The following is a 57671-nucleotide window of genomic DNA, read 5'->3' as shown; positions in this document are numbered from 1 at the left end:
GCTCCGGAAGAGGAGCGCCGCCGGGCCGTCGAGACGGCACGGCGGCAACTGCGGCTGATCAGCGTCGGCCGCACGCACTGGCTGGACTGAGCAGCCCCCGGGTCAGCCGAGCCGGACCCGGGCCAGCTGGCGGGACTGGGCGACCAGGCGGTCGGCGCTGTCCCAGACCTCGGCGTCCTCCTCCAGGAAGCCGCCGGCGAGGTTGCGGGTGGTGATGGAGACCCGCAGCGGGCCCGGCGCCGGACGGCACCGCACGTGCGCGGTCAGCTCGACCGTCGGCACCCAGCCCTTGAGCCCCAGCTCGAAGGCGGTCGGGGGCAGTGCGTCCACCGCGAGGAGCAGCGAGAGCGGGTCGGCGTCGCGGCCGTCGGCGAGACCGAACCAGGCCCGCATCTCACCCCGGCCCGAGGGCTGCCCCAGCGCCCAGCCCAGGGTGGCGGGGTCGAGCTTGAGCATCAGCCGGTCGGCGATGGCCGAGCTGCCGTCGACCGGAGCGGGGCCGTCCTCCGGGCCGAAGCACTGGTCCATCGGCGGGATCGCGGGCGGCTGCGCCGAGGTGCGGACGTCGTCGGGCAGGGCGCCGAGGTCGCCGTAGGAGGCGAGCACGCGGATGCGCTCGACCTCGTTGCCCTCGTCGTCGTACTGGAAGAGGGAGGCCTGGCCGGTGGAAAGGGTGCGGCCCGTGCGGACGGTCTCGGTGCGCACGACCGCCGGGCCGGGCCGGGAGGCGGTGAGGTAGTGCGCCGAGATGGTGAAGGGGTCTGGGTGCGGGAGCGCGTCGCCGAGGGCCCGGCCCAGGACGGCCAGCAGGTAGCCGCCGTTGACGGCGTTGATGATCGTCCAGCCGGCCGACAGGTCGAGGTCGTAGACGCCGGGCGCGCGCGGGGTGACGGCGGTGTCCCGGTCGAACTCACTGTCGCCGATGGTGGCCCGTACGGCCGCTGCGGAGGCTGCTTCTGGCATGACTGCACGGTACAACAGGGCGCTACTAAGCGGTAGCTTTCTCTGCTTCACGCTCCCGCGCCCGCAGGTACCTCTCCAGCTCCGCCGCCCCGGCCACCATCGCCCGGCCACGGGCCGACACCCGGTCGTGCCACTCGCGCAGGGCGGCCTCCAACGGCTCCACTCCCCCGGCCGAACGCACCTGGGCGATCACGGACGCGATCCGCTCCAGCGGGTAGCCGCCGCGCCTGAGCTGGTGGGCGAGGCGGACGTCCCGGACGTCGTCCTCGTCGTAGCGGCGGTACCCGGTCAGCGGGTCGCGCCGCGGGCGCACCAGGCCGGCCCGCTCCCAGGCGCGCAGGGTCGCGGGCCGGACGCCCAGCTCCGCCGCGAGGGACCCGATGAAGCCGCCCGCCGCACCCGGCACGTCCCCGGCGGCCTCGGGCACCAGGTCCCGCAGCGCGCCCTCCACGGCCTCCAGCGTCCGCCGGTCGTCGAGCAGCCGGGCGTGGCTCTCGTCGATCAACCGGAGCCCCTCGTCCAGCGCGTCCTCGTTCACGGCCCGCATCACCGAGCCCGCCGTCCGGTGACCGTGGCCCGCCAGCAGGGTGAGGAACGCGTCCAGGGCCCGGGCGTGCAGCGCGGTGTAGACGCGGTAGCCGTGGGCCGTGCGCTCGGCGGCCGGGAGGATGCCGGCCGCCTCGTAGTTCCTGACGGCCTGCGCCGACAGACCGTGCACGCGAGCCATGTCGACCGGCCTGAGCTTCCTCGCGCTTTGAGGGTTCGTGGCCATGATTCCCCTGTTTTCGCGACGAAGTTTCAACCGGAACTTCAACGATACCGTTGAAGCCATGGCCGAACGCATCGAGACCACAGCCGACATCGCCCAGCCCCTGGACGCGGCCGCCGTCATGCGGTTGTTCCCCGCCCCGCCCCCGCTGCTCGCCCTGGGCGAGCCCACGCACGGCGAGGACGCCCTGCTCGACGTGCGCAACGCCGTCTTCCGGCAACTCGTCGAGCAGTACGGCTACCGGACGATCACGATCGAGAGCGACTGCCTGCGGGGACTGGTCGTGGACGACTACGTCACCTGGGGCGCCGGCACCCTCGACGAGGTCATGGCACGCGGATTCAGCCACCCCTGGGGCCCGAGCGCGCCCAACCGGGAGCTCGTGCGCTGGATGCGCGCGTACAACGAGGACCGGCCCGCGCGGGAGCGGATCCGTTTCGCCGGCTTCGACGGCCCGCTGGAGATCACCCACGCCGAAAGCCCCCGGCAGGCGCTCACCGCCCTGCACGGCTGCCTCTCGGCGTGGGTGGACCCGGACCTGCTCCCCTGCACCGCGAAGACGTTGGACCGCCTGCTCGGCGCCGACGACCGGTGGACCGAGCCCGAGGCCATGACGGACCCCGCCCGGTCCGTGGGGCGGTCGGCCGACGCGGGCCGGTTGCGGACACTCGCCGCCGATCTCGCGTCGCTGTTGGACGAGCAGACGCCGCACCTGATCGCGTCCGCCTCGCGGGACGACTGGGAGCGGGCCCGCCTGCACGCACGTACCGCCACCGGCCTGCTGGCGTACCACCACGCGATGGCCGACGACTCCCCCGCGCGCATGACCAGGATGCTGGGCGCGCGGGACCGGATGATGGCCGCCAACCTCCTCGCGCTCGCCGAGCGGGGGCCGTCCTTCGTCCACGCCCACAACTCCCACCTCCAGCGCGCGAAGAGCTCGATGCGGATGTGGCAGGGCCGGCTGGAATGGTGGAGCGCGGGGGCCCTCGTCAGCGCCCGGCTCGGCGGGGAGTACGGCTTCGTGGCCACGGCTCTGGGCACGATCCGGCACCACGGCGTGGACACCCCGCCGCCGGAGACCGTCGAGGGGCTCCTGTACGCGCTCCCCGACGACCCCTGCGTGATCGAGCCCGCGCGGCTGGCCGACGCCCTCGGCAACCCGCGGCCCGAACCCCGGGTGTCCTCCTGGTTCGGCTACGCCCCGCTCGATCCCGGCCATCTGGACACGGTCGACGGCGTCGCCTTCGTCAAGGACATGCCGCGTCCGTAACGGGTCCCGGTCAGTCCCCCTCGACCACGGTCGACCGGCGGTTCCAGGCGCGCGGCGCCCGCCAGTGGAAGCGCAGGGCCAGCAGCCGAAGCACGAAGGCCGTGACGACCGCCAGCCCGCTGGTGAACGGGGTGAGCGCCTCGTAGCGGATGCACAGGGCGACCATCGCGGAGCCGACGATCGCCGGCACGGCGTACAGGTCGCGGTCCCAGCGCAGCAGTGAGGGCACCTCGTTGGCCAGCACGTCGCGCAGGACGCCGCCGCCGACCGCGGTGGTCAGGCCCAGGCAGGCGGAGGCGGTCAGGCCGAGGCCGTAGTCGTACGCCTTGGTGGTGCCGGCGACGCAGAACAGGCCGAGCCCGGCCGCGTCGAAGATGTTCACGCCGGTCTGGAGGCGCTCCACGTGGGGGTGGAGGAAGAAGACCAGCAGTGTCGCGAGCAGCGGGGTGAGGAAGTACCCGAGGTCGGTGAAGGCGGCGGGCGGCACCGCGCCGATCACCAGGTCCCGGAACAGCCCGCCGCCGAGCGCGGTGACCTCGGCGAGGACGGCGATGCCGAAGACGTCGAAGTTCTTGCGTACGGCCAGCAGCGCGCCGGAGATGGCGAAGACGAAGATGCCGACCAAGTCGAGCGTGTGCTGGACGGTGGGGCTGAAGAGTTGCTCGTACACCCTTCCATTCTTACCCGACAGTGAGCCCCCGCCTTACAAACGAAGGCAGGGGCTCACTGTCGGGCGAGGTGGGCGAGGTCACTTCTCCTTGGCGGGAGGCTCCTCGGCGGCCGGCTCGTCACCGGCCGGCTCGTCACCGGCCGACGCGGCGCCCTCGGACGACGCGGTCTGCGACGTCTCGGCCTCCGCGGCCCCCGACTCCGCGGCCGCCGACTCCTCGGTCCCGGTCGCCTCGGCGGTCTCCGACCTCTCGGCCTCCGCGGCCTCCGTCGCCTCGACCTCCGCGGCCACCGCCGCCGAGGTCGCCGCCGACTCGGCCAGCGCGTCCTCCGACACCAGCTCCGCCGCCTCCTTGGCGGCGGTGAGCAGGACGACGTCCTGCGGGGCCTGGTCCTCGAAGTTCTCCGGGTGGTGGCAGGCCACCTGCTGGCCCGGCCGCAGCTCCTTGAGCGGCGGCTCGGTGGTCGTGCAGATCTGCGTGGCCTTCCAGCACCGGGTGTGGAAGCGGCAGCCGCTCGGCGGGGCGATCGGCGAGGGCACGTCGCCCTTGAGCAGGATGCGCTCGCTCTTCGCGCCGCGCCGAGCCGGGTCCGGGATCGGGACGGCCGACATCAGCGCCTTGGTGTACGGGTGCATCGGCGACTTGTAGAGCAGGTCGCGGTCGGCCAGCTCCATGATCTTGCCGAGGTACATCACCGCGATCCGGTCCGAGACGTGCCGGACGACGGACAGGTCGTGCGCGATGATCACGTACGTCAGGCCCAGCTCGGACTGGAGGTCGTCGAGCAGGTTGACGACCTGCGCCTGGATCGACACGTCGAGCGCGGAGACCGGCTCGTCGGCCACGACCAGCCGCGGGTTGAGCGCGAGCGCGCGGGCGATGCCGATGCGCTGGCGCTGGCCGCCGGAGAACTCGTGCGGGTAGCGGTTGTAGTGCTCGGGGTTGAGGCCGACCACCGACAGCAGCCGCTGGACCTCCTTCTTGACCCCGCCCTCGGGCTGCACGCCCTGGAGCTTGAACGGGGCGCTGACGATCGTGCCGATGGTGTGGCGCGGGTTCAGCGAGGAGTACGGGTCCTGGAAGATCATCTGCACGTCGCGGCGCAGCGGACGCATGCCGCCGACCCCGAGGTGCGTGATGTCCTTGCCCTGGAACTCGACCTTGCCCGCGGTCGGCTCCAGGAGCCGGGTGATCAGCCGGCCCATGGTCGACTTGCCGCAGCCGGACTCGCCCACGACTCCCAGCGTCTCGCCGGCCCTGACCTCGAAGTCGATGCCGTCGACGGCGCGGACCGCGCCGACCTGGCGCTGCAGCAGGCCCTTCCTGATCGGGAAGTGCTTCTGCAGGCCGGTGACCTTCAGCAGGGTGTCGCCGGGGGCGGCGTCCTTGGTGAGGGTGGTGCCGCTGGTCTGTGCGGGGATGGTCACCGCTTTGTCCTCTGCCTGGTCGCTCACAGCTTCGGCGCAATCTCTTCGGTCCAGATACGCTCCCGCTGCTCCTGCGACATGTGGCAGGCGGCCCAGTGCTTGCTGCCGACCTCGGTCAGCTCGGGGCGGACCGTGCGGGTGACGTCGTCCTTGGGCACGTCGGCGTACGGGCAGCGCGGGTTGAAGGCGCAGCCGGACGGGAGGTTGATGAGGGAGGGCGGCGAGCCCTTGACCGGGATGAGGCGTTCCTGCTGGTCGCGGTCGAGCCGCGGCATCGAGCCCAGCAGGCCCCAGGTGTAGGGGTGCCGGGGCTCGTAGAACACCTTCTCCGCCGGACCGCGCTCCACGCACCGGCCGCCGTACATCACCAGGAGGTCGTCGGCCAGCTCGGCGACGACGCCCAGGTCGTGGGTGATGACGATGACCGCGGAGCCGAACTCCTTCTGCAGATCCCGGATCAGGTCGAGGATCTGCGCCTGGACGGTGACGTCCAGGGCGGTGGTCGGCTCGTCCGCGATGAGCAGCTCGGGGTTGTTCACCAGCGACATCGCGATCATCGCGCGCTGGCGCATACCGCCGGAGAACTCGTGCGGGTAGCTGTCCACCCGCTTGTCGGGCTGCGGGATGCCGACGCGGTCGAGCATCTCCACCGCGCGGCGCTTGGCGGTCTTCTTGTCCACCTTGTGGTGGATGCGGTACGCCTCCACGATCTGCTGGCCGATCGTGTAGTACGGGTGCAGCGCGGACAGCGGATCCTGGAAGATCATCGCCATCTCGCGGCCGCGCAGCTTGCGCACGTGGTCGGGGTCGGCGGACAGCAGCTCGGTACCGTCCAGCCAGATCTCACCCGATATCTGCGCCTTGCGCTTGCCGTACTGTCCGGCGGTGTGCAGGCCCATGATGCCGAGCGAGGTCACCGACTTGCCGGATCCGGACTCGCCCACGATGCCGAGGGTCTTGCCCTTCTCCAGCTGGAAGGAGAGGCCGTCGACGGACTTGACCAGGCCGTCGTCGGTCGGGAAGTGGACCTTGAGGTCGCGTACTTCCAGGAAGGCGGTCGGCGCGGGCGAGGTGCCGGCGGGCTCGCCCACCGCTGCCCCGCTCTTGCTCAGTTCGGTCATGCGAGCCTCACTCGGGGGTCGATCACGGCGTACAGGACGTCCACCACGAGGTTGGCGATCAGCACCGCGAGAGAAGTGATCAGTACGACGCCCAGGATAAAGGGCAGGTCGTGGTTCTGGATCGCGTCCAGCACCTTCTGGCCGAGGCCGGGGAGGCTGAACGTGGTCTCGGTCAGGATCGCGCCGCCCATCAGGGCGCCGAGGTCCATGCCGAGCATGGTGAGCAGCGGGGTCAGGGTCGAGCGCATCGCGTGCTTGCTGATGACGACCTGTTCCTTGAGGCCCTTGGCCCGCGCGGTGCGGATGTAGTCCTCGCCGAGGATCTCCAGCATGGTGGCGCGGGTGATCCGGGCGTACATCGCGGCGTAGAGGAAGGCCAGCGTGATCCAGGGCAGGATCATGCCGCCGAGCCATCCGCTGAAGCTTTCCTCGAGCGGTACGAACTCACCGTCGATCCAGCCCAGTCCGTAGGAGAAGATCGCCAGGCTGAGCAGACCGGTGAAGTAGATGGGGAGGGAGACACCCGCCAGGGCGACGACCATCGCGCCGCGGTCCCACAGCGTGCCCCGCTTGAGCGCGGAGAGCACACCGGCGGCCACGCCGAAGATCAGCCACAGCACGGCGGCACCGAGCGCGAGAGCCAGGGTCACCGGGAAACGCTCGGTCAGGACCGGCCAGACCGACTGCTCGGTCTTGAAGGAGTAGCCGAAGCAGGGCGCGGCGCAGTGGGTCACGTCGCCGCCGGCCGCGTAGGTGCGGCCCGCGAAGATGCCCTTGAAGAACTCCCAGGCCTGGACGAAGACCGGGTCGCCCAGACCCAGCTTCTGCCGCACACCCTCGACGGCGGCGGGGTCCGCCTGCTTGCCGACGAAGTTCAGGGCGATGTCGACCCCGGCCCACTTGGGGACGAGGAAGAAGATGCAGAAGACCACCAGGATGATGACCACGAGCATCACTGCGGCGGCGAACAGCCGCCTGATGAGGTAAGCGAGCACGGGTTGCGGCCCGCTGCGCCCCGCGGGCCGCCGGAGGTTGTCCGGCGGCCCGCGGTCACGCCGCGCCGGCCTTCACCTGCCTTTCGTGCCGTACGGCGGGTGTACCGGTTACTTCTTGGGGTTCTTCAGACCGATGTTCACGAAGTCGTACATACCGCTGTAGGCGTCGGTGGTGTACACGTTCGCGATGTTGCTGGAGCGCCAGTTGATGAACTTCTCGAAGACGAAGGGCAGGTAGTACGCGCCCTCCATCACCTTGTGGTTGATCTCCGTGGCGATCTTCGTCTTGCCGGCGTCGTCCAGCTCGGTCAGGTAGTCGGCGAAGAGACCGTCGATCTTCGGGTCGTCGATCATCGCGAAGTTGTTGTTCGCGCTGTCGAGGATGTAGTCGCTGTGCCACAGCGGCAGACCGTAGCCCTGCACGGACGGGAAGTCCGGGCCCCAGCCCATGATGATGATGCCGTAGCCCTTCTTCTTCACGTTCGTCGGGCTGCCGATGACGCTGGCGTACTGCGAGCCGTCGTACTGGTCGATCTCGACGTCGATGCCGACCTTCTTCAGCGATGCCTGGAGGGACTCGGCGGTGGCGACCTCGACCGGCTTGTTGTTGCGGACCGCGATGGTGGTCTTGAAGCCGTTCGGCTGGCCGCAGGCCTTCAGCTCTTCCTTGGCCTTCTCGACGTTGCCCTTCTTGTTCGCACCGGCCATCTCGTACGGGTCGTACTTCTGGCCCTCGGCGCCCGGAACGGCGGGCGGCAGCATGTTGGTGCCGATGTCACCGCCGGCGACCGGGCCGCCGCGCGCGGTCTGCAGGGAGACGTGGTCGGCCCCGTAGAGCACGGCCTTGCGGCAGTGGATGTTGTCGAACGGCTTCACGTTCTGCGGGAACGTGGCGTACCGGATGTAACCCGAGACCGGGTTGTCCAGGTTCTCCTTGTGCTCCTTCAGCGCCGTGGTGCGACCCTGCGGGGACAGACCGGTCTGGGCCAGGTCGATGTCGTAGTCGCCGGCGATGAGGCGGGCGTCCAGGTCGTTGGCGTTGGTGAAGAACTTGATCGTGACCTTGTCCGGGTACGCCTTGCGGACCGGGTCCGAGCTCTGCTTCCACTCGGTGTTGCGGACCAGGGTCAGGTCCTTGCCGGGGTTGTAGGACTCGAACTTGTACGGGCCCGAGGAGAACGGGTGCAGGCCGTACTTGGACTTGGTGTCCTTGTCCTGGCGGACCGGGGACGCCGAGGTCAGCGCGAGCATCTCCTCGAAGTCCGAGTTGGCCTGCGGCAGGTGGAAGACGATCGTCTTGTCGTCCGGCGTCTCGATCGCCTTCAGACCGAGCTTGTCCTTGGACGTGTCCTTGTACGGGCCCTTGTACTCGTCCTTGGGGTCGAGCACCTCCTTGAGGTACGTCGGACCGCCGGACAGCACGTCCTGCGCCCAGACGCGCTCGATGCCGTACTTGACGTCCTTGGAGGTGATCGGCTTGCCGTCCTCCCAGGTGACGCCGTCACGCAGGGTGTACGTGTAGGTCTTGCCGTCGTCCGAGACCTTGGCGACGTCGGTGGCGAGGTCGGGGGTGACCTCGGCGCCGGTCTTGCCCGGCTCCGTCTTGTTGGTGACGAGCTGGCGGCTGTAGTAGCGGGAGAAGTTCCACATGAAGCCGTAGTAGCCGCGCGTGGTGTCCCACGAGTCGGCGTCCTGCGTGCTCGCGAACTTCAGCGTGCCGCCCTTCTTGGCCTCGGCGGCCTGGGCGACCTTGTTGTTGGCTGCGTCGTAGCCGGGCGCGCCGTTCTTCGAACCGCCGCTGCCGTTGTCGTCGTCGCCGCCTCCGCCGCACGCCGCCGTGGTCAGCAGCGCGGCGACCACTGCGGCAGCGGCCAAAGCCTGCTTGCGCCGCCCTGAGGTGCGTTGGGTAGTCACGATCTCGGATCCTCCGGATTAGATGAGAGACCCCGTGCAGGTGCCACGGGTCGCTTTGCGGTACGGCAGGGTCAGCGGGAGCCCTTCGGATCCAGCGCGTCGCGCACGCCGTCACCGAAGAGGTTGAAGGCAAGAACGGTGATGAAGATCGCCACACCGGGGACCACCATGTACATGGGGTCCGACTTGTAGTAGTCGATCGCGCTCGAGAGCATCTGCCCCCAGGACGAGGTGGGCGGCTTGACGCCCACGCCCAGGAAGCTGAGCGCCGCCTCGGTGAGGATGTTGGTGGGGATCATCATCGTGGTGTAGACGATGATCGGCGCCACCAGGTTGGGCAGCAGTTCCTTGAACAGGATGTAGAACCGCCCGGCCCCCAGCGACCTGGCCGCCTCGACGTACTCCCGTTCGCGCATGGACAGGGTCTGGCCGCGGACCACGCGGCCGATGTAGGGCCAGCCGAAGAAGCCGATGACCACGATCATCATGAGCAGGCGCACGCCCGTACCGCTCAGCCCCAGCATGGAGTCCGGCATCACGGAGACCAGCGCGATGATGAACAGGAGCTGCGGGAAGGCCAGCAGGCCGTCCATGATCCGGCTGATGAGGGAGTCGACCCAGCCGCCGAAGAAGCCGGCGAGCACACCCAGGACGGTGCCGATGACCACGGCGACCATGGCGGACAGGAAGCCGACCAGCAGCGAGATCCGGGCGCCGTGGACGATGCGGGCGAAGATGTCACGGCCGTTGACCGGCTCCACGCCGAGCCAGTGGTCGCCGCTGACGCCGCCCAGCGAGCCCGTGGGGGTGCCGAAGAGCGGGTCGATCATGTCCTCGTTGTACGCGTTGGGCTCCTGCCCGTACAGGGAGGTGATCAGGGGCGCGAAGACGGCGACCAGGATGAGGAGCAGCACCACGATGCCGCCCGCGAGGGCGAGCCGGTCCTTCTTCAGGCGCTCCCAGGCGATCCGGCCCAGGGAGCGGCCTTGTACCGACTTGGCTTCGGCGCCGGCGACAGCCGCTTCCTCTGCCGCACTCGGGGCCGCTTCCGCGGTCGGCTCGTGCAATGGTGCCGTCATCTGGCAGGGACCCCTCTCAACCGGCGGTAGCCGGCCCGCACTTGCCGCTGTAGCGGCGTGATCAGTCCGTCGTACAAAGAGGCGAGCATCCACCCCTTGTTGCGGGAGTCTTCAACGCTTTGGCGATCTGTAGCCAGACTTGACGGGGAATGGATGCGCAACCGTGATGCTGTTTGAGGTGTTCCGTTATCCGGACAGTGGGTAACGGGGGTCGGACGCGGGCGAGTTGGGACATCTGCGGCAAAGGGGTGCTTTGCGCCGTCATCTACGCGCGAAGATCGCCTCTGCCGCCGGTGTCGGCGAGGGCCGCGGATCCTGCGCCCGTCAGTACCGGCTGCCGGCCGGAGGGTACCCGTACCCGCCCGCCGGTGCCTGGGCGGGGGCGGCCGCGTGGGCCTCGCGGTCGTAGAACGGACGGGCGTTGGCACGCAGCCACAGGGCGACCGGATCGTGGGCGTCGGTCATCGCCACCGTCGACACCGGCAGCCCGTCCGGCACCGCGCCGACGGACTGCTGCATCATCGCGCGCACCGCGTCGACGGCCGGCGGGGAGGTGTCGTACACGTCCAGGCCGATGGCGAGGTACGGCGCCCCGAGCGCCGGCTGCACCCAGGCGCGGCGCAGCGCGCGGACCGCCGGGGTGCGGTGGGCGTTCTGTGCGAGCAGGGCGTAGAACTGGGGGATCTCGATGGCCGGTTCGGACAGGCGCAGGGGGCCGGCGGGCTGACGGTCCAGGCCGGAGGCGATGCGGCGCAGGTCGAGCCAGGGAATGCCGACGCCGCCGCCGGGGGCGTGCGGGTTGAGCCACAGGCCGTAGTGGTCCGGGTAGAGGGCGCGGGCCACCTCCAGGCCGTCGACCACCTCGTACGACCGGTTCCAGCCACTGGCGGACAGCTCCTGGGCGGAGGTCACGCAGGGGGCGTAGCCGTAGCCGTCGACCTCCATGTTCCCGTACTGGGCGTCCGGGGAGCCGGCCTGTCCGTGCCACAGCAGCATCCAGACCTGGCCGGAGGCGGGGGTGGCGAGGGCGCGCAGCAGGGCCTCGTAGGCGTCGTAGCGCCCGGGCGTCACCTGGCGCAGCATGTGCTCGACCTGTCCGGTCGTGGTGCCGCTGGCGCTCACGTGTATCGCCCCTTCGAGAAGTTCCCCCGGTGTCGGGTCCAGCTTAAGGCTCCGCCGGGTGCGGGGGGCCTTCCAGCTCGGGGTGTGCTGTCGTCTTGTGGGTGCGGCGCCGTCGTGGCTTGTCGCGCAGTTCCCCGCGCCCCTGACGGCACTTCCCCTTACCGGTGTTTACAAGTCACCGTTGTAGAAGGGGCGGACGCTTTCCCGCATCCAGTCGCAGACCGGGTCCTGGGCTGCTTCCAGGAGCACCAGGTTGACCTGGTACTTCAGGGGGGACTTGGTGAGGGCTCGGCCCAGGGCGTCCAGGGGGAGGGCCCGGGCGTCGCCCTCCCAGTGGGTGAGTTCGACGCCGACGAACATGACCGGGTCGGCGGTCTCGACGGCGGCCATGCAGCGGCGCGCGCTGCGTACGACGCCGGTGGCGGCGAACTCGGCGGAGGCGGCGGCCAGGAAGTCCACCGGGTCGTCCTGCCAGTCCGGCTCGAAGAGGCGGACCCGGCCGCCGGACGCGGGGCCGTCCAGCGGGGTGCGTCCGGCCCGGCACAGCTCGGCCACGGCGGGCGGCGGCAGCGGGATGCCGACCACGCCCTCCGGGTTCACCACGATGCCGACCTGCGGGGGCAGGCCGCGGGCGAACTCCACGGCGGGGGCGATGGTGTACGCCATGTGCGCCCCCGCGACCTGGCGCAGCTGCTCCTCGGAGCTGAAGACCGGCACGTATGCCTGGCCGTCGATCTCCAGCGAGGGCAGGTCGAGGGGGCCGCTGTGCGGGCCGCCGCCGTTCGGAAGGGGTATCCACAGGAAGCTGCGGCCGAGGACCTCCACGATCCGGCCGCCGGCCGACGGGATGCCGAGGGAGGCGGACAGCACCTCCTCCAGCTCGTTGCCTGGCCACCCGCCGTGCGGGTGGGGGTGCGCCTGTGCCGGGAAGTCCATCTGCCTACCTACCGCCTGCCTGGTACCGCCGTTCGTGGCTGAAAGGCTAACCCGTTCGGCCCCGTGCCCTACCGTGCGTCACCCCGTGAAGGCGATCCGGCGCAAGGTGTCGGCCGCCGCCCGGTCGAGGACGACCGCCGAGGCGCAGCCGGCGGGCAGGGTGCCGTCGGTGACCGCGCGCAGCAGGCGGGAGTTGGCCGTGCGGTGCCGCAGGAACGCGTACCGCGAGACGCCCCGGCCGCGCTCGCGCTGGCCGGCCAGGGCCTCGTCGGGAGCGACGTCGAGGAGCAGCAGGTGCAGGGTGCCCTCCCGGCGGCGGGCCTCGCGGGCCAGCCAGCCGCGCACCCATGCCTGGGTCCCGCAGTCGTGCACGACGACGCCCTCGCCGGTGCGCAGCGCGCGGCGCAGCCCCGCGTAGTGGGTGAGGCGGACGAGGGGGCGGTAGAGCGCGTACGGCAGGAAGCGCGGCATGCGCTCGTCCCAGCGGTCGCGGGTGTCCTGGGAGTCGATGCGACCGCCGCGCACGGTGCGCCGCATCAGCGTGGACTTGCCGCTGCCGGGCAGGCCGGTGATCACCACCAGGTCCCGGGGTCCGAAGAGCAGGGCGTGCGGGCTGCGGCCGTCGCGGTCCCTCAGGTCGCGGACGACGGGTGCGGGCAGTGGGGCGCATGCCTCGGGGGCCGGGGCGGCGGGCTGCTTGGGCAGCGCGAGTCCCGAGGTCGTGGCGTACGCCGTGGTCCTGTTCACCGTGATCGTCCTCCCCTGGGGCGGTACACGAGTACCTCCCCGTCGAGTGTAAAGAGAAGGTAATGCGCGGGTCTCGCGTTTTCGTTCGCTTACTGCCACAAGCCGGTTACAAGAACAGCTCTGCCCACGGATGAGCCAGGCGTGCAATGATGGCGGCGCCAACTGCATACCGGCCGTTTGAATCCGCGCGGGAGAGTCCCCGGCCGCGCCGGGGCGCCGAAGGAGCAAGTCCCTCCCTTGAATCTCTCAGGCACCGTTACCGCGCGGGCGAGGCACATCTGAAAAGCGGACCGCCCCCGACGGCGGTCCCACCCAAGGTGCAAGCCCTGATCGCCGTACTCCGGTGGCCGTGGCGAACCTCTCAGGTTCCGATGACAGATGGGGAGGACCGACCTCGCCCCGTCCTGTCCTGGGAGACGACCGACCGATGAGCAGTACCGAACTGCGCCGTACCGCGCTCGATGCCACGCATCGCGCGCTAGGCGCGACGATGACCGACTTCGCCGGCTGGGACATGCCCCTGCGCTACGGCTCCGAGCGCGAGGAGCACGTCGCGGTGCGCACCCGCGCCGGTCTCTTCGACCTCTCACACATGGGTGAGATCACCGTCACCGGGCCGCAGGCGGCCGAGCTGCTGAACTTCGCGCTGGTCGGCAACATCGGCAGCGTGAAGCCGGGCCGGGCCCGCTACACCATGATCTGCCGCGAGGACGGCGGCATCCTGGACGACCTGATCGTCTACCGGCTCGGTGAGACCGAGGCCGGGTCTCCTCACTACATGGTCGTCGCCAACGCCTCCAACGCCCAGGTCGTGCTGGACGCGCTGACCGAGCGGGCGGCCGGCTTCGACGCCGAGGTGCGCGACGACCGCGACGCCTACGCGCTGCTGGCGGTGCAGGGCCCCGAGTCCCCGGGCATCCTCGCGTCGCTCACCGACGCCGACCTGGACGGCCTGAAGTACTACGCCGGTCTGCCCGGCACGGTCGCGGGCGTCCCGGCGCTGATCGCGCGCACCGGCTACACCGGCGAGGACGGCTTCGAGCTGTTCGTGAAGCCCGAGCACGCCGTCGAGCTGTGGCAGGCGCTGACCAAGGCGGGCGAGGGCGCGGGGCTGATCCCGTGCGGTCTGTCCTGCCGGGACACGCTCCGCCTGGAGGCGGGCATGCCGCTGTACGGCAACGAGCTGTCGACCGCGCTGACGCCGTTCGACGCCGGTCTGGGCCGGGTGGTGAAGTTCGAGAAGGAGGGCGACTTCGTCGGGCGCGCCGCGCTGACGGAGGCCGCTTCCCGGGCGGAGCAGAACCCGCCCCGCGTCCTGGTCGGCCTGGTCGCCGAGGGCCGCCGGGTGCCGCGCGCCGGGTACCGGGTGGTCGCGGGCGGCGAGGTGATCGGCGAGGTCACCTCCGGTGCTCCGTCCCCGACGCTGGGCAGGCCGATCGCCATGGCGTACGTCGATCCCGCGCACGCGGCCCCTGGCACCGAGGGTGTCGGTGTGGACATCCGGGGCAGCCACGAGCCGTACGAGGTCGTGGCGCTGCCGTTCTACAAGCGTCAGAAGTAGACAGAGGTAGACAGTGGACACGGGGCGCCGCCTCTCCGCGGCCGCCCGGTGTGTCACTCACCCCTACACTCACCCCTCCCCATCACCCCCTTCACCAGGCACTTCCTCGCGTACAGGAGAATTCAGGCCATGAGCAACCCCCAGCAGCTGCGCTACAGCAAGGAGCACGAGTGGCTGTCGGGCGCCGAGGACGGCGTCTCGACGGTCGGCATCACGGAGCACGCGGCCAACGCGCTCGGTGACGTCGTCTTCGTCCAGCTCCCCGAGGTCGGCGACTCGGTGACCGCGGGCGAGACCTGCGGCGAACTGGAGTCGACCAAGTCCGTCTCCGACCTGTACTCCCCCGTCTCCGGCGAGATCGCCGAGGTCAACGAGGACGTCGTCAACGACCCGTCGCTGGTGAACAGCGCCCCCTTCGAGGGCGGCTGGCTGTTCAAGGTGAAGGTCACGGACGAGCCCGCCGACCTGCTCTCCGCCGACGAGTACACCGCCTTCGCCGGCGCCTGAGGAGTCACGACCGCATGTCGCTTCTGAACACACCCCTGCACGAGCTGGACCCGGACGTCGCCGCCGCCGTCGACGCCGAGCTGGACCGCCAGCAGTCCACCCTCGAGATGATCGCCTCGGAGAACTTCGCCCCGGTCGCGGTCATGGAGGCCCAGGGCTCGGTCCTCACCAACAAGTACGCCGAGGGCTACCCCGGCCGCCGCTACTACGGCGGCTGCGAGCACGTCGACGTGGTCGAGCAGATCGCCATCGACCGGGTCAAGGCGCTCTTCGGCGCCGAGCACGCCAACGTGCAGCCGCACTCGGGCGCCCAGGCCAACGCGGCCGCGATGTTCGCGCTGCTCAAGCCCGGCGACACGATCATGGGTCTGAACCTCGCCCACGGCGGGCACCTGACCCACGGCATGAAGATCAACTTCTCCGGCAAGCTCTACAACGTCGTCCCCTACCACGTCGGCGACGACGGCCAGGTCGACATGGCCGAGGTGGAGCGCCTGGCCAAGGAGACCAAGCCGAAGCTGATCGTGGCGGGCTGGTCGGCCTACCCGCGTCAGCTGGACTTCGCCGCGTTCCGCAAGGTCGCGGACGAGGTCGGCGCGTACCTGATGGTCGACATGGCGCACTTCGCCGGTCTGGTCGCGGCGGGCCTGCACCCGAACCCGGTGCCGCACGCCCACGTCGTCACCACCACCACCCACAAGACGCTGGGCGGACCGCGCGGCGGTGTGATCCTCTCCACGGCCGAGCTGGCCAAGAAGATCAACTCCGCCGTCTTCCCCGGTCAGCAGGGTGGCCCGCTGGAGCACGTGGTGGCCGCCAAGGCCGTCGCCTTCAAGGTCGCCGCCAGCGAGGACTTCAAGGAGCGCCAGGGCCGTACGCTGGAGGGTGCCCGCATCCTGGCCGAGCGCCTGGTGCGGGACGACGCGAAGGCCGCGGGCGTCTCCGTCCTGACCGGCGGCACGGACGTCCACCTGGTCCTGGTCGACCTGCGCGACTCCGAGCTGGACGGGCAGCAGGCCGAGGACCGCCTCCACGAGGTCGGCATCACGGTCAACCGCAACGCCGTCCCGAACGACCCGCGCCCGCCGATGGTGACCTCCGGTCTGCGCATCGGTACGCCGGCCCTGGCGACCCGCGGCTTCACGGCCGAGGACTTCGCCGAGGTCGCGGACGTGATCGCCGAGGCGCTGAAGCCGTCCTACGACGCGGAGGCCCTCAAGGCCCGGGTGGAGACCCTGGCCGACAAGCACCCGCTGTACCCGGGCCTGAACAAGTAGACACCGCACCCGAGGGGTGGGGCGCCGCATCCGCCACAAGCGGCCGGGCGCCCACCCCTCGGCACCCCCTCCGCACCACCCCCGTTCTGAGGAGTCCCCGTGGCCATCTCGGTCTTCGACCTGTTCTCGATCGGCATCGGCCCGTCGAGCTCGCACACGGTCGGCCCGATGCGCGCGGCCCGCATGTTCGCCCGCCGCCTGCGCAACGAGGAGCTGCTGGACTCCGTCGCCTCGGTCCGCGCCGAGCTGTACGGCTCGCTCGGCGCAACCGGACACGGCCACGGCACCCCCAAGGCGGTGCTGCTCGGCCTCGAGGGCGACTCACCGCGCACGGTGGACGTGGAGACGGCCGACGACCGCGTCGAGAAGATCAAGTCCTCCGGCCGCATCAGCCTCCTCGGCGAGCACGAGATCGCCTTCGCCTACGACGACGACATGGTCCTGCACCGCCGCAAGGCCCTCCCCTACCACGCCAACGGCATGACGCTGTGGGCGTACGACGCCGAGGGCGCCGAGGTGCTCACCAAGACCTACTACTCGGTCGGCGGCGGCTTCGTCGTCGACGAGGACGCGGTGGGCGCGGACCGCATAGTCCTGGACGACACCGTCCTGAAGTACCCCTTCCGCACCGGCGACGAGCTGCTGCGCCTGGCCCGCGAGACGGGCCTGTCCATCTCCGCGCTGATGCTGGAGAACGAGCGGGCCTGGCGCGACGAGGACGAGATCCGCGAGGGCCTGCTGGAGATCTGGCGCGTGATGCGGGCGTGCGTGGACCGCGGCATGACCCGCGAGGGCATCCTGCCGGGCGGCCTGAAGGTCCGCCGCCGCGCCGCGAACACCGCGCGCAAGCTGCGCTCCGAGGGCGACCCGCAGGCCCTGGCGATGGAGTGGATCACGCTCTACGCGATGGCCGTGAACGAGGAGAACGCGGCCGGCGGCCGGGTCGTCACCGCCCCCACCAACGGCGCGGCCGGAATCATCCCGGCGGTCCTGCACTACTACGTGAACTTCGTCCCCGGCGCCGACGAGGACGGCGTGGTCCGCTTCCTCCTCGCGGCCGGCGCCATCGGCATGCTCTTCAAGGAGAACGCCTCCATCTCCGGCGCCGAGGTCGGCTGCCAGGGCGAGGTCGGCTCGGCCTGCTCGATGGCGGCCGGCGCCCTCGCCGAGGTGCTCGGCGGCTCCCCGGAGCAGGTGGAGAACGCCGCCGAGATCGGCATGGAGCACAACCTCGGCCTCACCTGCGACCCGGTCGGCGGCCTGGTCCAGATCCCCTGCATCGAGCGCAACGGCATGGCCGCGGTCAAGGCGGTCACCGCGGCCCGGATGGCGATGCGCGGCGACGGCTCCCACAAGGTCTCCCTCGACAAGGTCATCAAGACGATGAAGGAAACCGGCGCCGACATGTCGGTCAAGTACAAGGAGACGGCCCGGGGCGGGCTGGCGGTGAACATCATCGAGTGCTAGGGATACCGACCACACCTGGGCCGCGCTGCGCCGGCGAACGAGGAGAAGACCGAGTTCAGGCCGGGCAGATTCCGTGGGGCAGCCATGTGGGAAGCCCTTGCCGCTCGTCCTCGGTGAGGTCGCGGCCGAGGATCGCGCACAGTTGCTCCTTCCACAGCTCGGGGTCGAGACGAAGGAGGTCCACCACGGTGCGATCGGTGAGCCGGAGCAGCGTCCTTCCGTCCTTCGATGCGGCGAGGAACTCCTGGTCCTCCGCGAAGTCGTACGAATCTCCCCCGCCGGGGTCGGCCACGTTCTCGAAGCGCACGGAGTTCCCGTTGGCCAACAGGAACTCCGGGCCCCCTTGCAGGAACCCGGCCTGGTACCGGTCGTAGGCCTGGAGAGGTCCGTACGGACCCACTACCCGCTCCATGCGACGCCCGGGCCGCACCGACCACACCTCCACCATGTCGCCCGTGGTCTGCACGGCCGCGTACCGCCCGTCTGCGTCGAGTACGGCATGGTCGACCGTCGGGCCGAAGCGGAGCCTGAGCGCCTTGTCCTCCTTGCCCGTGCGCAGGTTCACGGCATGGACGACCGGACTTCCCTTGATCATGATCTGTGCGTATCCCGGCTTCGGATACGGGTCCAGGAAGAACTGCGGCGGGTCCTTTTCGGTGAGTCCCAGGTCGCGTACGTCAATCGGCTTCGACAGACGCCGGCCGGTTCGTGCGTTCCAGTACTCGATGCGACCGCCCAAGACCGTGAGCAGCTCCTCGTCACCGACGAAGTAGAGTTCCACCGCTTCCGTTGCCCTGCCAGTCGCGTCGACCTCGGGCTTGGTGGTCGTCACCTCCGTGACCTGCCGCAGGGAAGGAACATCCCAGACGCGGACCTTGTTCGGGCCGACAACGTCAGCGGCGAGCGTCCGGGACTGGTTGACCTTGACCCGCGGAGGTTCTCGGGAGCTGTCCATCGACTTGTCCCTCGGGGGCCGCTTCACCTCCTTGAGGGTGTGCGTAGTCCCGTGAATGTCCATGTCGACGAGGGCCAGCCCGCCGCCGTTGGCACCCACGCGCAGCAGCATCCTGCTCTCGTTGCCGAGGAGCACCGGAGGGCTGTCGGCATCGATGGAGCCCACAGCCAGCCGCCGAGCGGTCACGGCGGTCTCGTCCCAGGTGACCAGATCGAAGTCCCCCGACTCTCCGACCAGTGCCAGGTCGTCGAGGTCGGGGGCCTCGCCAGGCCCTTCCGCCACTTTCGCTTTCTTACCCGGCCGCGTGTCAACGAGCGCCCACTCGGCCCCGGCCTTCTGCACCGCGAAATGCCGTCCCGTGGCGTCCATGGCGATCGGGTTGCAGTAGTCGCTGGTCGAGTCGGGCTCGTAGGTGGTGAGGAGGCGACCGTCCGCAACGCGCACCGCGCGGTAGACGGCGCCGTGATCACCTCGCCCCTTCTGGCAGTAGGCCAGCACTCCGCCGTCGGCCGACAGCGCGAGGCTCGGCCTCGCCGACGTGCGTACCCCGTTCGCCAGGCCACGCGTCTTTCCGGACTCGATGTCGACGGTCATCACCGAGGAGTCCGCGTCCGTCTCCTCGCCGTACCGCGGCTGGACCACAAGTGTGTCGCCGTCCGGGCCGAACCAGGCCGCCTCCAGCGCGGGCACGCCTGAGGGCATCCCCCGTCCCCTCTTCGCAGCCAGGTTCCAGACCCGTGCCCGCTCGCCCACCATCATGACCACTTCTCCGGCGTCCGGGGAGAAGTCCGCCAGGCCCAGGTTCTGACCGAACGACTTCACCTGAATGCCGCCGAAGTCGCTGTCGCGGATCGTGTGCGCCCGGCCCAGCACCTTCTCGGCGTCGCGATGCACGTCATACCAGACGAGGGTGCCGCCCTCCTGCGCCGAGAGATAGGCGATCCTTCGACCGTCTCTGCTGACCAGCGGGTAGAGGACCTCCCGGGCGAGACGGAGATGTTCGCGATGAATTCTTCCTCCGGCGTCACGGACGAACAGCACTGCGCTGCTCTGCCCGCTCAGCGACCCTCCGATCTCGGTCGTCACGAGGGTCACCGCACCATCCGCACTCATCGCCACGTCCTTCACCGGTGACTCGGTGCCGGTCAGTACCCAGGAGTCGCTCTTGAACTGGTCGTACCTTCGCAACAGGGCATTGCGGGCCTCCCTGGTCGGTGCGACGTCATGAGCCGCGATGGCCACCAGAGCGGCCATCCCCGGATCCCGTCTGGTCAACTCGTTCGCGAGGGAGGCCAGCGAACGCGACCGTCCTTCCGCCTCTCGCTGCGCGCTGACCCGCGACTGGTAGAGAAGGAAGGTACCCAGCCCGACGACCAGTGCCAGCGCCAGCGCGGCGGCGGTCCATGCGGCACGGACGCGGTTTCGCCGCGCATGGTGATGCCGTCGCGCGAGGCCGAGGAAGTCCCGTTCGGCTCCGGTCAGCTCCGGTTCACGGCCGTGCAACCGACCTTGCAGCGCGTAGAGCTGCATCGGGCCCGGCAGCAGGTCCGGGTGTCTGTCCGCCTTCTGCCACCGGACGACGTCGTGCCCGAGTTCCGCCCTGGCGGCCAAGAACTCCCGGTCGGCCCTCACCTGTTGTGCGAGCGTCGGCCAGGCGCTGATCAGCGCCTCGTGTGCGAGTTCGGCACTCTGCGGTTCCCCCTCCTCCCCGTGCAGTACGAGCAGTCGTCGCGCGGCGAGCGACTTCGCGATCCGCCACCGTGTCTCCCCGGCTTCCTCCCGGGTGAGCATGCGGCGCAGCGGGGCCTCGCTGCCGGGCAGTACGCGGACCAGTCCGGTGAGTAGTCGCAACGCCTCCTTCGTGTCCGCGCCTTCGTCCTCGGTCTCCTCGTCCTTGTCCGTGTCCCGGTCGTTGTCACTGTTCTTGTGCTGCTTCTCCACGGTCTCGTGTCGCTTCTCGACGCACTCCCTCCACGCGTTCTCGGCATGGAGCCTCAGCGCCCCTGACACCCCTTCGTTCTCCTCGTAGGTTGCCGTCCGCAGCCGTCCGGCGGCTTGGTGCTCCCACAGCTGGGCCAGCACGAATCCCAACAGGGGCAGAACTCCCGGTGCGCTGCCGGCGTCGGCGACGATGCGTCGTTCGAGGCCCGGGTCGTACTCCACAGCCGGGGTGCGCTTGACGGGCTCTGCGATGACCTCCGCGAGCTGCTCCCGTGACATCGGGGTGAGCGGGACCGTCACACCCCTTCTCAGCGCAGGGCCGAGGCGCGCGTGGTTCAGCGCCGCCTCAATGAAGTCGGCCCTCAGCGTGACCAGCACCTTCAACACACTCTGAGGCCGCTCGGGAAACAGCAGCCCGACGACCTCCTCGGCCACGGCTTCGGAACCGTCCAGGAGGGCTTCGGCCTGGTCGAGTACGACGAGAAGTCGGTCGGCCGACGACCCAAGAGCTCGATGGACGGCGTCCGTCAGCCCCAACTCGGCGAGCCACGCCTCCACTTGGTCGGCACTGTCCGCACGCGGAAGCCCGTCCTGCCTCGACCTCATGACCTCGAACAGTTCGGTGGCGAGCGCGGCCCGCAGGGAGGAGAAGTGTGCGGCGTTCACCCGCAGAACCTGGTAGCCGTCCTGCCGCATCCTCGGCACCACACCGGCCAGCGCAAGCGATGACTTCCCGCATCCCGACGGCCCGTACACCGTCACGGTGGGTTGGTCCCCCCGCAGCGCGGTGAGCACTCGCCCGATGTCGTCGGCCCGGCCGAAGAAGACGTCCGCGTCCTCCTCACCGAAGGTGGCCAGACCGCGAAAAGGCGTGTCCGGCCTGACGAGCGGCGCGAGTTCGGGCACCTCCTTCAGCAGTGTCCTCATCCGCAGGACGAACGCCTGCTGGGCCTCACGCGCGGGCTGCGCCGCTACCATCATCCCGACGGCGGCACCCAGCTCGTTGTCCCAGACAGGGCTCCCGCTGAAGCCTCCCTTGACGTACACGGCCTCACCGTTGGCCCGCGAGAGCTGGATCCAGCCCCGGCGGGTGGGCCCGCGGAATCTGCCGCTCTGCCAGATTCCGTCCGGGTCGCCGTCGGTGAAGCCAACGGCGCGCGCATCGTGGTTCCACACGCCACGTCGCGGGTCGGCCATGGCAAGTGGGCGGGCTCCGGGAATCCGATGGCGCAGGCGGAGGACTGTGATGTCTCCGCTCTGATCGGGCCTGATCGGTATCCAGCGCTGGACGAAGGCGTCGTGGTCGCCCTCGTCGACGTCGTCGGTGTTCCCCGCCAGCGGTAAGTCGATCGTGACCTCGGTCCCCGCCTCGACCACGTCTTCCCGGGGCCGGTCCAACGCGTCCGACACGACATGCGCACAGGTCAGTACCAGGTCCGGAGCGATCAGGAAGCCCGCCCCGCCGATCACACCACCCGGCCCCTTGACCCGGACAACGGCCGAGACCAGTGCCGGCTCCGCCTCCTCGGCATCCCGTCCCTCAACCCCCGTCACTGCGCCCTCCGCCCGCTCACCTCGCCACCTCTAGGTCAACTTCACTGCGGCGTCGTGGGGTTGACGCCCCTCGTATCGCTCCTGTTCCAGGTGAGGCTCACCGAGAAATTGGCCGCAGTCGCCGTACTGGCGATCACCACGTCCGCCTCGGCCGACAGTGACACTCCGAACTCGAGGGTGATCTCGTCGGGCGCGTTCGCAAGCCCGCTGAACCGCCCCACGAAGCTCTCCGCCACAGGGCGCACAGTGTCCAGCATCTGTCCGAGTGACCGTTCGGCCCGCGCGATGGACCGGCCTCCCCTGCCCACGCGGACGAGCGTGTCGTCCACCTCCCGGATCTGGACACGCACGGACTCGTCGCTGCCGTCACCCAGAGGGACTTCCACCGTGTGGACCGGGCGGTCACTCATGACTCTGCTCCATTGACTCGGGAGTTGGAGATCGTGGCGGCACCCGCAGCCGGCACCCGCACGTCAGGGGAGCGACGCGGGCAGGGTGAAGCACACCGCCTTGCCAGGGACAGTAGTTACCGTCGGCGGCCGGTGTGCCTCAAACGACGGAACCCCGCATGCCTCACATACCTCATGTGACTACCGGGCATCCGGAAGTGGAATCCGCAGCCGGTGAGCGGCACCCCGGTCGGGGAGAAGGCGGGCGTCTCACATGGTGACATCCGCTTTCCGAAAAACAAGACGACTGAGATCGTTGCAGGGCCCATGTTTCGCACGTGAAAGACCGAGCCATGCCCGCACCGGCCTCCGGCCCAGCACCCCAGTCACCCGTCAATCCCCGGTCGCGGGTCCTCGTCGCCAGCCTCATGGGCACGACGATCGAGTTCTACGACTTCTACATCTACGCGACCGCGGCCGTCCTCGTCTTCCCGAAGCTCTTCTTCCCCAGCAGCGACCCCACCACGGCACTGCTGTCGTCGTTCGCGGTCTTCGGCGCCGCGATGGTCGCCCGGCCGATCGGCGCCGTCTTCTTCGGGCACCTCGGTGACCGGCTCGGCCGCAAGAAGACGCTGGTCGTCTCGCTGCTCACCATGGGCATCGCCACCTTCCTCATCGGCGCCCTGCCGACCTACGCGCAGGCCGGCTGGATCGCCACCGCGCTGCTCGTGCTCATGCGGCTCGCGCAGGGCTTCGCGCTCGGCGGCGAGTGGAGCGGGGCCGCGCTGGTCGCGACCGAGAACGCGCCGCGCGGCAAGCGGGCTCTGTACGGGACCTTCCCGCAGCTGGGCGCCCCGCTCGGCTTCATCATCGGCAACGGCCTGTTCCTGATCATCGGGGCGCTGCTGCCCTCCGACGCCGGCGCCGACCCCACACAGCCGTCCGAGGCCTTCGCGAGCTGGGGCTGGCGCATCCCGTTCCTGTTCTCCGCGGTGATGGTCGCGATCGGCCTGTGGGTGCGCTCGCGGCTCGTGGAGTCGGCGGTGTTCGCCAAGACCCGTGAGGCCGGCAAGGTGCAGAAGCTCCCGCTGGCCACCGTGGTCCAGGGCCACTGGAAGCAGCTGGTCCTCGGCACCTTCATCATGCTGGCGACCTACGTGCTCTTCTACCTCATGACCACGTTCTCGCTGAGCTACGGCCGTGCCGCGAAGGACGCCGACGTGCCGGGGCTCGGCTACAGCTACACCACGTTCGTCCTGATGATGATCTTCGGCGTGCTGTTCTTCGCCGTGTTCACCCTGGTCTCCGGTCCGCTCGCCGACAAGTACGGGCGCCGCACCACCCTGGTCTGGATCACCGCCGCGATCGTCGTCTTCGGCCTGGTCTGGGTGCCGCTGATCGGCCTGGGCACGCTCGGCGTGGTGCTGTGGCTGGTGCTCGGCTTCACGCTGATGGGCATGACCTTCGGCCCGATGGGCGCGCTGCTGCCGGAGCTGTTCCCGACGAGCGTGCGCTACACCGGTTCCGGCATCTCGTACAACGTCAGCTCGATCCTCGGCGCGGCCGTCGCCCCGTTCATAGCGGTGGCGCTGTGGGAGGCCGGTGACGGGTCGCCGTGGCTGGTCGGCGTCTACCTCTCCGCGATGGCCGTACTGACGCTGATCGCCCTGCTGCTCGGCAAGGAGACCAAGGACGTCTCCCTGGACGAGGGCGAGCCCGCCCCCGCCGAGGAGAGCCCCCGGGCGGCCGCGGTCACCTCCTGACCCCGGGTCCGCCCCCGGCCCGCCCTGGATCCGCCTCCGCCGTGCGCCGTGCGCCGGGCGGAGGCGGATGCACGCCCGGCGCACGGTCACCGGTGGGCTCAGATGCCGCAGTTGGGGGCCGACCAGTACGGCGACGGGTCGAAGGCCACGTGGGTGTGGTCGTTGTGGCCGGGGTAGCCCGGGCCGAGGATCTCCGAGAAGCCGTGGGTCCTGGACTGCTGGGCGAGCCGGCAGAAGCTGGGCGAGCCGGTGAGGTCGGCGGCGTCGCCGTAGAGGTGGCGGCTGGTGGCCGAGCCGCCGACCGCGCTGTTGCAGGCGCGGGAGCGGAAGCCGCTGGAGATCGTGATCGGCACGTCGCCGAGGGCGTGCCGCATCGCCTCCAGCTTCCACATGGTCTTCAGCGCGTTCGACTTGGCGGTGGCGGCGGAGACCGCGCCGCCGGACCAGTCGGAGTTGCACTTGTTGAGTTCCGCGTAGGTGAAGTGGACGGGCGTGCAGTCCGCGTCCTGGAGCGCGTAGATCTTGCTGAAGGTCGCCGGGCCCGCGACGCCGTCCGCGCCCAGGCCGTAGGCGGCCTGGAACTTCTTGACCGCGGCGGCGGTCCGGGCGCCGTACTGACCGTCGTAGGAGAGCCGCTCGCCGGAGGTGACCCAGCCCGCGACACGGATCTGCAGCTGCGTCACGTCGCTGCCGGAGGATCCCTGGGAGAGGGTGCGGTTCCAGGTGTAGCAGGAGTCGGCGTGCGCGGCGCCGGCGGTGGCGCCCACCCCGACCACCGCTCCAGCCATGAGCATGACAAATGAGAGAAGGATACGTGACACGCGTCTGAACATCCCGGCCTCCCGACCGTCGAGTCGTCCGTGAACCGGAGCCCAGCGTGCGGCACCGCGCTACGCGCGTCAATGGCGCCCGGGCGAAGGGAAGTCGACGTTTCCGCCTCCGACGCGGATCACCCGTGCCATCGTGGGGAATAACCAACTCCCGTCCCCCCACAGCCTTTCAGGGAGGCCCCATGCTGCGTGGCATCGACGTCAGCGCCTACCAGTCCTCCAGCTACGACACGGACGGCCTCTCCTTCGTCTTCGTGAAGGCGACGGAGGGCCGTTCGTACGTCAACCCCAAGCTCTCGGCCCAGACGAAGCGGGCCCGCGACGCCGGACTCGTCGTCGGCTTCTACCACTTCCTGTGGCCGGGCAACCTCACCGCCCAGGCCGAGTACTTCGTCTCCAAGGCCCCGGACCGCAAGGGCGACATCCTCGCCGTCGACTGGGAGACGAACGGCGAGGGCACCCACCCGAGCAACGCGGAGAAGGACAGCTTCATCAAGAAGCTGAAGGCACTGCGGCCGGACAACCGGATCGTCCTCTACTGCAACCGGAACTTCTGGCTGAACGTCGACACCACCTCGTACGCCGGTGACGGCCTCTGGATCGCCGACTACGTCTCGGCGGGCAAACCGCGCATCCAGGCCAAATGGCGCTTCCACCAGTACACCGACGACCCGGTCGACACCAACGTGGCGGACTTCGCGAGCAAGGCCGCACTCAAGGAGTGGGCCCAGAGCGCCTGAGGGCAGGGTCAGCCCCGGAAGGCCGCGGGCCGCTCCGGGGATGCCTCGGCCAGCGCCTTGGCGACGCCGTCGACGCCCTCACGCAGGCCGTAGACCGGGGTGTCCGGCTGCTGGCGCCAGGAGTCGTCGATGCCGCCTGCGTCGACGGTGTCGAAGCCCAGCTCGTCGATCAGGGCGCGGACCTTCGCCTTGGCCGCCTCGTCGTCGCCGGCCACCGGGAGCGCCATCCGGTCGGGTGCGCCGGCCGGACGGGGGCGGTCGAGGATGTCCTGGGCGTAGGTGCCGTTGAACGCCTTGATCACCGGGTGGCCGAGGTGGCCTTCGGTCCAGCGGCTCTCGGTGAGGCCCTCGTCCTCGATGCCCGCGATCCGGCCGTCCCGCTGCTGCGGGTAGTAGTTGCCGGTGTCGATGACCGCGACGCCCTCGGCCGCCCCGTCCAGGACGCCGGACGGCAGGTCCGGGACCCGCTTCAGCGGGACCGTGACGACCACGATCTCGGCGCCGCGCGCCGCCTCCTCCACCGGCACCGGAGTGGCGCCGGTCTCCTCGGCCAGCTCGGTGAGCGTGTGGGGCCCGCGCGAGTTGGCGACGGAGACGTCGTGCCCGAGTGCGGTGAGCCGCCGGGTGAGGTTGCCGCCGATGTTGCCCGCGCCGATGATGCCGATCTTCATGATGCCGACTCGCCTGGCCTTTCGGAGGTCGTGACTTGCGGAGCCTGCCGGCTCGCGCCCATGACCTGCACCAACCTCCGGCCGGGGTGCGCTATTCCGCGCGGAGGCGCCCGTCCGGGTGACCGGCGGGCGCCTCTTTCGTCGCGGCGTCGCTACTTGTTCAGGTGGGCCCAGAACTCGTCGAACGACAGCTGCTTGTCGCCGTCGAGGTCGCGGCCGGCGATGATCGCCTCGGCCACCGACTCGGTGACGTTCCAGTCGCCGCCCTGGGCGAGCGCGGTCTTGAACTCGGCCGCGGTGATGAGGCCGTCACCGTCCGTGTCGATCCGCTCGAACTGCTTGCGTGCTTCCTCGATGTCGGCCACCGGTCCGCCCCTCGTTCCGTGCTTCGGGTCCATCTGACGCAGGTCAGATTATCCGGCCGTCCGAGCACGCAGCGCGGCGACCACCCACCCGAACTGCTCCTCGTGGGCGGAGGGCGGCTCCAGGCCGTTCACGATCGCCGACAGTTCCCGGTAGCGGGCGAGCCGGACGTTGGCCACCGCGGTCAGGCGTTCGAGTACGACGGCCGGGTCGGCGTCGCCGATCAGCGCGCGCACGATGTCGGCGGCCCGCGGCGAGTCCGGTTCGACCCCCTCGCGCAGCGCGTCGCCCGCGAGCTGCACCATGCGGCTCACGAACCAGAGCGAGGAGCTGGTGGGCACGTCCGCGCCCCGGTCCGCGGCGTTGAACTCGATCATCCGGCGCATCGTGACCCGGAACTCCGGGTCCTGGATCAGCTCGGCCAGCTCCACCCAGGCGTCCACCTGCTCCGAGGTGGGGTCGTCGGGCAGGTCGGCCGCGGCGAAGCGCAGGCGGGTGCGGATGTCGGGGTCCGCGGTGTCGATGCCCGCGAAGACCTCGGCCATGAAGTCCTCGATGATCCGTCGACGTTCGGCGGTGGACAGTCGTGCCAGCTTGTTCATCAGTGTCGTCTCCTCGGCGGTCGAGCCGCGTCGCGCCACGGTCGACAGCACCGCGCGGGTCACCCTCAGGGAGCTGATCTGCGCGTCCAGCGCGCTCACGTGCGTCGCAGCGACCTGCGCGACCGTGGTCTCGCCGGCCAGGACACGACGTACGGCGTCCAGGCCGAGGCCCAGTTCGCGCAGGGTGCGGATCAGCTCGAGGCGGGCGACGGACTCGGCGTCGTACAGCCGGTAGCCGCCCGCGGAGCGGGTGACCGGGGGCAGGGCGCCCTCGTCGGACCAGTAGCGGATGGTGCGCACCGTGAGGCCGGTGGTGCGAGCCAGTTCGCCGATGGTCATGAGGTCGGTGCCGTCGTCGGTCATGTCTGGGAGTGTGTGCCTTCCAGTGGGTGGAGACTCAAGGAGCGCGGTGTGGCGGAGAGCCTGCGGGACATTCTGGACGCGGTGGCGCGGGGGGTGTTCCCCCCGGCGGACGGGGGGACGAGCGTCGTGCCGCAGTTCGGCGGACGGGACGCGGGGGTCATCGCCTTCACGGCGCACTCGGTGGTCTTCACCGACGAGGCGGACGAGGGGTGGGTGCGCGGGACGCTGGCGTCGCTGGGGTGCGATCCCCTCGCCGCCACCATGAACTCCCGGTTCCTGGCGGCCTTCGCGGAGCGCACGGGACGTACGACGGACACGATCGACGTGCTGCTGACGGGTGACCCGCTCCCGGGGCGCCCGGAGGTCGCGCTGGCGGAGGTCGCCGATCCGGGGCATCCCCGCGTGGTCGCGGCCCGGCGGCGGCGCGACGGGGTGCGGGTGTGGGCGGCGGACGGCGGGGTGCTGGTGCTGGGCCGCGGGGTCGGCGGGCGGCTGGAGGTGGCCGTGGAGGTGGCGGAGGGTGCCCGGCACCGGGGGCTCGGGCGGCGGCTGGTGACGGCGGCGCGGCGGCTGGCCGGGGGTGAGCCGGTGTGGGCTCAGGTGTCGGCGGGGAACGCCCGCAGTCTGCGGGCGTTCCAGGCGGCGGGTTACCGGCCGGTGGGTTCGGAGGCGTTGTTCCTGCGGCGGTGAGCCCGGGCGTGCGCCGGGCCGGGGCGCGACCCGGGCCGGGCGGACGCCGGGCCGGGTGCGCCCCGGGCGGCCGGTGTCAGTGCCAGGGCGGCCGGTGTCAGTGCCAGGGCTGGTAGTGCGGGTTGCTCTCGCACTCGCTCATGATCTCGGTCTTGGTCTGCCGGTCGACCGGGCAGACGCCGATGATGTACTTCCGCTGGATGCCGCCGGGGAAGGCGACCTCGACCTGGTCGGCCCACTTGTGGGTGTCACCGATGGTCTTGTTGACGTCGATGCCGCCGGGGGCGTCGATGTAGTAGTTGTAGCCGGACTTGTACCAGGTCTTGTAGAGGTCGTGGTCGTAGCTCGTCGAGACGAACGGCGAGGGCTGGTTGACCAGGACGTACTTCTCGACGTCGTACTGTCCGTTCTGGACGTCCTTGGCGTGGAAGCCCTCCTCGAAGACGACCTGCGGGCCGCGGCTGTCGCTGCGGTAGAGGGTGCCGCAGGTGGTGCGCCAGACCGGTTCGGGGGTGATGCGGTCGATGTCGACGCCGCGGTCGGCGGCGGCCTTGGTCTTGTCGTCGAACTGGGGGCAGGCCGGGGCGGCCTTGGCTGCGGCGGCCGGCGGGGCCGTGGCGGCACCGGGGGCGGTGGCGGCGGTGGTGGCGAGGACCGCGGAGAGCGACAGGACGGCGGCGGCGGTCCGTCGGCGCAGGCGAGTGGTGATCATGCGGATACGATCCCGGCTGCGGAGCGGTGCGTTCCGGATTCTCACCCGTAGGTGGCGTGTCCGGTGAACGGGCTTGCTTTCCGGGGCAGATGGGCTCTCAGCGGTCGACGACCCGCATCTCGAACCAGGTGGTCTTCCCGCGCGGCAGCAGGTCCACGCCCCACCGGTCGGAGAGCTTGTCGACGAGGAAGAGGCCGCGCCCGCTGATGTCCGTCTCCTGCACCGGCATCAGACAGGGCAGCCCCCGGGAGGGGTCGCGGACCTCGACCCGGATCCAGCCGGGGCGGCGGCGCAGGCGGAGGCCGAAGACCCGGGCGCCGGTGTGGCGTACGGCGTTGCCGACCAGCTCGGAGACGAGCAGGACGGCGTCCTCCGTGACCTTGGGGCCGAGCTGCCACTGGCGCAGGGCGACCACCTGGGCCAGGCGGCGGGCGGTGGCGGCGGACTCGGGACGGGAGGGTAACGGAACCTCGCGCTCCGTAGGGTTGCCGAACAGCTCCAGCGCTTTGAGTGCGCGCTCGTCCTCGACCGCCGGCGACCAGCGCGCCGCGGTCGCACGTCCGGCTCCCCGCGGCAGTTCCGTACCATCCAGCCCCGCCATGACCCCATCATGGCCGTCCTCGGGGGCCTCCGGGGCCGTTCCCGGGGAATACGCCCCCGCGGGCACGGGGCCCGGCGACGGTCGATCGGCATATGCCACAGGCAGTTCGGGACCGGAAACGGCCCCACTGACCTGGGCGAACGGCTCGGCCGGAGACAAGCGACGGACTCCCTCGACAAGGCGCGCTTAATGGTGCGTTAAGGCTGCCATAAACCGCCCCATCGAGGGACCCGGATCAGACAACGCGTCAATTGCAAGGGGCACGACGCGACTTCGGGTGAGCTGCACGTTCAGTGCGGCGGGTGTCAGAGGAACTTCGCCTTGCCCGGGCCCTCTTCCACGAAGCTGCGCATCCCGCGCTCGCGGTCCTCGGTGGCGAACAGGCCCGCGAACCAGTTGCGCTCGACGGCGAGACCGGTCTCGATGTCCGTCTCCAGACCCGTGTCGACCGCCTCCTTCGCCGCCCGCAGTGCGATGGCGGGTCCCTTGGCGAGCCGCGCGGCCCAGGCGTGCGCCTGCTCGTAGACCTCGGCGGCCGGGACCACCCGGTCCACCAGACCGAGCGCGAGCGCCTCGTCGGCCTTCACCTGGCGGCCGGTGAAGATCAGGTCCTTGGCCTTGGAGGGGCCGATCAGCCGGGACAGCCGCTGGGTGCCGCCCGCGCCGGGGATCAGGCCGAGCAGGATCTCGGGCTGGCCCAGCTTGGCGTTCTCCCCGGCGATGCGGAAGTCGGCGCACAGGGCGAGTTCGCAGCCGCCGCCCAGCGCGTAGCCGGTGACGGCCGCGACCACCGGCTTGGGGATGCGGGCCACCGCGGTGAAGGAGTCCTGCAGGGCGCGGGACCGCGCGATCATCGCCGCGTGGTCCATCACCTGCATCTCCTTGATGTCCGCGCCCGCCGCGAACACCTTCTCGCCGCCGTGGATCACCACGGCGCGCACGTCGTCGCGCCGGGTGATCTCCTCGGCCAGCTCCTTCAACCGGTCCTGGGTGGCGACGTCCAGCGCGTTCATCGGCGGGCGGTCCAGGCGCAGCGTTCCGACGCCTTCGGCGACTTCGAGATGTACGGTCATGCTCCGCAGGTTAGCGGGCGTTCACGTGCCGTGGGGTCCCGGTGCCTATGCCTTCCACTTCTCCCAGGACATGTTCCAGCCGTTGAGGCCGTTGTCGGGGGCGATGGTGGCGTCCTCGGAGTTCTTGACCACGACCACGTCGCCGATGATCGAGTTCTCGAAGAACCAGCGGGCCGGCGCATCCTTGTCCCAGCCGCCGCGCACGTCGCGCAGGCCGATGCAGCCGTGGCTGGCGTTGCGGTTGCCGAAGGCGTCGCCGCCCCAGTAGTTGCCGTGGATGAAGGTGCCGGAGGTGGACAGGCGCATGGCGTGCGGGACGTCCTTGATGTCGTACTCGCCGCCGTAGCCGACGGTCTCGCCGTTCATGCGGGTCACCGCGAGCCGCTCGGTGATGACCATCTGGCCGTTCCAGGTCTCGTAGCCGGGCGCGCCGGTGGTGACGGGGATGGTCTTGACGGTCTTGCCGTCCCGCACGACCTTCATCGTGTGCTTCTTGGCGTCCACGACGGAGACCTGGCTGCGGCCGACGGTGAACGAGACGGTCTTGGCCTGCTCGCCGTAGACGTCGTCGCGGCCCTCGACTCCGTCGAGGTTGAGGTCGACGGTGACCTTGGTGCCGGCCTTCCAGTACTTCTCGGGGCGGAAGTCGAGGCGGTCGTTGCCGAACCAGTGGCCCTCGACCTCGACGGCCGGCTCGGTCTTGATGGTGATGGCCTTCTCGACGTCCTCCGGGTTGGTGATGCCCCGGGTGAAGCGGACCGAGAACGGCATGCCGACGCCGACCTTCGAGCCGTCCTCCGGCGTGAAGGTGCCGACGAAGGTGTTCTTCGGCGTCAGGGTGGTGAAGCGGGAGTCCTCGGCGGCGGTGCGGCCCTCGGAGTCCTTGGCGACCGCGTGCACGTTGTACGTGGTGGCGGCGGCCAGGTGGGTGGACGGCGTCCAGGTGGCGCCGTCCCCGGATATCTTCCCGTCGACCTTCGCGCCCTTGCCGTCCTTGACGACGACCTCGGTGAGCCTGCCCTTCGTGGCGCCGACCTTCAGGGCGCCGCTGGTGTCGACGGCCTTGGCCCCGTTGGCGGGAGCGATGGTGACGACGGCCTCGGACTGCTTGCTCTGTGCCGCGGTGGAGTCCTTGGCCTTCTCCCCCTTGCCGTCCCCGGCCCCCGAGCCCGAGCCGCTGCCACCGCACGCGGTGACGGTCAGCATCAGCAGCCCGAGTACCGCCCCCGCTATCGGACGCACGTTCACCCTTGTCTCCCCTCGCCGGGCCCGGTCCGGCCCGCACCCCTGTGCGCCCGCGCGCACCGGCGCATCGTAACCGCAGGCCAGGGGGTTGCGGGACAGGTGAATTGTCACCGTTCCGTACCGAGTTGGCGGGAGGGTGCCGCGTGGCGCGGCCGGTGTCACTTCACCGCGCTGCCCGCCTTCCATTGCTTCCACTTCATGTTCCAGCCACCCAGGCCGTTGTCGGGGGCCACGGTCTTGTCCTTGCTGTGGACCACCTCGACGACGTCGCCGACGAGGCTGCGGTCGAAGAACCAGCCGGCCGGGGTGTCGGAACCGCCGCCCTTGTCGTCGCGCAGTCCGACGCAGCCGTGGCTGACGTTGGCCCGGCCGAAGGTGTCGGCGGGCGCCCAGTAGTTGCCGTGCAGGAAGGTGCCCGAGCTGGTCAGGCGGATGGCGTGCGGGACGTCGGGGATGTCGTACTCGCCGCCGAAGCCGACCGTGCGGCTGTTCATGCGGGTGACCTCCAGCATCTCGGTGATCACCATCCGGCCGTTGTAGGTGGGGGTCGTCGGCGCCCCCGCGGTGATCGGCACGGTGGCCAGCAGGGTGCCGTCCCGGCGCACCTCCATGGTCCGCTCGACCGCGTCGACGCGGGAGACCTGGCTGCGGCCGACGGTGAAGGTGACCTTCTTGTGCTGGAGCCCGTAGACGCCCTTGGCGCCCTCGACGTCCCGCAGCCGCAGGTCGACGGTGACCTCGGTGCCGGGCTTCCAGTACCCCTTGGGGCGGAAGTCGAGGCGGTCCTTGCCGAACCAGTGGGGGCGGATCTCGACGGCGGGCTCCGCGGTGACCGTGACGGCGCGCTCCACGGCGGCGCGGTCGGTGATCTCGCGGTTGAACTCCAGCGAGACGATCATGCCGGTGCCGACGACCGAGCGGTGCTCGGGGGCGACGTAGGCGATGAAGCGTTCCTCGGGGACCTCGGTGGTGAACGTGGTGTGCCGGGCCGAGCGGTGTCCGCCGCCGTCCAGGGCGACGGCGTCGACCGTGTACTTGGCGGCGAGGGCGAGCCGGTCGTCGTCGGGCCGCCAGCTCAGGCCGTCCTCGGAGATCCGGCCGGGCACCGGGGTCTCCTGCGCGTCCTGCGACCTGACGACCTTCACCGACTCCAGGCGTCCGTCGGGCACCCGCACCGACAGCTTCCCGTCCGGGCGGACGGCCTTGCTCCCGTCGTCGGGGGTGACGCGGATGACGTCCTCGGCGGCGGGTTGCTTGCCGAACATCTCGCCGATGCCGGAGCCGATACCGCCGCCGTCCGAGGTGCATCCGGCGGCCCCGGCCAGCAGTCCTGCCCATGTCAGTAGGGCGGCCAGAGCGGCGCCCGCGCGCCGTGCGCGCCCGTGTACGTGCCTCACATCCACCCGTAACGACCGGTCGGCCCTGGGGAAACGTGAGTGCGAGCCACCCGGTGGGCAGAACTGTGGGGAGGACGACGCGACGGGGAGCAGCGGCCGGGACGCCGCACGCCCTCCTGCCGGACGTCGTTCCACGAGCCGTGGGAGGCTGACAGGTGTCCAGCGCAGCCGAGCAGGAGGCGGTGCCCGGGGAGCGGGACGCCGCGGACGGGCGGGGCCTCGCGAAGGGGCGGGCCGCCGCGGACGGACTCCCCGCCGGCGTGGTCAACGGCGCGCGCCGCACCGCGCCGCCACCCGCCGTGCCGGCCCGGCCGGGCACACCGGTGCCGCTGGGCGCCCGGTTCCGGACCGGCCCCGACCAGGTGGCGGGGACCAACTTCGCGCTGTGGGCGGGCGGGGCGGAGGCGGTGGAGCTGTGCCTGTTCGACGGGCCGGGTCCCGACGCGCGGGAGAGCCGGGTGCGGCTGACCGAGCTGACGCACGAGATCTGGCACGGCTTCGTGCCGGGCGTCCGTCCGGGGCAGCGTTACGGCTATCGGGTGCACGGCCGCTGGGACCCGTGGACCGGCGCCCGCTGGAACCCGGCGAAGCTGCTCCTGGACCCGTACGCCCGCGCCGTGGACGGCGCCTCGGGGCGTGACTACGGCGCGCTGCCGCCCGAGGTGTACGGACATGTGCGGGACTGGCCGGACCAGCGGGTCGCGGACACCGTGCGCGACGACCGCGACTCGGCGCCGTACGTCCCCAAGGGCGTCGTGGTCCACGACGACGCCACCGAGGACGAATGGACGTACGACCGGCGGCCCAAGACGCCGTGGGCGGACTCGGTCATCTACGAGCTGCACGTGCGCGGCTTCACCAAGCTCCACCCGGACATCCCGCCCGAGCTGCGCGGCACCTACGCGGGCCTCGCCCACCCGGCGGCGATCGCGCACCTGACGCGGCTGGGCGTGACGGCGGTGGAGCTGCTGCCGGTGCACCAGTTCGCGCACGAGAGCCATCTGCTGGAGCGCGGCCTGAGGAACTACTGGGGCTACAACTCGGTCGGCTACTTCGCCCCGCACGCCGCCTACGCGGCCTCCGGCACCACCGGCGAGCAGGTCGGCGAGTTCAAGCGGATGGTGCGCGCGCTGCACGCGGCCGGCATCGAGGTGATCCTCGACGTGGTCTACAACCACACGGCGGAGGCGGGCGAGCTGGGCCCGACGCTCTCCCTGAAGGGCATCGACAACCGCGGCTACTACCGTCTCCAGCACGACGCCCGCCGGTACGCCGACTACACCGGCTGCGGCAACACCCTGCACGTGGTCCAGCCGCACGTGCTGCGCCTGATCACCGACTCGCTGCGCTACTGGGTCACCGAGATGGGCGTGGACGGCTTCCGCTTCGACCTGGCGGCGGCGCTGGCCCGCTCGATGCACGACGTCGACATGCTCTCCCCGTTCCTCGCGGTGATCGGGCAGGACCCGGTGCTGCGCCGGGTGAAGCTGATCGCCGAGCCGTGGGACGTGGGCTCGGGCGGCTACCAGGTGGGCGCCTTCCCGCCGTTGTGGACCGAGTGGAACGACCGCTACCGCGACGCGGTCCGGGACTTCTGGCGGCACGCGCTGCCGGACGTCAGGGAGATGGGCTACCGGCTGTCGGGCTCCAGCGACCTGTACGCGTGGGGCGGGCGGCGGCCGTACGCCTCGGTCAACTTCGTCACCGCGCACGACGGCTTCACACTGCGGGACCTGGTGTCGTACGAGCGCAAGCACAACGAGGCCAACGGCGAGGGCAACCGGGACGGCACGGACGACAACCGCTCCTGGAACTGCGGTGCGGAGGGCGAGACGGACGACGCTCAGGTGCGCGCGCTGCGGCGGCGCCAGCTCCGCAACCTGCTGACCACGCTGCTGCTGTCGACCGGGGTGCCGATGCTGGTCGCGGGCGACGAGATGGGCCGCACCCAGCGCGGCAGCAACAACGCCTACTGCCAGGACAACGAGACGAGCTGGGTGGACTGGAGCCTGCGGGACGACCCGGAGTGGGCGCCCCTGTTCGCGCTGGCCTCCCGGCTGATCGCCTTGCGCCACCGCCACCCGGTGCTGCGCCGCCGGGCCTTCTTCTCCGGCCGCCCGCACTCCGTGGACGGTCTGCGCGACCTGGCCTGGTTCACGGCGGGCGGCACGGAGATGGCGGAGCGGGACTGGTACGCCCCCGCCGCCATGCTGGGCATGTACCTGTCCGGGCGGGACATCCCGGGCCGCGACGAGCACGGCGACCCGATCACCGACGACAGCTTCCTGGCCGTCCTGCACGCGGGCGAGGAGCCGGCCGGCTTCGTCCTGCCGGGCGCCCCGTGGGCGGAGCGGTACGAGGTGGTCGTCGACACCGGCCGGGAGGAGCAGGACGAGGCACCGGACGCCGTGTATCCGGCGGGGACGCCGATCACGGTCGCGGCCCGGACGGTGCTGCTGCTGCGAGTGGCCGGCTGACACCGTCCCGGGCGGTTTCTCAAGGCAGCGTTTCGGCTCCGTGAACTCGTCGGCGATCTTCTTGACCGTGCCTCGGCGTGCCTGGAAACGTCCCTGGTCGGCGCCCCTTCGGGCGCGCACTCCCACCCTCGTCCTCCAGGGGATCACGCATGCCCGAGATATCCCGTCGCCTCTTCGGCGGCCTGGTCGGCGGCAGTGCGGTGAGCGCCGTCGCCGGTGCGTCCGCCGCCGAGGCCGCCACGCCCGCCGTCCCCGCCTCCGGCCCCGGAGAGCGTCCTTTCGCGGCGCGCACCGGGTCCCGGCCCGGCAAGCGCCCCAACTTCCTGTTCATCCTCGGCGACGACCTCGGCTGGGCCGACCTGTCCTCGTACGGCGCCCCGCACATCAAGACCCCGCACCTCGACCGGCTCGCCGCGCAGGGCGTGCGTTTCACCCAGGCCTACTCGGGATCGGCGACCTGCTCCCCCACCCGGTTCAGCCTCTACACCGGGCGTTACCCGGGCCGTACGGAGGGCGGGCTGGCGGAGCCGATCGGCAACCGCGCCCAGGGGCTGGACCCCAACCACCCGACCCTCGCGTCCCTGCTGAAGCGGGCCGGATACGCCACGGCGCTGATCGGCAAGTGGCACTGCGGCTGGCTCCCCGACCACAGCCCGACCAGGTCCGGCTGGGACGAGTTCTTCGGCAACTTCGGCGGCGCGCTGGAGTACTTCTCCAAGCTGGGCCAGCTCGGCGAGTACGACCTGTACGAGGGCGACGCCACCTACAAGGACCTGCGCTACTACACCACCGTCCTCACCGAGCGGGCCGTCGAGTACGTCGGCCGCGACCACGACCGGCCCTGGCTGCTGAACCTCAACTTCACCACCCCGCACTGGCCCTGGCTGACCGAGGACGACGAGGAGACCGGCGCCGCGATCGCCGACGAGGTGCGGTCCGGGAACGTGCTGGGCGCGCTGCTGCACAACGACGGCGGCTCGGTGGAGAAGTACCGGGAGATGGTCGAGAACCTGGACGCCTCGGTGGGCAAGGTCCTCGCCGCGCTGCGCCGGTCCGGTCAGGAGGAGAACACCGTCGTCGTCTTCGCCAGCGACAACGGCGGTGAGCGCTTCTCGTACCAGTGGCCGCTCAGCGGCGGCAAGTCGGAGCTGCTGGAGGGCGGCATCCGGGTGCCCACCGTGCTGCGCTGGCCGGCCCGCGTCGACGGACGGCAGGTCAGCCACGAGCCGTTGTACTCCCCGGACTGGACGGCCACCCTGCTGGAGCTGGGCGGTGCGCGCCCCGACCCGGCGTACCCCCTCGACGGGCACAGCCTCGCCGGCTACCTGCTGCGCGGCCGGGAGTTGCCCGAACGCGACCTGTTCTGGCGGGTGCGCGGCAACCGGGCGCTGCGGCGCGGCGACTGGAAGTACTACCAGGACGCGCAGGGCCGCGACCACCTGTACGACCTCTCCGCCGACGCCCGTGAACAGGCGGACCTGGCGGCCGACCGGCCGGAGCTGCTGGCCGAGCTGAAGGCGGCCTGGGAGCGCACCGACAGCGAGCTGCTGCCCTATCCGGCCACCTGAGCCCCGGGCCGGGGATCAGCCCAGGATGCCCCGGTCGTACGCCGTCGCGACGGCCGCCGCGCGGTCGTTCACGCCGAGCTTGGCGTACAGGTGGGTGAGGTGGGTCTTCACGGTCGCCTCGCTGATGAACAGCTCCCGGGCGATCTCCTTGTTGGAGGTGCCGCGCGCCACCAGGGCGAGCACCTCGCGCTCGCGGGCGGACAGTGGTTCGCCGCCGGGGTTCTTCGGGGCGCGGACGGCGGAGACCAGCCGGGAGGCGACCGCCGGGGAGAGGACCGTGCGCCCCTGGGCCGCCGCGCGGACCGCGGTGAACAGGTCGTCGCGGGGCGCGTCCTTGAGGAGGTAGCCGGTCGCCCCCGCCTCGATCGCGGGCAGGGTGTCGGAGTCGGTGTCGTACGTGGTGAGGACGAGGACCTTCGCGCGGGCGCCGCGCCGGGTCAGCTCCCGGATGGCGTCCACGCCCGAACCGCCCGGCATCCGCAGGTCCATGAGGATCACGTCGGGGTCGAGCGCGGCGGCCCGTTGCAGCGCCTCGGCGCCGCCCGCCGCCTCGCCGAGGACGCGGAAGCCGGGCGCGGACTCGAACATGCCGCGCAGGCCGTCGCGGACGACGGGGTGGTCGTCGACGACGAGCAGGGAGATCACGGCGTCGTCGGTGACGGCGTCGTCGGTCGTGGTCCCGTCGGTTGTCGTCACGTCGGTCACTGCGGCGGCGGTCGCTTCGTCATCGGTCATGGCGTACCAACGGTACGCGAGCCGAGACGGCCGTGCCGTGCCCCGGTTCCGCCTCCACCGTGAGCGAACCGGCGATGCGCTCGGCGCGGGCCCGCATGCCGTCGAGGCCGAAGCCGCCGCCGGGGGTGCACGCGCGCGGGGTCAGCGGGTCGAAGCCCCGGCCGTCGTCGCGGATGTCGAGGGTGACCTCGTCGCCCATGTAGGAGAGGGTGACGCCGACCCGGTCCGCGGCGGCGTGCCGGGCCGTGTTGGACAGGGCCTCCTGGGCGATGCGCAGGAGCGTGGCGGCGACCTCGTCGTGGAGGTGCTCGGTGGTACCGGTGACGGTGAACCGGGCCTGGACGCCGGTGCGTCCGCCCCACTCCGTGACCGTCTTCTCCAGCGCGTCCGGCAGTCCGTCGTCGGTCAGCGCGACCGGCGACAGGTTGTGCACGGAGCGACGCGCCTCGCCGAGGCTGTGCCGGGCCAGGACGAGGGCCCGGTCCAGGTGCTCCCGGCCGAGGTCCTGGTCCGGGGCGGCCGCCACGACCTGGAGCTGCGCGATGATGCCGGTCAGGCCCTGGGCGAGGGTGTCGTGGATCTCGGCGGCCAGCCGTCTGCGCTCGTCGGCGACGCCGGCCTCCCGGGCCTGGACGAGGAGTTGGGCATGGAGGGCGGCGTTCTCGTCGAGGGCCTGCTGGAGCGCGGTGTTGGTGCGCTCCAGTTCGGCGATGGTCTGGACCCGGGCGCGGCTGCGGGCCTCCTCCAGCGTGGCGAAGTGCGCGAAGAGGGCCACCAGCATGCTGTTGACGGTGAGGATCGCGCCGAAGAGCACCCAGCCCATGACCCCGTTCGGCGGCAGCCCGCCGGACTGCGAACCCGCCAGGGTGACGGCGGTGGCGAACAGTCCGGCCCGGCACAGCCTGCGGGGCAGCAGGTACTGGGCGCCGAAGTAACCGACGACCGCGTAGAAGGCGAACAGCGGGTTCAGCCAGGTGAGCACGAAGCCGAGGGCCCAGCGGACGGCGTAGTAGCAGGTGCCGGCCGGGGACGGCTCGGGACGGGTGCGCGCCGCCCGGTTCCACCACAGCTGCAGCACGACGGCCGCGCCGATCAGCGCGCCGCTCATCCGTCGCTCGCCGGTCGTCATGCCGATGGCGTCGGCGGCCGACCAGGCGACCAGCGTCCCGACGGCCAGCAGCGCGTACGGGCCCCAGCGGTGGAACGCCGCCCACCGCTCGTCGACCGCCGCCGTCTCCGTCATGGCGTCATTGTCGGACACGCGGCCGCCTTCCCCCGCTCACTCCCGCTCACTGCCGCTCACTCCCGCTCACTGCCGGTCACTCCGGTCGCTCCGGTCACTCCCAGCGGAACCAGCGCGAGGCCGCCGCGGTGAGCAGCACCGTCCAGGCCACCAGCACCGCCAGGTGGGACCAGCCCGGCCAGTCCCCCGCCGCCGCCTCGTTGAGGGCCTGCGCGGCCGCGCCGAAGGGGGTCCAGCCGACGACGCGGGCCAGCGGGTCCGGCATGGCCTGCACCGGCAGCCACACGCCCGCGCAGAACATCGCCGGGAAGAGCGCGGCCGACCCGATCGCACCGGCGATCTTCGTGGTGCGGGAGAGCGCCGAGAGCACGGCGCCCAGGGAGAGCGCGGCCACCACGGCGAGCAGCAGCGCCAGGAGGTAGCCGAGGGGCTGCTCGGGCAGGCCCACGTCGAAGGCGAGCCGTCCGACCGCGAGCGCGAGCAGCGCCGAGACCAGGGCGGCCGCGCCGCACACCACCATCTGCGCGGACAGCAGGGCCGCCGGACGCACCGGGGTGGCGGACATCCGGCGCAGGATGCCGCGCTCCCGGTAGCCGGTGAGGACCTGCGGCATGCCCTGGAGCCCGCCGACGGTCAGGCCGAGCAGCACCGCCACCGGCACGTACGCGTCGACCGGGCGCAGTCCGTCGAAGGAGGGGTCGGCCTCGCGGAAGGACGGGATGGAACCGAGGATCACCAGCAGCAGGGTCGGGAACACCAGCATCCAGAACAGGGCGCCGGGTTCACGTCGGAACAGGCGCAGCTCGGTCCTCAGTACGGCGGTGTCGAAGACGTCGGTGGTCATGCGGTGGCCTCCGTCAGGTCCAGGAAGGCGTCGTCCAGCGTGGTGTCGGTGACCCGGAGCTGGTGGGCGGTGACGCGGGTGCGGGCGAGCAGGGTGATGACGGCGTTGACGGTCTCGTCGGTGCCGGACAGGGTGAGGCGGCCGTCCCTGAACTCGACGGAGGCGAGTTCGGGCAGGGCCCGCAGGTCCGCCTCGTCCAGCGGCGCGGAGGGGGTGAAGCTGATGACGGTGGCGCCCGCCGAGCGCCGGATCAGTCCGGCCGGGGTGTCCAGCGCGGCGACACGGCCCCGGTCGATGACCGCGATCCGGTCGCACAGGCGCTGGGCCTCCTCCATGAAGTGGGTCACCAGCAGGACGGTGACGCCGCCCGCGCGGATGTCCTCGATCAGCTGCCAGGTCTCCCGGCGGGCACGCGGGTCGAGGCCGGTGGTCAGCTCGTCCAGGACGACGACGCGGGGGTCGCCGACCAGCGCGAGCGCGATGAACAGGCGCTGCTTCTGGCCGCCGGAGAGCTTGGCGAAGCGGGTGTTCAGCATCGGGCCGAGGTCGAGCCGCTCGGCGAGCGGACGCCAGTCGGCCGGCTTCGGGTAGAAGGCGGCGTACAGCTCCAGGGCCTCGCGGACGGTGAGCTTGGGCTGGATCTCGCTCTGCTGGAGCTGGGCGCCGAGGACCTCGGCGACCCGCCGGTGGTCGGCGACGGGGTCGAGGCCGGTGACCCGGACCCGGCCCGCGTCGGGGACGCGCAGTCCCTCGACGCACTCCACGGTGGTGGTCTTGCCGGCGCCGTTGGGGCCGAGGACGCCGAAGATCTCGCCCTCCTCCACGGCGAAGGACACACCGTCGACGACGGGACGGCCGCCGTAGGACTTGCGCAGGTCGGTGACTTCGATGACGGGCATGGCACCAGCGTCCCGGCGGGCCGGGGTCCGGCACATCGGCCGACGCGCTCGAAGGCGCATCAGCCGATCGGTCGATGCGCCGGTACGACCCCCGCGGGGCTCCCGTACGACCCCGGCGGGGCTTCCGTACGACCCCGGGCGGGCTCGAAAACTCGGTGGGCAGTGTCAGTGGCGAACCGTAGGCTCGCTGCTGATGCCCACGAAACCTGCCCCCGCCACGGATCTCGCCCCGGACACCGTCCCGGACACCGCCGAGACGCGTTCCACCGTACGTGCCCTGCTCCGGCTGTGGCCCTATGTGCGGCCGGTGCGCACACGGTTGGGGGCCGCCGCGGTGATAGCGATCCTGGCCTCCTGCGTGGGGCTGGTGATCCCGCTCGTCCTGAAGTGGATGGTGGACGGACCGGTCGCCGACCGCGATCCGGCGGGCGTGTGGCTCGGGGCGCTGTACCTGCTGCTCCTCGGGCTGGCGGAGGCGCTGCTGTTCGGGTTCCGGCGGTGGCTGGTGGCCCGGCCGCTGGCGGGGGTCGAGGCGGGGATGCGCGCCGACCTGTACCGGCACCTGCAGCGCCTGCCGGTGGCCTTCCACGATCGCTGGGCCTCGGGGCAGCTGCTCTCGCGCGGGACGACCGATCTGATGCTGCTCCGCATGTTCCTCGCCTTCCCGCTGACGTTCCTGCTGGTCAACGGAGTGACGATTCTGGTCGGCGTGGGCATCATGCTGGTCCAGGACTGGACGCTCGGGCTGGTCATCCTGGGGCCCGCCATCCCGGTGATGATCACTTGCGGGATCTTCGAGAAGAAGTACTCGGCGGTGGCGCGGCGCGCGCAGGACCAGGTCGGGGATCTGACGACCGTGGTCGAGGAGAGCGTGCTCGGCATCCGGATCATCAAGGGGTTCGGGCGGCACCGCAGCCAGGCGCGTGCCTTCCACGAGCTGTCGCACACGCTGCGGGGCACGGAGCTGCGCAAGGCGCGGTTGCTCGCGGCCATCTGGGCGGTCATCGTGACGCTGCCCGAGGTGGCGATCGGGGCGGCGCTGGTGGTCGGGGCGGTGCAGGTGGCGGACGGGGCGCTGTCGGCGGGGACGCTGGTGGCGTTCCTGTCCACGGCGCTGGCGCTGCGGTGGCCGGTGGAGTCCATCGGCTTCCTGCTGGCGATGAGCCAGGAGGCGGCGACGGCCACGGACCGGTACTTCGAGGTGATGGACGCGGAGGTTGAGGCCGACCCAGCCGCGGGCAGTCGTGCCGCTGGGGCGATGGGGGTCCCCCCGCTCGAGCGAAGCCGAGAGTGGGGGAGGGTGGGCGCGGCGGCACCTTCCAGCGAGCAGCGCGCCGTTCCCGAGGTCGGCACCAACGCCGTTGAGCTACAAGGCCTGCGCTTCGAGCACGTGCTGTTTCGTTATCCCGACGCCGCTCCCGACTCCCCGCCCCTCCTGACGGACGTCGACCTGCATATCCGTTCCGGCGAGTCCATGGCCCTGGTCGGTGCGACCGGCAGCGGCAAGACGACGCTGACCGCGCTCGTCCCGCGCCTGCACGAGGTGACCGAGGGCCGCATCACGCTGGACGGCGAGGACATCACCGCCCTGTCCCGCGAGGAGCTGCGTTCGATGGTCGCCGTGGCCTTCGAGGAACCCACCCTCTTCTCGGCCACCGTCGGCGAGAACGTGCTGATGGGTGCCGGTGCGGGCGCCGGCGAAGAGGAGCTGGACCGGGCCCTCGCCGTCGCGCAGGCCGACTTCGCGCACGCGCTCCCCGAGGGCACCGGCACCCAGGTCGGCGAGCAGGGCCTGAGCCTCTCCGGCGGCCAGCGTCAGCGCCTCGCGCTCGCGCGGGCGGTGGTCGGCAGACCGAGGTTCCTGGTCCTGGACGACCCGCTGTCCGCGCTGGACGTGCACACGGAGGCCGCCGTGGAGGCCGCCCTGCGCCAGGTCCTCGCGGACACCACCGCGCTGATCGTGGCCCACCGCCCCTCCACCGTCCTGCTCGCCGACCGCGTCGCCCTGCTGTCCGAGGGCCGCATCGCCGCCGTCGGCACCCATCACGAACTGCTGCGCACCAGCCCCGAGTACGCCCATCTGATGTCCGGGCTCGACAAGCCCGGCGATGCCGAGGGACCCCAGGAAAGAGACGGCCGATGACCGCGCCCACGGCCACCGCGCCGGACCGGGAACAGCCGGAGGACCCCGAGCCCGGGGACCTTGCCGAGGCGGCGTCCGGCGCCGTCGCCGCCGACGACGCCTTCGACCAGGACGTCCTGCCCAGCCCGCCGGGCGCGACCGGCGCCCTGCTGCGCTCCCTGCTGGCGCCCATGAAGGCCCGCGTCGCCCTCACCGTCTTCCTTCTGCTGCTCCAGCAGGCGGCCGTGCAGGCGGGTCCGCTGCTGGTGGCGTACGCCATCGACCACGCCGTGCCGGCCCTGCGGGACGACGACCACGGCCCGCTGATCGCGGTGGGCGCCGGTTACCTGCTGTGCTCACTGGCGGCGGGCGGTCTCCAGTACGCCTTCATCGCCGCCGCGGCCCGCGTCAGCCAGGACGTGCTGCTCGACCTGCGCGGCCGCATCTTCCGGCACGCGCAGGCGCTGAGCGTCGACTTCCACGAGCGCTACACCTCGGGCCGCCTCATCTCCCGCTCCACCACGGACGTGGAGTCCCTGCGCGAACTGCTCGACGAGGGGCTTCAGGAGCTGGTGACGGTCATCCTGTCCTTCGTCTACATCGCCGCGCTGCTGCTCTGGCTCGACCTCGGCCTCGGCGCCGTGGCGGTGGCGTCGTTCGTGCCGCTGTACGCACTGGTGCGGCTCTACCAGCGGCGTGCGGGGCGGGTGTACCGGAAGCGGTCCACGGCGATCGCCTCGGTGATCGTGAAGTTCGTGGAGACGATGAACGGCATCCGGCCGGTGCGCGCCTTCCGCCGGGAGGCCGCCAACGACGCCGACTTCGCGGTGCTGAACCACCGGCACGAGCGGACCAACGGCGACGCGCTGCTGGAGATGGCGCGTTACGTGGTCGGTTCCCGCCTGGTCGCCAACACGGCCGTGGCGGGCATCGTGCTGTGGGGCGCCTACCGGGTCGCCGACGGCACGCTGGCGCTCGGTGTGCTGGCGGCGGCGGTGCTGTACCTGCGCCGGCTGTACGACCCGATCGACCGGCTGGGCATGTTCCTCAACTCGTACCAGTCGGCGGCCGCCTCGCTGGAGAAGATCGCCGGGCTGCTGGCCCAGACCCCGTCGGTGCCGGAGCCGAGCGCGCCGAAGGAGCTGCCGCCGCTGGAGTCGGAGCACCCCGGCCGCGAGGTCGTGTTCGACTCGGTGAGCTTCGGCTACCGCACCGGCGGCGAGGTGCTGCCGCGCTTCGAACTGACGCTCCCGGCCGGTCAGACGGTCGCCGTCGTGGGCTCGACCGGCGCCGGCAAGTCGACGCTGGCCAAGCTGCTCGCCCGGTTCTACGACCCCTCCGCCGGGCGGGTCCTGCTGGATGGCACCGACCTGCGCGAACTGGCCGTGCCCGAACTGCGGCGCGGGGTGGTGATGGTGACGCAGGAGGCGTTCCTGTTCTCCGGGACGGTCGCCGACAACATCGCCATCGGCCGGCCCGAGGCGACGCGGGAGGAGATCGAGCGGGCCGCGAAGGCGATCGGCGCCCACGACTTCATCGCCGCACTGCCGGACGGCTACGACACCGACGTGCGCAAGCGGGGCGGCCGTATCTCGGCCGGTCAGCGCCAGCTCGTGGCGTTCGCGCGGGCGCTGCTCGCCGACCCGGCGGTGCTGATCCTGGACGAGGCGACCAGTTCGCTGGACATCCCCGGGGAGCGCGCGGTGCAGCGGGCGATGGCGACGGTGCTGAAGGGCCGTACGGCGGTCGTGATCGCGCACCGGCTCTCCACCGTGGAGATCGCCGACCGGGTGCTGGTGATGGAGCACGGCCGGATCGTCGAGGACGGCGCCCCGGACGAACTGATCGCCGGTACGGGCCGGTTCGCGGATCTGCACCGGGCGTGGCGGGACAGTCTGGCGTGAGGATCGACGCGTACGAGGACCCCGGTACTCCGGACCGCCGGGGCGGCTGGCGGTATTTGGCGTGGCTGGTGAGGCGGCAGTGGCCGCGGTGCCTGGCGGGGGCGGTGCTGGCCAGTGTCTGGATGGTGCTGCTGGCGGCGACGCCGTATCTGATGGCCCGCGCCGTCGACCACGGCCTGGAGCCCGGTGACATGGGTGCGCTGGCGGTCTGGACCGGCACCATGGTCGCCGTCGGCGGGGTCAACGCGTGGCTGAGCGTGATGCGGCACCGCACCATGACGAAGGTGCGGATGGACGCCAACTTCCGCACGGTCAAGGTGGTCGTCGGGCACGCCACCCGGCTCGGCGCGGCGCTGCGCGGGCAGGTGGGGACCGGTGAGGTCGTCACCATCGGGGTGGGCGACGTGCAGACCATCAGCACCTCCCTGACGGCCGTGGGCCCGGGCGTCGGCGCGATCGTCGCCTACGCGACGGTCGGCGGGCTGATGCTGTCGGTGTCGACCCGGCTCGCCCTGGTGGTGCTGCTCGGGGTGCCGGTACTCGGGCTGCTCCTCGGCCCGCTCATGGGACGGCTGCAGGGCAGGGAGGCCGAGTACCGCGAGCGGCAGTCCGTCCTGACCGCGCGGATCGGCGACCTCGCGGGCGGGCTGCGGGTGCTGAACGGGCTGGGCGGCAAGGGCCTGGTCGCGGACGCCTTCCACCGGGACTCGGGCCGGCTGCGCGAGCAGGGGTACCGGGTCGGCGCGGTGACCAGCTGGATCCAGGCCCTCGGGGTGGGGCTGCCGATGCTGTTCCTGGCCCTGGTGACCTGGCTGGGCGCCCGCCAGGCCGCGCAGGGTCACATCAGCGTGGGTGAACTGGTGTCGGTGTACGGCTATGTCGTCGCGCTGGGCTGGCCGGTGGCGTTCCTCATCGAGATGGGCCACCAGCTCAGCCGCGGCGTGGTGGCCGCCCGCCGCGTCGTCGCCTTCCTGCGCCTGGAACCGGCCCCGGACGAAGGCACCCGGGACGCCCCCGCGGAACCCTCGGTGCTCCACGACCCGGCCTCGGGTGTCCGGATCACCCCCGGCCGCCTGACCGCCCTGGTCACGACCCACCCGTCCGACGCCACCGACATCCTGGACCGCCTGGCCCGCTACACCCCGTCGAACGCGACCTGGGGAGACATCCCCCTGGCCGACATCCCCCTCCCCCAGATCCGCTCCCGCATCCTGATCGCCGACCCGGAGGCCGACCTCTTCGCAGGCACCCTCAGTACTGTGGTCGGCGCTCAGGAAATGCCGAGCAGGGGCGCGGGGAACTGCGCGACAAGCCACAACGCACCCGCAGACGCGGAACCACCGCCCGGGGCAGACGAGCTGGCGAGTCTCACCGCAGCCCTCCACGCGGCCGCAGCCGAGGACATCGTCCGCGCTCTCCCGGACGGCCTGAAAACCCAGGTCGCGGCCCAAGGCCGCGACCTGTCCGGCGGACAACGCCAACGCATCCGCCTGGCCCGCGCCCTCCTGACCGACCCCGAGATCCTCCTCGCCGCGGAACCCACCTCCGCCCTGGACGCCCACACGGAAGCCACCGTGGCCGACCGCCTCAAGCAGGCCCGCCGGGGCCGCACCACCGTCCTCGCCGCCACCTCACCGCTGCTCCTCGCCCGCGCGGACGTCGTGCACCACCTGGTCGACGGCAAGGTCGCGGCCACCGGCACGCACCGCGAACTCCTGGACACCGAACCGGGGTACCGCGCCCTGGTCGCGCGGGACGACGAGGGCGCCGAGGACACCGAGGGCGCCGAAGAAGGGGCACCGGCCCGATGACACAGCTGCCCGTCGCCGAGCGCGCCGACGTCCGCCGGGCGGCGGCCGACCTCGTGCGAACCGACCGGAGGTCCTTCGCGGTCGTCCTGGGTCTCAACGCGCTGGCCGCGCTGGCCGGTCTCGCCGGTCCGTGGCTGCTGGGCCGGATCGTCGACGAAGTGCGCGGCGGGGGCGGGGTGGACGCCGTGGACCGGATGGCCCTCGCCATCCTGCTGTGCTCGCTGGCGCAGTTGCTGCTGGCCCGCTGGGCACGGTACGTGGGGCACCGGTTCGGGGAGCGGACGCTCGCCCGGGTGCGCGAGCGGTACGTGGAGCGGGCGCTGGCGCTGCCCGCGTCCGTGGTGGAGCGGGCGGGGACCGGGGACCTGACGACGCGCGGTACGGCGGACGTGACCGCGGTCGGCGCGACGCTGCGCGACGCCGGTCCCGAGCTGCTGGTCAACGCCGTGCAGGCGCTGTTCCTCACGGGTGCGGTGTTCGTGCTCGACCCGCTGCTCGGCCTGGCCGGGGTGCTGGGGCTGACGCCGGCCTGGCTGGCGCTGCGCTGGTACCTGCGCCGGGCACGGGCGGCCTACCTCGCCGAGGGCGCGGCCAACTCGGACGTCGCGGAGAGTCTGGCGGCCACGGTGTCCGGGGCGCGTACGGTCGAGGCGTTCGGGCTGGCCGAGCGGCGCGTCGCGACGAACCGCGGGGCGCTGGAGGTCTCGCGGCGCACCCGGTTCCGGACACTGTTCCTGCGCAGTGTGTTCTTCCCCGCGGTCGACGTCTCCTACGTCCTTCCCGTGGCGGGTGTGCTGCTGCTCGGCGGGGTCCTGCACGCGCACGGGTCGGCGAGCCTCGGCGCGGTGGTGTCCTGCGCGGTGTATCTCCAGCAGCTGGCGGGACCGCTCGACGAGGTGCTGATGCGGGTCGAGCAACTGCAGGCGGGTTCCGCCTCCTTCGCCCGGGTGGAAGGGCTGGCGCGGGCCCCGCGGGCGACGGCGGACGAGTCGGCGGTGCCCGCGGACGACCGCATCGACGTGTCGGGGGTGCGGTACGCCTACGACCGGGGCGGGGAGGTGCTGCGCGGGGTGGACCTGACCGTGCGGCCGGGCGAACGGCTGGCGGTCGTGGGGCCGTCGGGGGCGGGCAAGACCACGCTGAGCCGGCTGCTGGCGGGCGTCGACGCGCCGACCCGGGGTTCGGTGACGGTGGGCGGGGTGCCCGTGGTCGCCCTGGGTCCGGAGCGGCTGCGCCGTCAGGTGGTGCTGGTCACCCAGGAGCACCACGTGTTCCTGGGCACGGTCCGCGACAATCTCCTGATCGCCGAACCGGCGGCCGGGGACGAGGAGTTGTGGGCGGCGCTCGCCGCGGTGGGCGCCGAGGGGTGGGTGCGGGAGCTGCCCGGGGGCCTCGGTGCCGAGCTGGGGGCGAAGGGCCATTCCACGGACGGCTCGCAGGCGCAGCAACTGGCCCTGGCCCGGGTGGTGCTGGCCGACCCGCACACCCTGATCCTGGACGAGGCGACCGCCCTGCTGGACCCGACGACGGCCCGGCACACGGAGCAGGCGCTGGCCGCGGTGCTGAAGGGCCGTACGGTCATCGCCATCGCGCACCGCCTGCACACCGCGCACGACGCCGACCGGGTGGCGGTGATGGAGGACGGCCTGCTGACCGAGCTGGGCACGCACGACGAGCTGGTGGCGGCGGGCGGGGCGTACGCGGCCCTGTGGGGTTCCTGGCACGGGGAGCCGTCCGCCGGTTACTGACTGACCGGACAGTAACCGGGCCGCGACAGCAACGATTCCGTTTATCGAACGTGAACGCCCGGTCAACGAACCATTTCCAGCCAACTTACTGACGCGCTCCTGACAAGTAGTGCTTTCTCCTGCCACTCTTCCGTCGGCCCCTTCACAGTGCCCCCACAGCTTCCCCACGAGCGCTGTGCCGCGGCCAGCTCCTAGCACCAGGTTTCTGCGTACCGCACAGTTCCGCCCGGTCGGCCACCCGCCGGCCGGTCTCCCCTGGCCGCGTGATCCGCGGCCGCGCAGAAGGAGTCAGTGTTGAGCAGCAGTACTCCCCACAGACGCACCTCCCACACCATCTCCCCCGCCTCTTCCCGCCGTGCCACGCACCGGCGTGCCGCGGCCGTCGCGCTGGCCGGTGTCGCCGCGCTGATCGCCACGGCGGTCCAGTCCGGCACCGCCACCGCGGCCCCCGACCCGTCGCCCGCCAAGGGCAACGAGCTGGTCAAGCTCAGCCCGTCCCAGCGCGCCGAGCTGATCCGCGACGCCGACGCCGCCAAGGCGAAGACGGCCGACGAGCTGGGTCTGGGCGCCAAGGAGAAGCTGGTCGTCCGGGACGTGCTCAAGGACCGCGACGGCACCCTGCACACCCGCTACGAGCGCACCTACGACGGCCTGCCCGTCCTCGGCGGCGACCTCGTGGTGGCCAGTGAGGCGGGGAAGACGGAGCAGGTCGTGAAGGCCACCGCGAAGGCGATCAAGCCCGCGACCGTCACGCCGAAGATCTCCGCCGCGAAGGCCGAGTCGCAGGCGGTGTCGGCCGCGAAGGCCGCCGGTGCCGAGCAGCCGGACGCCGACCGCGCCCCGCGCAAGGTGATCTGGGCGGGGAACGGCACCCCCGTCCTGGCGTACGAGACGGTCGTGGGCGGCCTCCAGGAGGACGGCACCCCGAACGAGCTGCACGTCGTCACCGACGCCGCCACCGGCGCCAAGCTGTACGAGTACCAGGCCGTCGAGAACGGCACCGGCAACACCCTCTACAGCGGCACGGTCACACTGGGCACCGCGCAGTCGGGGTCGTCGTACACGCTGACCGACACGGCCCGCGGCAACCACAAGACGTACAACCTCAACCGCGGCACCTCCGGCACCGGGACGCTCTTCTCCGGCTCCGACGACGTGTGGGGCAACGGCAGCGCCTCCAACGCGGAGACCGCCGCCGCCGACGCCCACTACGGCGCCGCGCTGACCTGGGACTACTACAAGAACGTGCACGGCCGCTCCGGCATCCGCGGCGACGGCGTGGGCGCCTACTCCCGGGTCCACTACGGCAACAACTACGTCAACGCCTTCTGGCAGGACAGCTGCTTCTGCATGACGTACGGCGACGGCTCGGGCAACGCCAACCCGCTCACGTCCATCGACGTGGCCGCGCACGAGATGAGCCACGGCGTCACCTCCGTCACCGCGGGGCTCAACTACAGCGGCGAGTCCGGCGGTCTGAACGAGGCCACGTCCGACATCTTCGCGACCGCGGTCGAGTTCTACGCCAACAACTCCTCCGACGTCGGTGACTACCTCATCGGCGAGGAGATCGACATCAACGGCGACGGCACCCCGCTGCGCTACATGGACAAGCCGAGCAAGGACGGCGCGTCCAAGGACTACTGGTACTCGGGGATCGGCGGGGTGGACGTCCACTACTCGTCGGGTCCGGCCAACCACTTCTTCTACCTGCTGAGCGAGGGCAGCGGCACCAAGACCATCAACGGTGTCACCTACAACTCGCCCACCTCGGACGGCCTCCCGGTCACCGGCATCGGCCGCGCCAAGGCGGAGAAGATCTGGTTCCGCGCGCTGACCACCAAGTTCACCTCGACCACCAACTACGCGGGCGCCCGCACCGGCACCCTCGCGGCCGCCGGTGAGCTGTACGGCACCGACAGCGCCGAGTACACCGCGGTGGCGAACGCGTGGGCGGGCATCAACGTCGGCGCCCGGCCCGGTGGCGGCGACCCCGGGGACGGCACCACGTTCGAGAGCAGCACGAACGTGAACATCCCCGACTACGGCTCCGCGGTCACCTCGTCCCTCACGGTCTCCGGACGCACCGGCAACGCGCCGAGCAACCTCCAGGTGGGCGTGGACATCGTGCACAGCTGGCGCGGTGACCTCCAGATCGACCTGGTCGCGCCCGACGGGTCGACGTACCGCCTGAAGAACAGCGGCTACGACCCGGCGGAGGACGTGCACGAGACCTACACCGTCAACGCCTCCTCCGAATCGGCCAACGGCACCTGGAAGCTGCGCGTCCAGGACCAGGGCCCGGCGGACACCGGCTACATCGACGCCTGGCGGCTCACCTTCCCGTAGGCCGGCCGGCCCGCGGGTGCGCCACCCCAAGACAGGGCGCCGTTCCGGAGGTTCGAATCCTCCGGGGCGGCGCCCTCTCCATGTCCCCGCCGACTGCCGGTTTTTGCCAAGCACTTACGTCTGCCTGGTTGCGACTTGACCGAGGTCACACGGCCTTCACATTCCCGCAACAGACACGCAGGCGGCGATTTTCGGCCAACATCATCGCGCCCTCCTGACATGTACGCGCCTTCGGTGTCAGTCTTCCGTCACCCACAGCACCACTTCGCAGTAACCGGCCGGACACCCCACGCCGTCCGGTACCCCCCACCGAAGGAGCTTGTGTGTCTTCCCTCTTCGCGCGCCACAAGCGCACCACCCTGGCCCTCGCCACCGCGGTCGCCGCCGGAGCGATGCTCACCACCGGCCTGACCGCGGGCAACGCCGCCGCGGACAGCACCGCGCCGTCGGCACTGCCCGGCGCCCCCGTCCTGCTCTCGGCCTCCGCCCGCAGCGCGCTCATACAGGAGCAGCAGGCCGACGCGGCCGGCGCCGCCCGGCAGATGGGCCTCGGGGCCAAGGAGAAACTGGTCGTCAAGGACGTGGTCAAGGACCGCGACGGCTCCGTGCACACCCGCTACGAGCGCACCTACGACGGCCTGCCCGTCCTCGGCGGCGACCTCGTCGTGCACCGCTCGGCGTCCGGCGCCACCAGAGGCGTCACCAAGGCGACCAAGGCCGCCATCAAGGTGGCCACCGTCACCCCGAAGGTCAAGGCGGCCAAGGCCGAGCAGCAGGCGCTGTCCGTCGCGAAGGACGCCGGGTCGTCGAGGACCGCGGCCGACTCCGCGCCCCGGAAGGTGATCTGGGCCGCCGAGGGCAAGCCCGTCCTCGCCTACGAGACCGTGGTCGGCGGCCTCCAGGACGACGGCACCCCGAACGAACTGCACGTCATCACCGACGCCGCCACGGGCGCCAAGCTGTACGAGTACCAGGGCATCGAGAACGGCTCCGGCAAGAGCCTCTACTCGGGCACGGTCGAACTGGGCACCACCAAGTCGGGCTCGTCGTACCAGCTGTACGACACCGGGCGCGGCGGCCACAAGACGTACAACCTGGCCCGCAAGACCTCCGGCACCGGCACGCTGTTCACCGACGCCGACGACACCTGGGGCACCGGCGCCGCCTCCAGCGACCCGCAGGACCAGACCGCCGCCGTAGACGCCGCCTACGGCGCCCAGGTCACCTGGGACTTCTACAAGGAGAGCTTCGGGCGCAGCGGCATCAAGAACGACGGCAAGGCGGCCTACTCCCGCGTCCACTACGGCAGCAACTACGTCAACGCCTTCTGGTCGGACGGCTGCTTCTGCATGACGTACGGCGACGGCACGGGCAACACCAACCCGCTGACCTCGCTGGACGTGGCCGGGCACGAGATGAGCCACGGCGTCACCTCCAACACCGCGGGCCTCGAGTACAGCGGCGAGTCCGGCGGCCTCAACGAGGCGACCAGCGACATCTTCGGCACCGGCGTGGAGTACTTCGCGAACAACTCCGCCGACAAGGGCGACTACCTCATCGGCGAGGAGATCGACATCAACGGGGACGGCACCCCGCTGCGCTACATGGACGAGCCCAGCAAGGACGGCGCCTCCAAGGACTACTGGGACTCCGGTCTCGGCGGTGTCGACGTGCACTACTCGTCCGGTCCCGCCAACCACTTCTTCTTCCTGCTGTCGGAGGGCAGCGGGGCGCGGACGGTCGACGGGGTGGACTACGACTCCCCGACCCACGACGGCTCCACCGTCACGGGCATCGGCCGCGCCAAGGCCCTGCAGATCTGGTACAAGGCGCTGACCGAGTACATGACCTCGACGACCGACTACGCCGACGCCCGCGCGGCGACCCTGAGCGCGGCGTCGGACCTGTACGGCGCCGACAGCACCGAGTACAAGACGGTGGGCGCGGCCTGGACCGCGATCAACGTGAGCTGACCGCGGGCGAGGCCGGCACAACACGGCGGGGCGGCACCCGGAACCAGCGGTTCCCGGGTGCCGCCCTACCCTTGGGACCCATGTCCTTCACGTACGACGACGTCGGCGCTACCCGCGAGCAGGGCCACTGCCCGCCCGGCTTCCGCCCCATGCACGTACGCACCCGCCTCGGGGAGGGCGAGCCGGTGTTCCGGCGGGCGGTCGAGGCCGTGCTCACCTGGGAGATGCACCGGGAGCTGGGCGTCGGCATCGACGCGAGCGCGGAGCGTGCCGCGCCCGGCGTGGACGTCACCGTCACCCTCGCCGGCATGATCAAGGCGCCCTGCCGGGTGGTGTGGACCCTGGAGGAGCCGCGCCGGGCCGGCTGGGCCTACGGCACGCTGCCCGGCCACCCGGAGTCCGGCGAGGAGGCGTTCGTGGTGGACCGCACGGGCGACGGCACCGTGTGGCTGACGGTGTCCGCCTTCAGCCGCCCCGCCAAGTGGTACGCCAAGGCCGGCGGACCGGCGGCCCGTGCCTTCCAGCACGCCTACGCCCGCCGGTGCGGCACCGTACTGCGGCGGCTGAGCGGCGGCGACGAGGAGGACTGAGCCCTCCTCGTCGCCACCGCCCCGCCGCCCGGCTGCTCCGGGGGTCACCGCATCAGCAGGCCCGCCGCCTCCACCAGATCGCCCGAGGGCACGGCGACCAGACCGGTCTCCACACCGGACGCCAGCAGCCGGTGCGCGGGCAGGACCCGGACCGTGTAGCCGAAGGGACCCGTGCGGTCCAGGGCGAGCGGGCCCTCGTAGACCCAGCGGCCCTCCAGGTCGGGGCCGCCCACCGGTTTCAGCGGCACCTTCGCCGCGTCGGTGATCCGGTCCTCGGAGTCCACCCGGCCGGAGACCGCCTGCACCTCCACGTCCTCCGGTGCGAGGTCGCCGAGCCGCACCCGCACCCGCAGCGCGAGCGTGGCGCCGAGTTCGGCGGCGGCGGTGGCGGCCGACGTCTCCACGTGGTCGACGCTCACGCCCGGCCAGGCCGCCCGCACCCGCGCCTTCCACTCGGCGAGCCCGCGCGCGGAGTCCGGGTCCATCGCGCGGTGCGCCTCGGCGGCCGGGGCGTACAGCCGCTCGACGTACTCGCGGACCATGCGGCCGGCCAGCACCTTCGGGCCGAGCAGGCTGAGGGTCCTGCGCACCATCTCCAGCCACCGGTCGGGCAGCCCGCTCGCGCCCCGCTCGTAGAAGCGCGGGGTGATCCGCTGCTCCAGCAGGTCGTAGAGCGCGTTGGCCTCTATGGCGTCGCGCCGGTCCGGGTCGGTGCCCGCGCCGTCGGCGGTGGGGATCGCCCAGCCGAAGTCCGGCTGGTACCACTCGTCCCACCAGCCGTCGAGGACCGACAGGTTGAGACAGCCGTTGAGCGCCGCCTTCATCCCGGAGGTGCCGCACGCCTCCAGCGGCCGCAGCGGGTTGTTCAGCCAGATGTCGCAGCCGGGGTAGAGCTTCTGCGCCATCGCCATGCCGTAGTCCGGCAGGAACACGATGCGGTGCCGCACCCGGGGGTCGTCGGCGAACCGCACCAGCTCCTGCACCAGCCGCTTCCCGCCCTCGTCCGCCGGGTGCGCCTTGCCCGCGACGACGATCTGGATCGGCCGCTCGGGATGCAGCAGCAGCTCCATCAGCCGGTCCCGGTCGCGCAGCATCAGCGTGAGCCGCTTGTACGACGGGACACGCCGCGCGAAGCCGATGGTGAGCACGTCCGGGTCCAGGGCGTCGTCGATCCAGCCCAGCTCGGCCGTCCCGGCGCCCCGCTGCCGCCAGGAGGCGCGCAGCCGCTCGCGCACCTCCTCGACGAGTTGGGCGCGCAGGGTGCGGCGCAGCTCCCAGATGTCCTGGTCGGGGATGTCGGCGACCGAGTCCCAGCGGTCCGAGCCGCCGACGGCCAGCGCGTCCTCGGCCCGCTGCACGCCGATCTGCCGGGCCCCGAGCCGGAACACCTCGGGGGCCACCCAGGTCGGGGCGTGCACGCCGTTGGTGACGGAGGTGATCGGCACCTCCTCGGCGTCGAAGCCGGGCCACAGTCCGGCGAACATCCCCCGGCTGACCCCGCCGTGCAGCAGGGAGACGCCGTTGGCGCGCTGGGCCAGACGCAGGCCCATCACGGCCATGTTGAACAGGTTCGTCTCACCCCCGGGATAGGTCTCCATGCCCAGCCTGAGGACGCGTTCGACGTCGATGCGCGGGAGTTCGGAGTCGGGTCCGAAGTGGCGGCCGACCAACTCCCGGTCGAAGCGGTCGATACCGGCCGGGACGGGGGTGTGGGTGGTGAAGACGGTGCCGGCCCGCACCGCCTCCAGGGCGGCACCGAACTCCAGCCCCTCGTCGCACAGTTCGGCGATGCGTTCCAGACCGAGGAAGCCGGCGTGGCCCTCGTTGGTGTGGAACACCTCCGGCGCGGCGTGGCCGGTGAGCCGGCAGTACGTGCGCACCGCCCGGACACCTCCTATGCCGAGCAGCATCTCCTGGAGGAGCCGGTGCTCGCTGCCGCCGCCGTAGAGCCGGTCGGTGACGCCGCGTTCGCCGGGGTCGTTCTCCTCGACGTCGGAGTCGAGCAGCAGCAGCGGCACCCGGCCGACCTGGGCCAGCCAGACGCGGGCCCGCAACTCCCGGCCGCCGGGCAGCGCGAGCGCGACGTGCGCGGGGGTGCCGTCGGTCTCCTTGAGGGGGGCCAGCGGCAGCTCGTGGGGGTCGAGGACGGGGTAGTGCTCCTGCTGCCAGCCGTCCCGGGAGAGGGACTGGCGGAAGTAGCCGTGCCGGTAGAGCAGGCCCACACCGACGAGCGGCACCCCCAGGTCGCTGGCCGCCTTGAGGTGGTCGCCGGCCAGGATGCCGAGGCCGCCGGAGTACTGGGGCAGCGCGGCGGTGATGCCGAACTCGGGCGAGAAGTAGGCCACGGCGGCCGGGAGTCGGCCCGACTGGGCCTGGTACCAGCGGTCGCCGCTCATGTAGTGGTCGAGGTCGTCGGCCACCGCGGTCAGCCGGCGCAGGAAGCGCCGGTCCTCGGCCAGCTCCGCGAGGCGCGCGGGCGGCACGGTGCCGAGCAGCCGTACCGGGTCACGGCCGGACGCGGTCCAGCACTCGGGGTCGACGGACTGGAAGAGGTCGCGGGTCTCCGGGTGCCAGGACCAACGCAGATTGCGGGCCAGATCACTGAGCGGCCGGAGGGGGTCGGGGAGAACGGGACGGACGGTCAGTCGACGGATCGCCTTCACCCGGACGACGTTACCGCGCGATGTGTCCCTTGCTGGGGCCTTCGCCCTGATCCGCCGGACAGAGCTGACGCCCACGGCGTGTCGATATGGCCGGATCTTTCCCCGTCGGCCTTCTTGTGGCACTTCGGCCCGCACGGAAAGCTGCACATGTCGCGACGAACGCTGATTGCGGGAGCGGCATCCGGGAAAGCGACGGTCAGATCGCCGTGTGTGTCGCGTTGTCGACATACGCGCGAGTAGTTAACAAAGTGCCGGATTGCCCACCGGAAGAGTGTGGGAAGGCTCCTGCGGTACGCCCCGCACGCACCTCGCAGGACCCACCTCCCCAGAAGTCATCCGCCCACCCAGTTGACGCGGACAGGAGCGGTCATGCCCGCCACGCACCACACGTCAGCATCCCCCGCCTCCCCGGCACCCCCGGCATCCCCGGCTGCCGACCCGTCCCCCGCGCGGAGCACCACGGTCGTCGGGCGCATCCCCGTCCTGGACGTCCGGCCGGTCGTCCAGCGGGGGCGCAGACCGGCCAAGGCCGTCACCGGCGAGTCGTTCGAGGTCTCCGCCACCGTGTTCCGGGAGGGGCACGACGCGGTGGCCGCCAACGTCGTCCTGAGAGACCCACGGGGCCGGCCGGGCCCCTGGACACCGATGCGGGAACTGGCCCCGGGCACCGACCGCTGGGGCGCCACCGTCACCGCGGGCGACACCGGGATGTGGTCGTACACCGTGGAGGCGTGGAGCGACCCGGTCACCACCTGGCGGCACCACGCACGGATCAAGATCCCGGCCGGGATGGACACGGAACTGGTACTGGAGGAGGGCGCCCGGCTGTACGAACGGGCCGCCGCCGAGGTGCCCGGGCGCGAGGACCGGCGCGTGTTGCTGGCCGCCGTCGACGCGCTGCGCGACGAGGACCGGCCGGCCGCGTCCAGGCTGGCGGCGGCGTTGACGCCCGAGGTGGACGCGGTCCTGGCCCGCCACCCCCTGCGGGACCTGGTCACCTCCTCCGAGCCGCTGCCCCTGCTCGTCG

Annotated in this window: 46 protein-coding genes and 2 riboswitches (1 of these 48 running past the window's edge); of the genes, 19 read left to right on the top strand and 27 right to left on the bottom strand. The window is 71.4% G+C overall.

The features are described 5' to 3' along the window. Positions 1-90, top strand: partial view of a TetR family transcriptional regulator gene (locus tag IE258_RS37730; RefSeq protein ID WP_189750306.1) — the end only. Its footprint begins 537 nt before the window's first position; only the last 90 of its 627 coding nucleotides appear in the window; the start codon falls outside the window, past its left edge; it ends in the stop codon at positions 88-90. 12 nt (positions 91-102) lie between these two features. Here IE258_RS37730 and IE258_RS37725 read toward each other — a convergent pair whose 3' ends face one another. Together IE258_RS37725 and IE258_RS37720 are read right to left on the bottom strand one after the other, a co-directional pair. Continuing rightward, entirely contained in the window at positions 103-963 is an 861-nt protein-coding gene (locus IE258_RS37725) for a thioesterase family protein (RefSeq protein WP_189750305.1), read from the bottom strand. Positions 964-988: 25 nt separating this feature from the next. After that, positions 989-1735 (bottom strand): TioE family transcriptional regulator, encoded by a 747-nt coding sequence (locus tag IE258_RS37720; RefSeq protein ID WP_189750304.1) that lies wholly within the window; start codon positions 1733-1735, stop codon positions 989-991. A gap of 58 nt (positions 1736-1793) precedes the next feature. Here IE258_RS37720 and IE258_RS37715 point away from each other — a divergent pair, with 58 nt between their 5' ends. After that, on the top strand, positions 1794-3005 hold the full coding sequence (locus IE258_RS37715) for an erythromycin esterase family protein (protein ID WP_189750303.1): 1212 nt from the start codon (positions 1794-1796) through the stop codon (positions 3003-3005). 10 nt (positions 3006-3015) lie between these two features. On the opposite strand, the gene IE258_RS37710 is transcribed toward IE258_RS37715, so the two are convergent. The 9 genes from IE258_RS37710 to IE258_RS37670 all read right to left on the bottom strand — a co-directional run bounded on the left by IE258_RS37710 (position 3016) and on the right by IE258_RS37670 (position 13017). Beyond that, positions 3016-3675 (bottom strand): trimeric intracellular cation channel family protein, encoded by a 660-nt coding sequence (locus IE258_RS37710; RefSeq protein ID WP_003973517.1) that lies wholly within the window; start codon positions 3673-3675, stop codon positions 3016-3018. A 78-nt stretch (positions 3676-3753) separates the two neighbouring features. Next, positions 3754-5103 (bottom strand): ABC transporter ATP-binding protein, encoded by a 1350-nt coding sequence (locus IE258_RS37705; RefSeq protein WP_229892682.1) that lies wholly within the window; start codon positions 5101-5103, stop codon positions 3754-3756. Positions 5104-5126: 23 nt separating this feature from the next. Continuing rightward, entirely contained in the window at positions 5127-6224 is a 1098-nt protein-coding gene (locus IE258_RS37700; RefSeq protein WP_159329481.1) for an ABC transporter ATP-binding protein, read from the bottom strand. Further along, positions 6221-7219: an ABC transporter permease gene (locus IE258_RS37695; RefSeq protein ID WP_127892511.1), complete on the bottom strand. Its 999-nt coding sequence runs from the start codon at positions 7217-7219 to the stop codon at positions 6221-6223. The genes IE258_RS37700 and IE258_RS37695 overlap by 4 nt, the downstream gene beginning before the upstream one ends. 108 nt (positions 7220-7327) lie before the next feature. After that, a complete protein-coding gene (locus IE258_RS37690; RefSeq protein ID WP_189750301.1) occupies positions 7328-9133 on the bottom strand; it encodes an ABC transporter substrate-binding protein in 1806 nt (601 codons plus the stop codon). A 71-nt stretch (positions 9134-9204) separates the two neighbouring features. After that, positions 9205-10212: an ABC transporter permease gene (locus tag IE258_RS37685; protein ID WP_102932669.1), complete on the bottom strand. Its 1008-nt coding sequence runs from the start codon at positions 10210-10212 to the stop codon at positions 9205-9207. Positions 10213-10536: 324 nt separating this feature from the next. Continuing rightward, positions 10537-11334, bottom strand: coding sequence for an enhanced serine sensitivity protein SseB C-terminal domain-containing protein (locus IE258_RS37680; RefSeq protein WP_159329483.1), 798 nt, complete (start codon positions 11332-11334; stop codon positions 10537-10539). A 168-nt stretch (positions 11335-11502) separates the two neighbouring features. Then, entirely contained in the window at positions 11503-12270 is a 768-nt protein-coding gene (locus tag IE258_RS37675; protein WP_189750300.1) for an enhanced serine sensitivity protein SseB, read from the bottom strand. Between the two features lie 78 nt (positions 12271-12348). After that, the gene (locus tag IE258_RS37670) at positions 12349-13017 is read right to left on the bottom strand and encodes an AAA family ATPase (RefSeq protein WP_189750299.1); all 669 of its coding nucleotides are present in this window, start codon (positions 13015-13017) and stop codon (positions 12349-12351) included. Positions 13018-13195: 178 nt separating this feature from the next. Next, positions 13196-13289: riboswitch (glycine riboswitch) on the top strand. Continuing rightward, a riboswitch (glycine riboswitch) is annotated at positions 13290-13405 on the top strand. A gap of 39 nt (positions 13406-13444) precedes the next feature. Between IE258_RS37670 and gcvT the strand changes: the two genes are divergently transcribed. From gcvT to IE258_RS37650, 4 genes are all read left to right on the top strand, one after another. Then, positions 13445-14578 carry a glycine cleavage system aminomethyltransferase GcvT gene (gene gcvT / locus IE258_RS37665; protein ID WP_189750298.1) on the top strand — a complete coding sequence of 378 codons (1134 nt, stop codon included), beginning with the start codon at positions 13445-13447 and terminating at the stop codon, positions 14576-14578. Positions 14579-14707: 129 nt separating this feature from the next. After that, positions 14708-15085, top strand: a complete 378-nt coding sequence (gcvH, locus tag IE258_RS37660; RefSeq protein ID WP_102928483.1) for a glycine cleavage system protein GcvH — start codon at positions 14708-14710, stop codon at positions 15083-15085. 14 nt (positions 15086-15099) lie between these two features. Then, entirely contained in the window at positions 15100-16362 is a 1263-nt protein-coding gene (glyA, locus tag IE258_RS37655) for a serine hydroxymethyltransferase (RefSeq protein WP_189750297.1), read from the top strand. A 99-nt stretch (positions 16363-16461) separates the two neighbouring features. After that, positions 16462-17829, top strand: coding sequence for an L-serine ammonia-lyase (locus IE258_RS37650; protein ID WP_109036272.1), 1368 nt, complete (start codon positions 16462-16464; stop codon positions 17827-17829). Between the two features lie 55 nt (positions 17830-17884). On the opposite strand, the gene IE258_RS37645 is transcribed toward IE258_RS37650, so the two are convergent. Next, positions 17885-22279 carry an nSTAND1 domain-containing NTPase gene (locus IE258_RS37645; protein WP_189750296.1) on the bottom strand — a complete coding sequence of 1465 codons (4395 nt, stop codon included), beginning with the start codon at positions 22277-22279 and terminating at the stop codon, positions 17885-17887. A gap of 41 nt (positions 22280-22320) precedes the next feature. Continuing rightward, the gene (locus IE258_RS37640; protein ID WP_189750295.1) at positions 22321-22689 is read right to left on the bottom strand and encodes a CU044_2847 family protein; all 369 of its coding nucleotides are present in this window, start codon (positions 22687-22689) and stop codon (positions 22321-22323) included. 332 nt (positions 22690-23021) lie between these two features. On the opposite strand from IE258_RS37640, the gene IE258_RS37635 reads away from it, so the two are divergent. Continuing rightward, the gene (locus tag IE258_RS37635; RefSeq protein WP_189750331.1) at positions 23022-24431 is read left to right on the top strand and encodes an MFS transporter; all 1410 of its coding nucleotides are present in this window, start codon (positions 23022-23024) and stop codon (positions 24429-24431) included. A 98-nt stretch (positions 24432-24529) separates the two neighbouring features. On the opposite strand, the gene IE258_RS37630 is transcribed toward IE258_RS37635, so the two are convergent. Further along, the gene (locus tag IE258_RS37630; RefSeq protein ID WP_189750294.1) at positions 24530-25264 is read right to left on the bottom strand and encodes a D-Ala-D-Ala carboxypeptidase family metallohydrolase; all 735 of its coding nucleotides are present in this window, start codon (positions 25262-25264) and stop codon (positions 24530-24532) included. Positions 25265-25443: 179 nt separating this feature from the next. Between IE258_RS37630 and IE258_RS37625 the strand changes: the two genes are divergently transcribed. Then, complete coding sequence (locus IE258_RS37625) at positions 25444-26001, top strand: glycoside hydrolase family 25 protein (RefSeq protein ID WP_189750293.1); 558 nt, start codon at positions 25444-25446, stop codon at positions 25999-26001. An 8-nt stretch (positions 26002-26009) separates the two neighbouring features. Here the strand turns inward: IE258_RS37625 and IE258_RS37620 are convergent, their stop codons facing one another. From IE258_RS37620 to IE258_RS37610, 3 genes are read right to left on the bottom strand one after another with little or no spacing between them, the layout of a single operon-like run. After that, entirely contained in the window at positions 26010-26846 is an 837-nt protein-coding gene (locus IE258_RS37620; RefSeq protein WP_268256366.1) for an NADPH-dependent F420 reductase, read from the bottom strand. After that, positions 26825-27037: an EF-hand domain-containing protein gene (locus tag IE258_RS37615; RefSeq protein ID WP_003973534.1), complete on the bottom strand. Its 213-nt coding sequence runs from the start codon at positions 27035-27037 to the stop codon at positions 26825-26827. The genes IE258_RS37620 and IE258_RS37615 overlap by 22 nt, the downstream gene beginning before the upstream one ends. A gap of 48 nt (positions 27038-27085) precedes the next feature. Continuing rightward, positions 27086-28000 carry a helix-turn-helix domain-containing protein gene (locus IE258_RS37610; protein WP_189750291.1) on the bottom strand — a complete coding sequence of 305 codons (915 nt, stop codon included), beginning with the start codon at positions 27998-28000 and terminating at the stop codon, positions 27086-27088. 48 nt (positions 28001-28048) lie between these two features. Between IE258_RS37610 and IE258_RS37605 the strand changes: the two genes are divergently transcribed. Next, positions 28049-28690: a GNAT family N-acetyltransferase gene (locus IE258_RS37605; protein WP_189750290.1), complete on the top strand. Its 642-nt coding sequence runs from the start codon at positions 28049-28051 to the stop codon at positions 28688-28690. 97 nt (positions 28691-28787) lie between these two features. On the opposite strand, the gene IE258_RS37600 is transcribed toward IE258_RS37605, so the two are convergent. The 5 genes from IE258_RS37600 to IE258_RS37580 all read right to left on the bottom strand — a co-directional run bounded on the left by IE258_RS37600 (position 28788) and on the right by IE258_RS37580 (position 33718). Further along, positions 28788-29402 carry an ADP-ribosyltransferase gene (locus tag IE258_RS37600; protein ID WP_159329498.1) on the bottom strand — a complete coding sequence of 205 codons (615 nt, stop codon included), beginning with the start codon at positions 29400-29402 and terminating at the stop codon, positions 28788-28790. A gap of 97 nt (positions 29403-29499) precedes the next feature. Further along, entirely contained in the window at positions 29500-30003 is a 504-nt protein-coding gene (locus IE258_RS37595; RefSeq protein ID WP_189750289.1) for an ATP-binding protein, read from the bottom strand. 305 nt (positions 30004-30308) lie between these two features. Continuing rightward, complete coding sequence (locus tag IE258_RS37590) at positions 30309-31076, bottom strand: enoyl-CoA hydratase/isomerase family protein (protein WP_189750288.1); 768 nt, start codon at positions 31074-31076, stop codon at positions 30309-30311. Positions 31077-31121: 45 nt separating this feature from the next. Continuing rightward, positions 31122-32324: a L,D-transpeptidase gene (locus tag IE258_RS37585; RefSeq protein ID WP_189750287.1), complete on the bottom strand. Its 1203-nt coding sequence runs from the start codon at positions 32322-32324 to the stop codon at positions 31122-31124. A gap of 155 nt (positions 32325-32479) precedes the next feature. Continuing rightward, a complete protein-coding gene (locus IE258_RS37580; RefSeq protein WP_189750286.1) occupies positions 32480-33718 on the bottom strand; it encodes a L,D-transpeptidase in 1239 nt (412 codons plus the stop codon). A 155-nt stretch (positions 33719-33873) separates the two neighbouring features. On the opposite strand from IE258_RS37580, the gene glgX reads away from it, so the two are divergent. Next, positions 33874-36195 (top strand): glycogen debranching protein GlgX, encoded by a 2322-nt coding sequence (glgX, locus tag IE258_RS37575; protein ID WP_189750285.1) that lies wholly within the window; start codon positions 33874-33876, stop codon positions 36193-36195. 149 nt (positions 36196-36344) lie between these two features. Next, the gene (locus tag IE258_RS37570; protein WP_189750284.1) at positions 36345-37763 is read left to right on the top strand and encodes a sulfatase family protein; all 1419 of its coding nucleotides are present in this window, start codon (positions 36345-36347) and stop codon (positions 37761-37763) included. A 15-nt stretch (positions 37764-37778) separates the two neighbouring features. Here IE258_RS37570 and IE258_RS37565 read toward each other — a convergent pair whose 3' ends face one another. The 4 genes from IE258_RS37565 to IE258_RS37550 form a co-directional block, all read right to left on the bottom strand. Beyond that, positions 37779-38498, bottom strand: coding sequence for a response regulator (locus IE258_RS37565; protein ID WP_308434228.1), 720 nt, complete (start codon positions 38496-38498; stop codon positions 37779-37781). Next, on the bottom strand, positions 38488-39741 hold the full coding sequence (locus IE258_RS37560) for a sensor histidine kinase (protein WP_189750283.1): 1254 nt from the start codon (positions 39739-39741) through the stop codon (positions 38488-38490). The genes IE258_RS37565 and IE258_RS37560 overlap by 11 nt, the downstream gene beginning before the upstream one ends. A 94-nt stretch (positions 39742-39835) precedes the next feature. After that, complete coding sequence (locus IE258_RS37555; RefSeq protein ID WP_189750282.1) at positions 39836-40585, bottom strand: ABC transporter permease; 750 nt, start codon at positions 40583-40585, stop codon at positions 39836-39838. Then, positions 40582-41484 carry an ABC transporter ATP-binding protein gene (locus IE258_RS37550; protein ID WP_189750281.1) on the bottom strand — a complete coding sequence of 301 codons (903 nt, stop codon included), beginning with the start codon at positions 41482-41484 and terminating at the stop codon, positions 40582-40584. The genes IE258_RS37555 and IE258_RS37550 overlap by 4 nt, the downstream gene beginning before the upstream one ends. Positions 41485-41677: 193 nt before the next feature. Here IE258_RS37550 and IE258_RS37545 point away from each other — a divergent pair, with 193 nt between their 5' ends. From IE258_RS37545 to IE258_RS37515, 7 genes are all read left to right on the top strand, one after another. Further along, positions 41678-43627, top strand: a complete 1950-nt coding sequence (locus IE258_RS37545; protein WP_189750280.1) for an ABC transporter ATP-binding protein — start codon at positions 41678-41680, stop codon at positions 43625-43627. After that, a complete protein-coding gene (locus tag IE258_RS37540; protein ID WP_189750279.1) occupies positions 43624-45510 on the top strand; it encodes an ABC transporter ATP-binding protein in 1887 nt (628 codons plus the stop codon). The genes IE258_RS37545 and IE258_RS37540 overlap by 4 nt, the downstream gene beginning before the upstream one ends. Then, positions 45507-47321 carry an ABC transporter transmembrane domain-containing protein gene (locus tag IE258_RS37535; protein ID WP_189750278.1) on the top strand — a complete coding sequence of 605 codons (1815 nt, stop codon included), beginning with the start codon at positions 45507-45509 and terminating at the stop codon, positions 47319-47321. The genes IE258_RS37540 and IE258_RS37535 overlap by 4 nt, the downstream gene beginning before the upstream one ends. Next, on the top strand, positions 47318-49069 hold the full coding sequence (locus tag IE258_RS37530) for an ABC transporter ATP-binding protein (protein WP_189750277.1): 1752 nt from the start codon (positions 47318-47320) through the stop codon (positions 49067-49069). The genes IE258_RS37535 and IE258_RS37530 overlap by 4 nt, the downstream gene beginning before the upstream one ends. Positions 49070-49363: 294 nt before the next feature. Next, the gene (locus IE258_RS37525) at positions 49364-51418 is read left to right on the top strand and encodes a M4 family metallopeptidase (protein ID WP_229892679.1); all 2055 of its coding nucleotides are present in this window, start codon (positions 49364-49366) and stop codon (positions 51416-51418) included. A gap of 323 nt (positions 51419-51741) precedes the next feature. Next, complete coding sequence (locus IE258_RS37520; protein WP_189750276.1) at positions 51742-53391, top strand: M4 family metallopeptidase; 1650 nt, start codon at positions 51742-51744, stop codon at positions 53389-53391. Between the two features lie 80 nt (positions 53392-53471). Next, a complete protein-coding gene (locus IE258_RS37515; protein WP_127892866.1) occupies positions 53472-53981 on the top strand; it encodes a DUF1990 domain-containing protein in 510 nt (169 codons plus the stop codon). Positions 53982-54025: 44 nt separating this feature from the next. Here IE258_RS37515 and IE258_RS37510 read toward each other — a convergent pair whose 3' ends face one another. Then, positions 54026-56644: a glycosyltransferase family 1 protein gene (locus IE258_RS37510; RefSeq protein ID WP_189750275.1), complete on the bottom strand. Its 2619-nt coding sequence runs from the start codon at positions 56642-56644 to the stop codon at positions 54026-54028. Positions 56645-57013: 369 nt separating this feature from the next. Here IE258_RS37510 and IE258_RS37505 point away from each other — a divergent pair. Next, the coding region (locus tag IE258_RS37505) for a maltotransferase domain-containing protein (RefSeq protein WP_189750274.1) at positions 57014-57671 on the top strand (658 nt) is incomplete at its 3' end.

The sequence above is a fragment of the Streptomyces tendae genome (assembly GCF_014650435.1).
Taxonomy (GTDB): domain Bacteria; phylum Actinomycetota; class Actinomycetes; order Streptomycetales; family Streptomycetaceae; genus Streptomyces; species Streptomyces tendae.
This window is presented reverse-complemented; position numbering and strand designations above follow the sequence as displayed.

Excerpts from the sequence above, each read along its gene's own strand:
- IE258_RS37725 (WP_189750305.1), bottom strand. The coding sequence starts at position 963 with ATGCCAGAAGCAGCCTCCGCAGCGGCCGTACGGGCCACCATCGGCGAC.
- IE258_RS37720 (WP_189750304.1), bottom strand. The coding sequence starts at position 1,735 with ATGGCCACGAACCCTCAAAGCGCGAGGAAGCTCAGGCCGGTCGACATG.
- IE258_RS37715 (WP_189750303.1), top strand. The coding sequence starts at position 1,794 with ATGGCCGAACGCATCGAGACCACAGCCGACATCGCCCAGCCCCTGGAC.
- IE258_RS37700 (WP_159329481.1), bottom strand. The coding sequence starts at position 6,224 with ATGACCGAACTGAGCAAGAGCGGGGCAGCGGTGGGCGAGCCCGCCGGC.
- IE258_RS37685 (WP_102932669.1), bottom strand. The coding sequence starts at position 10,212 with ATGACGGCACCATTGCACGAGCCGACCGCGGAAGCGGCCCCGAGTGCG.
- IE258_RS37675 (WP_189750300.1), bottom strand. The coding sequence starts at position 12,270 with ATGGACTTCCCGGCACAGGCGCACCCCCACCCGCACGGCGGGTGGCCA.
- gcvT (WP_189750298.1), top strand. The coding sequence starts at position 13,445 with ATGAGCAGTACCGAACTGCGCCGTACCGCGCTCGATGCCACGCATCGC.
- gcvH (WP_102928483.1), top strand. The coding sequence starts at position 14,708 with ATGAGCAACCCCCAGCAGCTGCGCTACAGCAAGGAGCACGAGTGGCTG.
- glyA (WP_189750297.1), top strand. The coding sequence starts at position 15,100 with ATGTCGCTTCTGAACACACCCCTGCACGAGCTGGACCCGGACGTCGCC.
- IE258_RS37640 (WP_189750295.1), bottom strand. The coding sequence starts at position 22,689 with ATGAGTGACCGCCCGGTCCACACGGTGGAAGTCCCTCTGGGTGACGGC.
- IE258_RS37635 (WP_189750331.1), top strand. The coding sequence starts at position 23,022 with ATGCCCGCACCGGCCTCCGGCCCAGCACCCCAGTCACCCGTCAATCCC.
- IE258_RS37630 (WP_189750294.1), bottom strand. The coding sequence starts at position 25,264 with ATGTTCAGACGCGTGTCACGTATCCTTCTCTCATTTGTCATGCTCATG.
- IE258_RS37625 (WP_189750293.1), top strand. The coding sequence starts at position 25,444 with ATGCTGCGTGGCATCGACGTCAGCGCCTACCAGTCCTCCAGCTACGAC.
- IE258_RS37610 (WP_189750291.1), bottom strand. The coding sequence starts at position 28,000 with ATGACCGACGACGGCACCGACCTCATGACCATCGGCGAACTGGCTCGC.
- IE258_RS37600 (WP_159329498.1), bottom strand. The coding sequence starts at position 29,402 with ATGATCACCACTCGCCTGCGCCGACGGACCGCCGCCGCCGTCCTGTCG.
- IE258_RS37595 (WP_189750289.1), bottom strand. The coding sequence starts at position 30,003 with ATGGCGGGGCTGGATGGTACGGAACTGCCGCGGGGAGCCGGACGTGCG.
- IE258_RS37590 (WP_189750288.1), bottom strand. The coding sequence starts at position 31,076 with ATGACCGTACATCTCGAAGTCGCCGAAGGCGTCGGAACGCTGCGCCTG.
- IE258_RS37570 (WP_189750284.1), top strand. The coding sequence starts at position 36,345 with ATGCCCGAGATATCCCGTCGCCTCTTCGGCGGCCTGGTCGGCGGCAGT.
- IE258_RS37565 (WP_308434228.1), bottom strand. The coding sequence starts at position 38,498 with ATGACCGATGACGAAGCGACCGCCGCCGCAGTGACCGACGTGACGACA.
- IE258_RS37560 (WP_189750283.1), bottom strand. The coding sequence starts at position 39,741 with ATGACGGAGACGGCGGCGGTCGACGAGCGGTGGGCGGCGTTCCACCGC.
- IE258_RS37555 (WP_189750282.1), bottom strand. The coding sequence starts at position 40,585 with ATGACCACCGACGTCTTCGACACCGCCGTACTGAGGACCGAGCTGCGC.
- IE258_RS37550 (WP_189750281.1), bottom strand. The coding sequence starts at position 41,484 with ATGCCCGTCATCGAAGTCACCGACCTGCGCAAGTCCTACGGCGGCCGT.
- IE258_RS37545 (WP_189750280.1), top strand. The coding sequence starts at position 41,678 with ATGCCCACGAAACCTGCCCCCGCCACGGATCTCGCCCCGGACACCGTC.
- IE258_RS37540 (WP_189750279.1), top strand. The coding sequence starts at position 43,624 with ATGACCGCGCCCACGGCCACCGCGCCGGACCGGGAACAGCCGGAGGAC.
- IE258_RS37530 (WP_189750277.1), top strand. The coding sequence starts at position 47,318 with ATGACACAGCTGCCCGTCGCCGAGCGCGCCGACGTCCGCCGGGCGGCG.
- IE258_RS37515 (WP_127892866.1), top strand. The coding sequence starts at position 53,472 with ATGTCCTTCACGTACGACGACGTCGGCGCTACCCGCGAGCAGGGCCAC.